The sequence below is a fragment of the Propionispora vibrioides genome (genome assembly GCF_900110485.1).
Lineage (GTDB): Bacteria > Bacillota > Negativicutes > Propionisporales > Propionisporaceae > Propionispora > Propionispora vibrioides.
Genome location: NZ_FODY01000010.1, coordinates 62,594 through 120,264 on the forward strand (window position 1 = coordinate 62,594; position 57,671 = coordinate 120,264).

The following is a 57,671-nucleotide window of genomic DNA, read 5'->3' on the forward strand; positions in this document are numbered from 1 at the left end:
GTAGCCCCTGTAGCCCCGGTAGCGCCAGTGGCCCCTGTAGCGCCAGGATCACCGGTAACGCCGGTAGCCCCTGTAGCCCCGGTAGCGCCAGTGGCACCAGTTGCGCCAGGATCACCGGTAACGCCGGTTGCCCCTGTAGCACCAGTAGCACCTGTTGCGCCAGGATCGCCGGTAGCGCCAGTGGCTCCTGTTGCGCCAGGATCACCGGTAGCGCCGGTTGCCCCTGTAGCCCCGGTAGCGCCAGTGGCCCCTGTGGCACCAGGATCACCGGTAGCGCCGGTTGCTCCTGTAGCTCCCGTTGGACCTGTTGGTCCTCCGGCTGGTCCGGTCGCGCCAGTGGCGCCGGTTGCGCCTGCTCCTGTGGCACCGGTCTGGCCTGTGATCCCGGTTGGTCCAACAGCGCCGGTCGGACCGGTCGGACCGGTCGGACCGGTCAACCCGGTACCGCCAGTTGCGCCGGTGGTGCCGGTTATGCCGGTAGGACCAATGGGACCGGTAGGTCCTGTTGGTCCGGGGGTGCAAATGGGGAAACACGGGAAGCAACAGTTGTCGCTTGTATCGGAAGAACTGCAGGAATCACTGCTTTTTTTATAGTGGTCATAATCAGGGCAATGCGGGGGAGGGGGCGTATGTTGAATATGTTTGATTTTGTAATGATGGTGATGATGGTAACGACGGCGATGTCTTTTTCTTGCTTTCAGTTCTTCTAAGGGATCTTTTTTATCCATTCCATTTCCTCCTTCTGGGCAGATGACAGTTCAATTCTTTTTAAGTCATTACATAATATACTATGTATATCTGGCACCAAAGGGAACAAACCCACCGGAACATTTGCGGTCTCTTGATGAAACATTTCAGGTAGGAACGAATAAAGTAGTAAGAGATTTATATATTGCCAGGAGGTGGACATTATCACTAAACAGTCGGCTAAATTACATATAGGCTGCGGCAGGAATATTCTTCCCGAGTGGATAAATCTTGACTGCGTGGCTTTGCCCGGCGTGGATGTGGTTTTTGATTTAGATACTTGCGCGGAGCATGGATTTCCCTTTCCGGATGATAGCTTTGATATGATATTAGCCAGCCATGTATTGGAACATATAAAAAATCCCCTGCCATTGCTGCAGGAGTTGCACCGGGTGGCCCGGCCTGATGCAAAAGCGGTATTTGCCGTGCCTTATGGCGCTAATGATGATGCTTTTGAAGACCCGACCCATGTCCGGCAGTATTTTTTGAATTCCTTCGGTTATTTTTCTCAGCCTTTTTATTGGCGCGCCGATTACGGCTATCGTGGCGACTGGCAGCCGGAACAAATTATTTTAGCTATTTCCGCCGAACAATACGCGGGAGAATTGGCCGAGGATATTATGGAGGATATTATGACGCTACGTAATGTGGTGCTGGAAATGACGGTAGAGTTGCGGGCGGTGAAACCGCTAAGGGAGGCGAAGAAAGAATTGCAGCAGGCTCCCGAAATCCGGTATCAGTTTGTTTGAAATAGGCTAGGGCTTGTCAGTCTTAAACGGCAGGAGAATGGCGAGGCTATTTTTCACAGCCCAAAGCGGAGGCGGCAGGAATACCGGTGAGAGGGTATGTTGGCTGACGACAACGAGAGTGTGCGGAAAACAGATCACCCATATCACCGGATTAAGCTTGATTTAAGGTTGATAAGTTATTTAAGTATTTTTCTTAGTGTATTATCACGGTGTTTTGTTGTATGATACATAGTATATATATATTCTTAGGCTCCTGGGAAGGGCTGATTGATTCACGGTGTGCACTAAGCCGGCAGTTTCTTTGACTGTAAGTTGGTCATAATAGAACTCTTTTGCTTAGGGAAGAGAAAGCTCATGCTTATGTTCACTAAATCAGCGATTCCTTAGAAAAATGAGGGGTGGATTTGTGAAAGCGTCTATGGCATCTTATCAGTCAATTGCTTTGGATTTGGCGAAAAGGATTATGAATGAGGAATTTCCGGTAGGCTCCAAGATATCGGGCCGGACGGTGCTGGCCAGCCAGTATAGTGTTTCACCCGAAACGATACGCAAGGCAATTGCTATTTTGAAAGAGGCAAATATTGTATCTGTTTCTCAGGGGAAAGAAATTATTGTGTTGTCTTCGCAGCAGGCTTGCTATTATGTTAGACATCATGAAGAAATGGTATCGGCTTATTCCCTGAGTCAGGAACTGGAAGCACTGATGATCGAAAAGGAGGAAAATGACAAACAGTTTCGCAAAATAGTAGGCGAAATCATGCGTTATTCGGACCGCTTGAAAAATCTTTCGCCCTATAACCCGGTCGACATTCGCGTAGCAAACCATTCTTTCGTCATAGGAAAGCCGCTGCAGGATCTTCGCATGTGGCAAAATACCGGGGCTACGATTGTCGCGGTCAGGCGGGGTACGGAGATCATTGTTTCCCCCGGACCCCATGCCGTTTTACAGGCAGATGACCGGATCGTGGTGGTAGGGGCCGGCGATGTATGGCAGAAAGTAACTAATTTTATTAATAAGGGAAATTGAGAAACAACCAGGGCGGCGTTTCGGTGAGGAATGCCGCCCTGGTTGTTTTATGACCTGCCATTATGGATAGGAAGCTTTGTTGGATGCTTTGGTGCCGGACATATAATTGATCTGTTTGGGTTATACCAATAAGAGAAAGATAAGAATATGACTTATATATGAAAAGCATTAGAACAAATGTAAAAGTTGGCTTCCTTGATTTGATTTGACAGTGCTGCTTTTAGGGTGTAAAATGTAGAAAATGCAGGAATTTCACTTCATATAATACTGTAATTTGTGAAAAATGTAACTGCCTTTGAAAAAATGTAAAAAAACTATTCAGAAATGAACTGTTTTATAGTCCAGCGACTGTCATAGTAAATCAGAGAAAATAGAAGGGGTAGGTTAGACATGAAGGCATTAAATTTATACGGACCTAGAGATTTGCGTTTTGAGGATGCACCTAATCCGGTATTGGAACATGATACCGACGTAATTATTAAAGTAAAGGTAGCGGGAATTTGCGGCTCCGACATTCATCGCTATGCCAAATTAGGACCCTACATTAAAGGAATGACCTGGGGCCATGAATTTTCCGGCGAAGTTGCCGAGGTGGGCAAAGCTGTGACCAATGTCAAAGTTGGTGACCGTGTAACAGCCTGTCCGGCGCTTTATTGCGGAACTTGCGAGTATTGTAATAAAGGCGAATTTGCCCGCTGCGAGCATTTGAGTGTGATTGGGGCGCTGAATCCTGGCGCTTTTGCTGAATATGTTAAACTGCCGGCGGAAAATGTTGTAAAACTTCCCGATGAAGTTGGTTATGATGTAGCCAGTCTGGTTGAGCCTTCCAGCGTGGTTGTCCATGGCATTTACAAAACCAGCATGGAAGCCGGTGATGATGTAGCTATCATCGGTTGCGGAACGATCGGCTTACTGGCGGTGCAATGGGCTAAAATCTTTGGCGCCAGACATGTATATGCCCTTGATATTGATGACAGCAAGCTGGAACTGGCTAAACAGCTTGGCGCTGATTTCGGAATTAACACCAAGGATATTGAGCCTCATGAAAAATTATTTGAAATGACCGGCAACCGGGGAGTCGATATCGTTGTGGAATCAGCCGGCAGCCCGATTACCTCTGCGCAGGCCTTCTCGCTGGCTCGTAAAGGCGGCAAAGTTGTATTCATGGGCATCCCTTACGGTGATGTAATGGTAAAACGGTTCTATTTTGAACGGATTGTGCGTAATGAGTTGAGCGTATACGGTTCCTGGAATGCTATTTCGGCGCCGTTTCCCGGCAAAGAGTGGCAGACTACCGTTCATTTCATGAAAGAAGGCAAACTGAACGTAACGCCGATGATCACCCATCATCTCAGCTTAAAAGAAGGACCGGCAACGTTTGAAAAGATCATAAACCGTGACGGCCATTTTGGTAAGGTTTTATTTTACCCGGAAAAATAATTAAGTACGGAAAAGCCTCTCTGGACAGTAGTGAACTGACCGGAGGGGCTTTTTTTCATATAGCTGATTGCCGAGCTGAAAGGAGTAATTTTCTAATGGCCCGTTGACTGCAAACTTAGTAGTTCCCCGGATCTATCTGACATAGGGTAGCGGAGCTGACTGATTTCTTTTGACAGTATGCATATAATAAAGGAACTTCATTTACTGATTGCGAAATGTATGATAAACGGAAATCTCCATAAGAAATTCATATTCCTACGGTATAATAGGCCTGGCAGAGCCGACACTCTCATTAGATCAGCGGTTCCTTAAGGATGCAGGTGCAGTGAAAAACTAATATGGAAGAGGAAGAGCGGACATGAATAAACTATGGGGCTGGCTGCTTATTTTTACGGGAATTGGGTTATTATACCTGTGGCAACCGGAGGTTTTCCTGCACGTGTATCAGTTGCTCCGGCAAGGAGACATTCTGGCCCTGACTGAGTATCTACGCTCTTTTGGCGGCTGGTCGATCGCCGTGATCCTGCTCCTGTTCGTCATTATGACGTTTACGATTGTTTTTCCGTTTATGTTGTTGTCCGGTGCGGTCGGACTGATCTATGGGCTATTTTGGGGAACGCTGATTTCCTGGCTGGGGGAAGTGGCCGGTTCGGTGGTCATGTTTGTCGTGGTGCGCTACTTATTCAGGCAAATGGTGACCCTCTGGATTGCCCAGAGCCGCTATCTGACAAAAATAGACGAATATAGCGCGACGAATGGTTTTAAGGCTTTGCTGTTGGCGCGCCTGCTGCCGCTGGCGCCGTCCGGCATTATCACGGCCATTGCCGCGGTTAGCCGGCTGGGCTTTGCCGATTTTTTCTGGGCTACTTTTTGGGGCAAACTGCCGCCGGTTGTCGTGAAGGTCATACTGGGACATGACTTGGCTTTAGCTGAGGATAATATGGTGCGTATTGCGGTGATTGTCGGCGTGATTATTGTAATATATGGCACACTGTGGTATAAAAAACGGAAGCGGCTGCAGGGAAGTGACTGAAGGATGTGTTGATTTCAACTGCGAGACGGGAGGATGACTATGGCTCAGCATTCGGTATTGATTGTTGATGATGATTTGAAGCTGGCTGCCTTGCTGGAAACCTATTTTAAGAAGGAAGGCTTCCTTACCTATTTGGCTCATGACGGTCTGGAATGCCTAAGCGCGGTACGGGAAAAGAATCCGGATATTATCGTGCTGGACCTGATGCTGCCCAGCCTGGACGGTTGGACGGTATGCCGCCAGATTAGAAAAGAACGGGATACTCCGATTATCATGCTGACTGCCCGGGATGAGGAAAGTGACCGCCTGATCGGTCTGGAAATCGGGGCGGATGATTATGTTACTAAGCCGTTCAGTCCCAAGGAGGTTGTGGCACGGGCCAAAGTTATATTCAGGCGGGTTTATCCGAACAAAGAGGCTTCGGAAAAAGTAATAGCAGGAAAACTTACGATTGATTTATTGCGTCATGAGGTTCTTTGCGAGGGAATTCCGGTGGAACTGACTCCAACCGAGTTTAAAATACTGGAGCTATTGGCAGCTAATGTCGGCCAGGTGTTCAATCGGCTGCAGATTGTAGAGCGGACTCAGGGCTATTCTTTTGAGGGGTACGAACGGACGGTGGATGCCCATGTGAAAAATCTGCGCCGCAAACTCGCCGTACATTGCCCTGCTTTGCAGTATATTCAAACCGTCTATGGCGTGGGCTATAAATTTGCCGGTGATACCTATGAATCATAACAGCATTATCTATCGCATTACAGGTTTGGTATTTTTGGCAGTCGCGTTAACCGTCTTTTTGTTGGTTTATCTGGCTAATTTGCAGATGACGGAGCAATTTAAGGAATATCTGGTAGTTCAGCACCGGGTGACCGATCACCGGATGGGGCCGGACCGGAACCACCAGGGTTCCTATGAGGTGGCGTTTACCATGGGGCCGCTGGAGCAATCTTTCCTGGCCTCGGTCCACAAATCTCTTATTTGGGTAGGACTGGCTATTTTAGCGGCGGGTTCGGTGGCCAGTTACATGCTGGCCCGCAGTATTACCGTGCCGTTGCGCAATTTAAGTCAAGCTGCCGAGCAGATTGAGCGGGGCAATTTCAATCAAAAGGTGTGTGTGGAGACCAAGGATGAAATAGGGCAATTGGCCGCTATTTTTAATCGTATGTCCGAAGCGCTGCAGGTGAACTCCAACCTGCGACGGCAATTGCTGGCTAATATCGCTCATGAGTTGCGTACACCGCTAGCCGTTATCCAGGGACATTTGGAGGGAATGATTGACGGGGTTATTGAGCCTGGCAAAGAGCAGTTAACGTCATTGCATGAGGAAGCCATCCGTCTGAACCGGCTCATTACCGATTTACGGGATTTATCCCTGGCGGAAGTGCGCCAATTGGGGCTGGAATTAAAGACCGGGGATGTAAAGCTGCTACTGGCGCGAGTCGTCCTGCTGCTAAAGCCGTTAGCCGATAAAAAAAAGCTGGACATTGTGCTGGATCTGCCTGAGCAACTGCCGCCCATCGTAGTCGATCATGACCGGATGAGCCAGGTTTTTTATAACATCCTGGTTAATGCTATCCGTTATTCGCCAACAGAAGGCCAAGTGAAGATAACGGCGGAGCTAAATGAGGATAAGGGAAAGCACTGGCTGTGTCTTTCCTTTCAGGATCATGGTCCAGGCATCAAACCCGAGGATATCGATCTGATTTTTGATCATTTTTACCGGGGGGAAAAATCCAGAGACCGCAAAAGCGGCGGGTCTGGCCTGGGGCTGGCTATTGTCAAGCAACTGGTTGAAATCCATGGCGGACGGGTTGCCGTCCGGAGTGAGGCGGGAAAGGGCAGCCTGTTTCAGGTGTCTTTGCCGCTGGACAAGACTGGCGGTAATGAGCCGGAGTAATAGTGCTCCGCCAACGCTGAAACTACTGTTTCTTCGCGGGCTTTTTTCGTAAAGTTTCGTTGTCGGCGGTTTACATAGATAACCACTGATTAATTCACACTGCGCGTCCTGACGGATCTTTTTCCGCCTAGCTGCGTCAGCAAAACCTTGAAATAGGGGCCGCTATTCCTGCGGTTTTACTTCCTTGCCAGACGAAAAAATCTCTCGCCAAGCCGACAGGTTCATTTAATCAGTGGTTACCTAGGAGCGATAGGTGCGCTTTTTCTTACGAAAAATCCCCGCAAATTTAATTTGCACTTCGAAGCTGCGAAGCACGAGGACGTGCCTTTAAACTAACGGAATGATCCCTGGCGTGTTTCGGATAGTTTGAAGACACGCCCTGGCAATAAAAATTTATATTTTCTCCATAAGATATTCACATTTCTTTGTTATGATTAAAAATAACAGGCAGATACTTGTGAATATAATATAAGGAGGCAGTCTTATGAATAGAAAAATCGTGATTGTAGTGGCACTGGCGGCATTGGTTGCCCTGTCGTTGTTTGCCATCACCTCGCAGGCTGCGGAAGCCCCCGCTGCCGAGGCTTGTGGCGGGCATGACCGGATGATGCAGCAAGCGGTAGAGCAGGGGATCATTAACTCCGAGCAGGCCGGCAGGATGAATGCGCTTATGCAACAGATGGGACCGCAAATGCATGAACAGATGCAGGAGGCACACCAGGGAGCAATGCCTGAGCACTGCAATGATGCAACAGTAAAATAACAGCAAAAGAAACAACGTCAGCGGTGCAAGGTGTTGACGTTGTTTCTTTTGCTGCTTGATAAAAACGGAAAAGGACTCTGCCGTCCGGGTATGGAATATCATTCTGTTGAAGAAGCTTTGGCGGCTTTAGCGGCAGAGAAAAAACTCTGCAGGACAATGCAAAAAGTTGCTGCAATCAGAGCAGGCTGAACCTTGATGGGAGGATATTCATGAAAATAAGATGTTTTATTCGATGTATAGTGATGCTGATAGGATTATTGGGTTTTATGTCGGTGCAGGCGCTGGCAGCGCCTCAAGACGAGGCGGGGAAGCAGCTTCCGCAAATTGATTATTTGCAGGGTGTGGTCTTAAAGGTGCAGCCTTTGACTCAATTGAAAAAGGTACAGGGAATGAGCGGGGCCGAGCTTGTGGATATCCGCCTGACAGCAGGCGAGGAGACCGGTAAGGAAATTAAAGTCACCAATTATAAAATGGACAGGCCCGGCTTTGATTTGCATCCGGCAGCCGGTGACAAAGTTATTGTTGCCGTTTCGCAGGAAGCTGGCGGGAAAACGTATCATTTGGCCGATTATGACAGGATGCCTTATGTGTATGTTTTGTTGGGAGCCTTTGCGCTTACGCTGATCGCTGTTGGCGGAAAAGTAGGAATCAAATCGCTTTTTGTTGTCTGTTTTGCTATTTTTATCATTCTTCAGGGAATGATACCGCTCATCCTAGGCAGACATTTGAATTTGATTTTGGCGACATGGCTGACTAGTGCGCTGATTGCTGTAGTAACACAAATTACGGTGAGCGGCTGGAATGCAAAAACCTGGGGAGCCATTGCCGGTACGGTCGGCGGGGTGGCTGTGGCCGGCCTGCTGGCTGTTCTTTCAATCCAAGCCATGCATTTGACCGGCCTTGATAATGAGGAAGCTATTATGTTAAAGGTGACCTATCTGGCGGATATTGATTTCCAGGAAGTATTATTTGCCGGCATTGTCATGGGAGCGCTGGGCGCCGTGATGGATGTGGCCATATCTATCGCCTCCGCCCAATACGAAATCAAGAGCTCCTGTCCGCAGTACGGTTTTAAAGAATTGTATAAGGCCGGAATCAATGTGGGGCGGGATGTGATGGGCACCATGTCCAATACGCTGGTGCTGGCTTATCTGGGCAGTTCTCTGCCGCTTTTGCTCTTGCTTTCCGCACAGGAACACGTGCCGCTGCTGCGGATTGTCAACCTCAACCTGATTGCCACGGAAGTGGCAAGGACGATTACCGGCAGCATTGGCCTTATCTGTTCCATTCCGCTGGCCGCACTGGCCACTGGTTTCTTTTTAAGCCAAAAGAGATAACCGGAATATACGTGTGAAAGAGGAGAAACGCCGAGGTATTACGTGGCCTTTCCTTACTCACTGGTGTAAGGAAATACATAAGGTTTCTCCGGCGCGGCGACTTTTTCCACAGAGGTTAATTGAATAACCGGTGTGTCTTGATCTTTATAGCGCCCCATCGCAATCACACCTGTCCCGGATAGCCACGTGCCGTCCGGGTATTTTTTTGCATCGGCAGTTTCACACATGACGCCATAAGGCAGGGCGTCGGCGGCGCAGCAAACCATGACATAGCGGACTAATGATAACTGGCGGTCGCCTAAGCCGGGGCTCCGGAAAACAAAGCCGGTCATGGTAAGCTTTTTGCCGATATAGTCCTGGGGAAAATCGTTGATTTCACTCATGACTTCCGTATAGTTGTTGCTATCCACCACGATGGTTTCCGCTTGCTGCAGCGCTTCCTTCAGGGGGCGGGGCTGACTGGCAACGGCCGTTGCCAGGACCGTTGTCTGGCTGTTCAAGCCTTTGCTGGCAACAAGACTGGCATTGAGCATCTGGTCGGGTAACAGGACGGCTAAGAGGAGAATGATGCAAAAGGGCAGGTACTTTCCATAGTGATGATGTGTATGGCTTGGTGAGGGAAGCAGCAGATCAAAGAACTGAATGACCAGTAAGGGCAGCAGCAGCCAGTAGGCGTAGCGGACAAGCGGGGAAAAGCGCGGATTGATATAATAGGAGAACTGGTCGGTCATATCCAGCCAGACAAACAGGCTGATCAACCCTGTCAAGAGCAGAAAGCGCACAAGCGCTTCCCAGTGAAATGCTGTGGCAGGACGTTTTCTCGGCTTCATGCAAAGCCCTCCTTCTTATAGAGCATTTAACAAATAGGCTAAGCCGCCGCATAGTAAGATGACAATAACCGTGAGTGTGGCTACAAAACGGGTTTTGAACACATGGAGCAGCATGAGCAGGTTCTTGGCATCAATCATAGGACCGAAAACCATAAAGGCGATCAGCGAACCGGGCGTAAAACTGCTGCTGAACGAGGCTGCAATAAAAGCGTCGGCCGAGGAGCAGACGGAAACGCTGAAGGCAAACAGCAGCATGACGATAACGGAATACAGCGGGTCCTGCCCCAGTCCTAACAATAGCTGCCGGGGCAGTAGAAGTTGCAGGGCTGCCCCCAGCATGGCTCCCAGCAGCAGATATTTCCCCATATCAAAGAATTCGGCGCCGGCGTCACGGAAAGTATGCATGATTTTTTCAGCGAATGAGGCATTAGGCTGGACCGGGGAAGTATGACAGCCGCAGGAGCAGGCAGTTTCCTGGGATTCATGAGAAGTTTGCCGCAACGCTCTGCCGTCAAAAAGAAGGTCCACCGTCAGACCGGCGCAACAGGCAATGGCAAAAGCCGCCGCAAGGCGATACAAGAGCATCAGGCTGTTGCCGTTAAAAGCGAACCAGGTCGCGGTGGCGACGACGGGATTAATAATGGGGGCTGCCAGCATAAAGGTAATGGCGAAGCGGAGCGGCACCCCTTTTAAGAGCAGACGGCGTACGATGGGGACCATACCGCAATCGCATACGGGAAACAAAATACCCAGGAGTGCGGCCATCAGCAAGGAGAGTAAGGTGTTCTTCGGAATGCATTTTTGTATGGTATTCTCGGATAGGAAGTGATTCATTCCGGCCGAGATCAGCACACTAAGCAGGACAAAGGGAAAAGCCTCGATAACGATGCTTAGCAGAATGATTTTAAAATTAATCAGGTTTTGCAAATCAAAGTTTTTCAGACCGTATTGTACGGCAAATGCCAAGTTGTCCAGCATAATTCCCCTCCTAACAGGTAACTCTTATATGACTATTCAGCAGCATGAAAAATATGCATCCGAATGGCCGGCCAGGGGAATCGCTGATTTAATGAGCCTGCCAGCCTGGCGAGAGATTTTTTTGGCTGGCAAGGAAATAAAAGCGTAGGAAGCGGTTCCTTCGGAGTTAGTGGACCACTAGGCTGCGCAGTGTGAATAAATCAGTGGTTCTCAAGTGTATCTTCCTGGTGAAAAAAGGGTCTTTGCAAAATTTGGTGAATTACACCTATAACAGGCTAATCGGGCAGGGAAAAATGCGGCGCGGTGAGCATAAATAGGAATAGGCAAGGATGGTGTTTCCATGGATGGATATAAACGAATGATCAGGAGCCTGGTGCTGGCGATGAGTTTTCTGCTGCTGGGTACGGCGCAGGCTAGTATGGAGCCGGCGCGGTTTGCGGCAGTTGAACAGAACGGCGCGGTGATTGCGCAATTTGATACGCAGACACTGGTTTATGAAAGGGATCCTTACCGGGATGAATTGCTGGTCAATGTCTGGCTTAAGCCAACGCCGGACAATATGTTGGATTCTTATCAATTGCAGCATTATCTGTTCCGCATGACAAAACGGGAGATCATGCTGCTTGATCAGGTTGACTATAGTAGGAGCGGTGGTGTCCTGTCGCGAATAACCAAGGAGTATAGTCCGGCCTTGTGGACAGTACCGTTGCCGGAAACAGTGGAGGAAAGTTATTATTCGGCCGTGTTGAAATACGCCCAAGCCCATGACAAAGAGCTGCGGGCCGCCGTTCAGCCCAAAGCAGATAACAAAAAGCGCAAAGACCAGTTGGCCGGTTTGGGACTGTTTATTGTAGCTACTAATATTTAAGATCCAGAGCCATGGACGGCCGGGCGAATGTAACTGCCCGACGGTTAGGACAGTGCGTCGTGAGAGACAATAAATACGGGCGTGTAACCAAGAGATAAAGGGAGTCGTAGATAATGAGCAAATATTGGAGTAAAGCAGTGCAGGGACTGGAGCCCTATGTTCCCGGCGAACAGCCGAAGGATAAGGTCTATGTAAAATTAAACACCAATGAAAATCCGTATCCGCCTTCGCCAAAGGCGATCCTGGCCATGCAGGCGGCGGCCGACGATAAGCTTAGATTATATCCGCCACCTACCTGTGATGAGCTTAGGGACACGATTGGTGCGTATTATGGTCTGAAAAAGGAACAGGTATTTGTCGGAAACGGCTCGGATGAAGTACTGGCCTTTAGTTTTATGGCATTCTTTGATCCCGGGTCACCGATCCTGTTTCCCGATATTACCTACAGCTTTTATCCGGTTTACGCGGCGTTATTTCACATTGATTACCAGCTGGTCACACTTAATGAGGACTTTTCCATTCCGGTGGAAGCCTTCTGGCAGCCTAACGGCGGCATTATTTTTCCTAATCCCAATGCCCCTACCGGGCGCTACTTATCATTGGCCGCTATTGAAACTATTTTGCGAAAAAACCGGGATCAGGTGGTCATTGTCGACGAAGCTTATATTGATTTCGGCGGTGAGTCGGCCATAAAGCTTCTCCAAAATTATGATAACCTGCTGATCATTCAGACCCTTTCCAAGTCCCGCTCGTTAGCCGGGCTGCGGGTCGGTTTTGCTCTGGGCAGCGCCGAGCTGATTGAGGCACTGGACAGGGTGAAAAATTCGATCAATTCCTATACCCTGGATCGCGTTGCTTTGGCCGGTGCAGTAGAAGCTTTTAAGGACGAAGCCCATTTTGAGGAAACCAGGCAAAAAATAATGGCTACCAGGCAGCGGGTGATGGTCAGTATAGAAAAATTGGGTTTCGAGGTTGTGCCTTCGACGGCCAATCTGATTTTTATCAGTCATCCGGTCATACCGGCTGAGCGGATTTTCCGGGAACTGCGGGAGCATGGTGTGCTGGTACGGTATTTTAAGAAGCCCCGGATTGACAATTTTCTGCGGGTCAGTATCGGTTCCGATGAAGAAATGGATTGCTTTTTGACGGCCCTGCGGGATATCGTAAAATAACAGTAACAGGGAGGAAATGTTATGAAAAAAATCTGGCTGGCCGGCGGCTGCTTCTGGGGTGTTGAGGCCTATTATCAGCAGTTGAAGGGCGTCGTGTCCACAACGGTGGGTTATGGACAGGGGAAGACGGAGGCGCCTTCTTATGAGGAGGTTTGTTCCGGCCAAACCGGTCATGCTGAAATCTGTGAAGTGGTTTACGATGAAAATGTGCTGTCGCTGGTCAAGCTTTTGGAACACTATTTCCGCATTATTGATCCGACCACGCTGAATTACCAGGGGCATGATCATGGAACACAGTACCGGACGGGCGTATATTTTAACGATCCCGCCGATCAGCCGGCCATTGCCGGTTTTCTTGACAACAAGCGGCAGCATTACAGCCGCCCTCTTGTCGTGGAAGTGGAGGAACTGAGAAATTTCTATCCTGCCGAGGAATACCACCAGGCTTATTTAGATAAAAATCCGCACGGCTATTGCCATGTCAATTTATCTGTGGCCAGACCGGAGGAACGGAAATAGCCGGCAAGCCGGAGGAGGTGGGAGAAGATGATTCGCAAGGTATTGCTGGAGTTTATCCATGAAAGTGCTCATATGCAGCGCTGGAATGACCACATCCGCCCTAAGGGTTTTACCGAACTGGATAAACAGGCGCAAAAGATGATCATTGCCTATGTGCTGGCCCGCTTTCAGACGGAAGAAAGTAATGGGACGATTAGCTGGCGGGCGATTATTGAGGGCGGTCTATTTGAGTTTTTACACCGGATTGTTTTAACCGATATTAAACCGCCGGTATATTACGAACTGATGGCGCGGCATGGCAAACAGATCAATACCTGGGTGCTGGCTGAGCTAAAACCCCGGGTGGATTGTCTGGGCAGCGATTTTTACCGGCGGATGGAAGACTACTTTGCCGAGCCGGACTGCTGCCTGCTGGAAAAGAAAATCTTAAAGGCCGCTCACTTCCTGGCAACGCAGTGGGAGTTTCAGATTATCCGCAAGCTGAATTCCAACATATACGGGCTGGAAGAAACCGAAACCCGCATTGCCAATGAGATTGAGGAGCATTATGACCTGATCGGAGTGCAGAAGATCGCTTTGCATAAAAAGGCCAACCATTTTATAGAACTGGTCGGCCAGCTCCGTTTTCAGCAGCGCTGGGCCCAGTCGCCGCGGGTGCCGGAAACCTCGGTTATGGGACATATGCTGATTGTGGCTTTGCTGTCATATATGGTGTCGGTTATTGAACTGAAGGCTTGCAACCAACGGGCGGTCAACAACTTCTTCGCCGGGTTGTTCCACGATTTGCCGGAGGTGCTCACCCGGGATATTGTCTCGCCGGTCAAGCGTTCGGTCGCCGGGTTGGATGAGCTCATTAAAGAAATTGAAAACACTCAGGTGAAGGCCAAGCTATACCCCTTGATTCCCACTAGCTGGCAAAAAGAACTGGAATACTTTATGCAGGACGAGTTTACCAGTAAAATTATGCTGCAGGGGCAGATCAAAAAGGTCACATCCGAGGAGATTTCCCGACAGTATAATGAGGACCAATATTCGCCGGTAGACGGAGAGATTATCAAGGCCTGTGATCATTTGGCCGCCTATATGGAAGCAAGCTTGTCCCGGTCACATGGCATCATGTCGCGCCATTTGCGCGACGGTTTGGAAACGCTGTATCCCATCTATCAAAACAAGAAGATTGCCGGCGTGGACTTCGGTCAATTGTTTGATTACTTCAAATAAATGAGACAGAATTTTTCCGGTCAACCGCCGGGTTGATGAGGCTGTTCGCCTGGCGGAGCTTTTGCTGGCGCAAAAAGAATCTTTTTCAGTGTATCAGGAGAACGGCGCCGGTTGCATTCAGGCAGGACTTGGCCCAAGCCAAGTCTTTTCTTATTTGGCAAGGATACAAAACATGGAGGATAGCAGCACTCTTGCGAGGTTTTGCTGGAGCAGTCGGGCGAAAAGAGGATCTGCCAGGACGGGCAGCGCGAATAAATCAGTGGTTTTTTATTGACAGTTAGCAAAAATTATATGATAATAAACACATACCGTCCGGTAGGTCGGTGTGTGAGGAGACGATGCTGTGACAAAGGACAATATCATCCATGTAGCGCTGCGGTTATTTTTGCAGCGAGGCTACAAATATGTGTCTTTGGTAGATGTGGCCGCTGAAGCGGGGATTACTAAAGGTGGTATCTATCACTACTTTTCCAGCAAGGAAGACCTGTTGTATACGGCGGTGCATTACTTATTTGATCGGATAGAAGCTAAGTACATTGATGTATTCAGCCGGGACGGCAGCTTGCAGCAGGCGCTCTATTCTATGCTGGTCGAGCGGGAGCTTGAGGTGTATGCCCGTGACTTGTTGGGTATGGAGCAGGGAGATTACCGGGAAAATCACGCTAGCTTTATTTTAGAAGTCATGAATCATTTCCCCAAAATGCAAGAGCGGATTGACCGCAGCCATATGACGGTTTGTAAGGCCATTGGAGCAAAACTGCAGGCCGCTATGGGACAGGGTGAAATTCGTCCCCAGACGGATACACATGCGCTGGCGGTCATGATTCTGGCCATGCTTAACGGGCAGATATCCCTGGGCGAAAAGCTGAACAGCCCGGAAATACGCAAATTGATGACAGAAAATCTGTGGCGTTTGATTTGTGCTTGAAAGAACGGGCGTGTCTTCAAATTAACGGAATGATCCATGGCGAGTGATTTTTGGGTCAGACGAATTATACCCTAAAGGGCACGCGAAATTTTGCAGGAATAGCGAGTTCTATTTCAAAAAATTTTAAGGAAGTATGGCGCAAAAAGCACTGTCAGGGAGCGTTTCGGATAGTTTGAAGACACGCCCCAGGCCTCCTGTTATAGCGAGGTTATTTTTCTGCCGTGCACATACCGACTGGTAGGTATGTGCGGCCGATCAGGTTAATTTCCATATAGAATACAAGGAGGCAGGCAAGATGAAAGGGTTTAAGCTTAAATACTGGCTGGTGCCGGTTTTGCTGGTTATCGGTTTGACGCTCGTTTTCCGCAGCGGCGCTTTTTCCAAGGAAAAGGTGCAGCCCCAGGCAGATAGCGGAGTGGCCGTACGAGTGGCGGACGTACAATATACGCAGGTGGTACCGGGACTTTCTTTAAATGGGTCTATTGAAGGCAGAACTTCAGCGACCATCAGTGCCAAAATTGCGGGACGGATTGAAGAGGTGCTGGTTGAAGAAGGCCAGCCGGTAAAGGCCGGCGATCCGTTAGTCCGGCTGGAGAATGTGGAATTGACCAATTCGGTGCGGACGGCAGAGGATGCAGTGACCAAAGCCCAAGTGAGCTATGATCTGGCTGCTGCCGATTACAACCGTTATCAAACCTTGTATGACAAAGGAGCCGTTTCACAACAGCAATTGGATACGGCAATGGCCAAGCTAAAGAGTGCACAGGCTGATTTGTCCAGTGCCGTGGCTGGCCGCAACAACGCGGCGCAGCAACTGGGTTATGGCGTGATTACAGCACCGGTAGACGGAGTTGTTGCTAATAAAACGGCCACTGTCGGCCAGGTGGTATCGCCTGGTTCGGCTTTAATGGTAGTACAGGACATTAGTCAGGTACAGGCTGTGGTAAATATTGAGCAAAAGGACCTGGGCCAGGTCAAAGTGGGGCAGAAGGCGCAAGTGCGGGTGGACGCCTATGGGGACAGAGTGTTTGAGGGAACCGTGGACGGCATGAATCCCGAAGCCGGCTCGGCCAGCCGGATGTTCAGAACCAAAATTAAGCTGGATAATGCCGACGGAGCCTTGAAGGCTGGCATGTTCGCTAAAATTGAACTGGCTACCGGCGAACCAGTAGCCGTCCTTACCGTGCCGCAGGCCGCGGTTATCCAGAAACAGGGCCTGTATTATGTATTTACCGCGGAAGACGGCAAAGCCGTGCGGCATCAAATCGAGATCGGCAAGGCCGATCAGGACAGTATCCAGATTAAAAGCGGGTTGCAGCAGGGAGACAAGGCAGTTATCAGCGGCGTAAACCAGCTAAAGGATAATGAAGCGGTAAAAGTAACGGAGTAAAGGTAGAGGGAGATAGATAATGAAAATTACTGATATAAGCTTAAAGCGTCCGGTGTTCGCGACAGTAACCATCTTAGCCCTTGTCGTTTTAGGCTTATTCAGCTACATCTCGTTAAATGTAGATGAATATCCTGATGTGGAGATTCCTGTCGTAGCGGTTACCGTCAGCTATCCGGGCGCTTCACCGGAACAAGTCAAATCAAAAGTTACCCAGAAGGTGGAGGAGACGGTCAGTGTCGTACCGGGTGTTGACCATATTACTTCGACCGTGAAGGAAGGGAGTTCGACGACGGTCATCCAGTTTACTATGGAGACTTCGGCAGCTACCGCAGCGCAGGATGTCCGCGACAAAGTGGGACGTTTGCAGGGCGTGCTGCCCGATGATGCTGAAGCGCCGGTAGTTACCCGTTTTGACCCTTCGGAAACCCCGGTCGCATCTATTGCGCTGACCGGTAAAGCCAGCCAGCGTGAGTTGACCATTCTAGCCCAGGATACGGTGGCAGAACGACTGGAAGCCGTCAATGGCGTGGCTGCCGTCAATGTGCAGGGCGGTCTGGACCGGGAGATTCAAATTAATCTGGATAGCGACAAGCTGGCGGCCTATGGGCTGACTATCCCGGAAGTGACAAGCAGCTTGCGCAATGAGAATATGGAAACTCCCGGCGGGAAAGTTACCGACGGGACCAGGGAAACCAGCCTGCGGACCATGGGCAGCCTAACCTCGCCGCAGGCCATACTGGACCTGCCAGTGGTACGGCGGGACGGTGTGCAACTATTTGTTAAAAATATTGCTTCCGTGGCGGATACCACTAAGAGTGTGACCTCTATTACCAAGCTGAACGGCAGCCCGGCCGTCGGCCTGGATATCATGAAGCAGTCGGGCAGCAATACTGTGGAAGTGGTAACTAACGTCAAAAAAGAACTGGAAACAATCAAAAAGGATTTGCCGCCCGGTGTGGAAATCTCCCTGGTGCGGGACAACTCCAAAAATATCAACGATTCCATTCACGACGTGCTGTTTAACCTGATCTTCGGCGGGGTATTGGCGGTCGGGATCGTATTCCTGTTTTTGGGCAACTGGCGGAGCACCATGATTGCCGCTATTGCCATACCAACTTCAATTATTACTTCGTTCCTGGCCATGAAGGCGCTGAATTTCACGCTTAACACCATGTCGTTGTTGGCGCTGTCGCTGGCAGTCGGCCTTCTCATTGACGATGCCATTGTTGTTATTGAGAATATCGTGCGCCATTTAGAGATGGGTAAGGATAAGTTTAAAGCTGCTTCCGAAGGTACGGCCGAAATCGGTCTGGCGGTTACGGCAACTACGCTGACTTTGGTGGCCGTATTCCTGCCGGTCGGGATGATGACAGGCATTGTCGGTCAGTTCTTTAAGCAGTTCGGTATTACCGTTGCTGTCAGCGTGCTGGTATCACTGTTTGTTGCCTTTACGCTGACGCCGATGCTGTCGGCAAAATATTTGAACAATAGCCACGAGAAAGCGCCTACTGGTCGGCTGGGACGGCTCTGGGAACACTGGAACGGCAAGTTTGACCGGGCCACTGAGCGCTACGGCACCTTTCTTTCCTATGCATTGGAACACAGGGGAAAAGTAATGCTGATTGCCGCGACCCTGTTTATCGGCAGTCTTGCTTTAACTCCCTTTTTGGGCTCGAGCTTTATTCCCGATTCCGATAGCGGCGAGCTTACGATAAGCGCCGATGTCGACCCGGGAATGACGCCGGAAGCTGTCGGAGTTATTGCCGATCAAATGGCCGATACCATCCGGTCTTTGCCGGAGGTCACAATGACCTATGCTAATTCCGATAACAGCAGTATCAATATTTTGACCAAGCTTACTGATAAAGGGCAGCGTAAACGCAGCGACAATGATATTATTGTCGACCTGCGGCAAAAGCTGGACGGCATGACCGGAGTACAGGTCAGTGTTTCCAAGAAATCCGGCATGTCCAGCGGCAAGCCGGTATCACTGGTCATTCAGGGACCTTCACTGGATAAGTTGTCCGAGCTGGCAGAACAGGTTGAACAGATTGTAGCGTCCACTCCGGGTGCCGTTGATGTTACTTCCAGCTATGAAGCCGGCAAGCCGGACGTACAAATTGTAGTTAACCGTGATCAGGCTTCCGATTTGGGCGTATCCACGTCCAATATCGCCAGCACGCTGCAGACTATGTTTAATGGCACAGTGGTGTCTCAGTTTAAAGAGGACGATGACGCCTATGATATCCGTCTGATTCTGGCACCGGGTGACCGGAAAAGCCTGTCCGATGTAAACAACATTTATCTGGCCGGTTCCAACCGGGACAAGGACGGACAGACAGTGATGGTACCGCTGTCTCAGGTGACGCAAACTGTCTATGCCACAAGTCCTACCCAGATAAAGCGGTATGACCGGCAGGATCAGGTTACCATTTCCGCTAACCTCAAAGGGGTAACGTTAGGCGAGTTCAATACGGCACTGAACAAGCAGTTAAGTAATGTTGCCTTGCCGGAGGGCTATCAGTTTGTGGCCACCGGGCAGTCGCAACAGATGAAGGATGCCTTTACCGGCATTGTGATGGCGCTGGCCCTGGCCGTGCTGTTTATCTTCTTTGTTCTGGCCGCTCAGTTTGAAAGCTATATCGATCCCTTTGCCATCATGCTGGCGCTGCCATTAGCCATTATTGGCGCCATCCTTGGCTTACTGGCCGCCGGCAGTACAATCAGCATGATGTCGCTAATCGGGGTGATCATGTTGATGGGTCTGGTGACAAAGAACGCCATTCTGCTGATCGACTTTGCCAAGCAGTCGATGGAAAAAGGGGTGGCGCGTAATCAGGCGCTGGTTGATGCGGCGATCGTCCGGATGCGCCCGATTATGATGACCACCATGGCCATGATTTTCGGCATGGTGCCACTGGCCTTAGGTATCGGACCAGGCGCCGAAACCAGGGCGCCCATGGCGCATGCCATTATCGGCGGTCTGGTTACCTCCACGATTTTGACACTGGTGGTGGTGCCTGTGGTGTATACTCTGTTGGACGATGTCAAACGAGGCCGGGTAGCGATAAAGTTTATGTTGCCTTCCCTGGGTTTTCTAAAACACAGAAAACGCGACGCTGAAAACATGCAATAGGAAACGCAGTGGAAAAATCCCGTCTGCAAGCGGTATAGCCGTCTTGCCGACGGGATTTTTATTTTATACAAAGTTGGCATGTGTTTTTTGCCGGGCCAGTAGAATATAGGGAGCCGCTGATTTAATGAGACTGCCGGCATGACGAGAGATTTTTAGCGTCTGGCCAGGAAGTAAAACCGGGGGAAAAAGATCCGCCAGGCCGCGCAGTGTGAATTAATCAGAGTTTTATAACGTAGCAGCTGTAAAGATGCAAAACAGGAGGAGCCGGAAATGATCATTCACTGCATGCGGGTTCGCTGGCTGTCTTTATTTTTGTGTGCCGGCATTGCCTTGCTGGTTTTGGCGGAGTTTGTTCCGTCCCGCGTTGTCCCCGTCAGACAGGTGGACACGATAAGCAAAGTTGTTGCGCTTACCTTTGACGATGGGCCCGACCCAGCCACCACGCAGGCGTTGCTGGAGGTATTAGCGAAAAAACAGGTAAAAGCCACTTTTTTTTTGTTGGGTTCCCAGGTGGAGACCTATCCTGAACTGGCCGCCAACATAACCAGCCAAGGCCATGAAATTGGCAGCCATAATTACAGTCATGCCTTTTTGAACCGGGTGAGCCTGGCGGAATACCTGGAGCAGGTAGGACGGGCGGAAACGGCCATCAGCAAGGTGACGCCAAAACCTGTTTTGTTTCGTCCTCCCGGTGGCGGCTATAACGACAAACTGCTAGAGGAACTCCAAAAGCGGGGATATACTACCGTTCTGTGGTCGATAGATCCCCGGGACTGGGAAGGTAAAACGGCAGAAGCCACCACCGGACTTGTGGTAAAACAGACGAAACCGGGCAGTATTATCCTGCTGCACGAAGGAAGTTGCGCGCGGGCAACACCGGAAGCCGTCGGCCGCATTATTGAGCAACTGGCTGGTCAGGGTTATTCCTTCGTCACCGTAAGCGAACTGCTCAGCCTGAAAAAACAGACTGAATAATGGGCAGCAAAAGGGACGGCAAATTGCCGTCCCTTTTGCTGCCCATTATTTTGCCTTGAACGTATGACAGTTGGTTTCTGCCACATAGCTGGCTTTTTCCGCGCCGCCGTCCACATTTACTTCAATAGCCGAAGCGGTACATTCTTGGCCTTGTCCCCAGTAATGACAGTTTTTTACATTGCATTTTACATCACGTGCCATTTACGATCACCTCCCGAGCATTATTATTACCCGATTTGTAGCGAATATAAGATGTTTTGGCGGAGCAATTTTTAGCAAGGCAGGCCGGAATCAGCAAGCGGAAAAATTTAAAATTTTAGTAAAAAAGATAGTCAAAATGAAAATATTTTACTAAAATAGTTAACGGGATATTGACTTTTCCGGTCAGGATTATTACTCTTAAAGTATAAGGAATCTGCGACTTATCATCAGTGGGGAGCTATTGAAAAAATAGGTAAAATAGTGGCGATCACTTGCTTAGCGGTCCACCAACTTTTGAAATTACAATTACTTCACAGGTCCTTTTACGCAAACTAATTGGTACTTTCAAAGTTGGCGGACCGCCAGCCGGCTTGTTTGCCGGCTGCGGCGGATCATATAGATTGCAGAAGGAAGAAGGAGGAAAAAGGATGCAAAAGCTGGCAGAATGTAAACACGTGTTTCAGGAAAAGTTTCCCGGCGGTGGGGAACGGGTATTTTTTGCACCGGGACGGATTAACCTCATTGGGGAGCATACCGATTACAACGGTGGGCATGTATTTCCCTGTGCGCTGACGTTTGGCACCTACGCGCTGGCCCGTAAACGGAATGATGAGCTGGTGCGGATGTATTCAATGAATTTTCCTGATAAGGGAATTATCGAATTTAACCTGAACGACTTGTCTTACCAACCAGCCCATAACTGGGGAAACTATCCGAAGGGGATGCTCCGCTTTTGCCGGGAGGAAGGTTATGACATTACCACCGGCATGGATATTGTCTTCTACGGGGAAATTCCTAATGGAGCCGGCCTTTCTTCTTCCGCTTCCATTGAAATGCTTACCGGTGTTGTGCTGGAGGGCTTATTCCAGCTTGCTATTGACCGGATTGCCATGGTGAAGCTGGGCAAGAAGGTGGAAAATGAGTTTATTGGTGTGAACAGCGGGATTATGGATCAGTTTGCCATTGGCATGGGCAAAGCCGGCTGCGGTATTCTGCTAGACTGCGACACCTTGCACTATTCCTACGCGCCGCTTAACCTGACCGAGCATGTGATCATGATTATGAATACCAACAAGCGGCGGGAACTGGCCGATTCCAAGTATAATGAGCGCCGCAGCGAGTGCGAGGCCGCCCTGGCCAGGTTGCAGACGGTGATGCCGGTAAATTCGCTGGGCGAGTTGTCGGCGGACGAATTTGAAAAACATAAGCAGCTCATTGGCAATGACATCTGGATCAGACGGGCTAAGCACGCCGTATATGAAAACGCCCGTACCGTCCGGGCGCTGGAAGAACTGCAAAAGGGCAATCTGACGGAGTTTGGCCGGTTGGTCAATCAGTCGCACATATCGCTGCGCGATGATTACGAGGTAACCGGCAGGGAACTGGACACGCTGGTTGAGGCAGCCTGGCGGCAGCCGGGTGTGTTGGGCGCCCGGATGACCGGCGCCGGGTTTGGCGGCTGCGCCATTGCTCTGGTGGAAAAGGACCGGAGCGAAGCGTTTGTCAGCGCCGTAAGCAAGGAATACAGTGAACGTATCGGCTATGAAGCCACTTTTTATATGGCCAATATTGGCGACGGGGCAAGGGAAATTACGGAGGAGGTTAAACAATGAACGTATTAGTGCTGGGAGGGGCCGGTTATATCGGCTCCCATGCCGTTTACCAGCTCATTGAGTTGGGTCATACCGTAGTGGTGGTGGATAACCTGCAGACCGGTCATCGAGGAGCCATCCATCGAGAGGCGATTTTTCATCAGGGCGATATACGGAACAGGCATTTCTTGCGCGAGGTATTTGCCAGAGAAAAGATTGATGCGGTGCTGCATTTTGCCGCCAATTCGATTGTCGGTGAATCGATGAGTAAGCCGCTGGCCTATTTTGACAATAACGTTTATGGCACACAGGTGCTGCTGGAAGTGATGAACGAATACCAGGTGAAGCATATCGTGTTTTCCTCCACTGCCGCCACCTACGGAGAACCGCAGGCTGTCCCCATCACCGAAGATATGCCGCCATTGCCGACCAATGCCTACGGTGAAACCAAACTGGCCATGGAAAAAATGATGAAATGGTGTGATGTCGCTTATGGCATCAAGTTCGTGTCGCTTCGCTATTTCAATGTGGCCGGGGCACGGCAGGACGCTAAAATCGGCGAGGACCACGCCACAGAAACCCATCTGATTCCGCTGGTTCTGCAGGTAGCATTAGGCAAGCGTGACTATATCACGATTTTTGGTGACGATTATGATACGGCCGATGGGACTTGCGTCCGTGATTATATTCATGTGGAGGATCTGATTGAGGCCCATGTGCTAGCCATGAATTACCTGAAAAATCAGGGGGAGAGCACGATTGTCAATTTAGGCAGCAGCCAGGGATTTTCGGTTAAAGAGATTATTGATACCGCCCGGCAGGTAACCGGCCATGCCATTCCGGCGAAGATTGGCAGCCGCCGGGCCGGCGACCCCAGCAAATTAATCGCCTCTTCGTCCAAGGCAAAACAACTGCTTGGCTGGAAGCCACAGCGCACCGAGATTGACCGGATTGTCGCCGACGCCTGGAACTGGCATAAGCAGCATCCGGACGGATTTAATGAATAAGCACGTAGTGCGGAGGTGATACCATGAATATCTATCAGGCTGTAACCGAGCTGGTTGCCCGTGCGGTGGCCGTGCAGCTCATCACCCAGGAGGATTCCGTCTATGCCCGCAACCGGATTCTTCACCTATTAAAAATTGATGATTTTCAGGAACCGGAGGAAAGCGGCAGTGAAGGCGGCATTCCGGAACTGCTGGATTTTCTTGTCGCTCATGCCTGCGAGCATAAATTAATCGAGGATGTTTTTGACCAGCGGGATATTTTGTCCAGTCAGCTTATGGATTGTTTTATTCCCCTGCCGTCCGTCATTAACGAGCGGTTTTATGCCAAGTTTTCCCGCAGTCCCCGGGAGGCCACCGATTACTTTTATGCGCTCAGCCAACACAGCAATTACATCCAAACCAGGCAGATCGACCGGAATATCAACTACAAAGCGGCGACCGAGTATGGAGAACTGGATATTACCATCAATTTGTCCAAGCCGGAGAAGAACCCCAAGGATATTGCCAGGGAAAAACTGATGAAGAGTTCGAACTATCCACGTTGTCTGTTATGTGTGGAGAATGAGGGCTACGCCGGACGGGCCGGTCACCCGGCCAGGGCCAATCACCGTCTGATTAGGCTGCGGCTCGGCGGTGAGCCCTGGTATTTCCAGTATTCTCCCTATGTATATTACAATGAACATTGTATCGTCCTGGCCGGCGAACACCGGGATATGAAAATTGACCGGCAGACCATTGAGCGGTTGTTATTGTTTGTTGATTTCATGCCTCACTATTTTGTCGGCTCCAACGCCGATCTGCCGATCGTGGGAGGCTCCATTCTGTCCCATGACCATTATCAGGGCGGCCGTTATGAATTTGCCATGGCTAAGGCGACGGATGAATACCGGTTTTCGCTGCGGGACTTTCCCTTGTTGGAAAGTGCCATTGTAAAATGGCCCATGTCAGTCATCCGCCTGCGCGGCGAGCACATGGCGGATATGGTCGGTGCTGCCGATCATATCCTGGCTAAGTGGCGCGCTTACAGTGATATGGCTGCCCATATTCAGGCCTATACCCAGGGTACACCGCACAATACTATCACCCCGATTGCCAGAAAAAGAGGGAAAATGTGGGAGCTGGACCTGGTGCTGCGGAATAACCGGACGACCGAGGAGCATCCTATGGGAATTTTCCATCCCCATGAGGATGTGCAGCATATAAAGAAAGAAAACATCGGCTTAATTGAAGTTATGGGGTTGGCCGTACTGCCGGCCCGGCTGGAGTCGGAACTGAAAGAAGTGGAAAATTTCCTGCTGGGGCGGGAACAGCGACTGGCGGAGTACCATCTTGCCTGGGCCGAAGAGCTGGCGCGACGGTATGAGGGGACGGTGACTCCGGACAATGCCGAAGCTATCGTTCGCCGGGAAGTGGCGGCCAAATTCTTGCGTGTTTTGGAGGATGCCGGTGTATTCAAACGGAATGAGGCAGGAGTAGCGGCGTTTAAGCGATTTATTGCCACCTTGGGAACGGAGGAAAGCTAATTATGCCGATAGAGAAAGAGAACTACGGTTTAGCGGACGGCCAAACGGTATATCTTTACCTCCTGAGCAATCGAAACGGAATGAAAATGACCTGCCTGAACTATGGCTGTGCCATTACCAGTCTCTTCACACCAGACCGGCGGGGGAACTATGAAAATGTTATTCTCGGTTTTGCCGATTTGGCCGGATATCAGGAGAATGTTCCCTGCGCTGGTGTCGTGGTCGGCCGGGTGGCCGGACGGATCAGGGAAGCTGCTTTTGAATTGGCAGGAACGACTTACCGGGTGACGGCCAATAGCGGCCGCCATCATCTGCATGGCGGTCATCCCGGCTTCAGTCATGTTGTGTGGCAAAGTGAGTCGTTCCAGCAGCAAGACCGCTGTGGCGTTCGTTTTGCCTATACCAGTCCCGATGGGGAAGCGGGGTATCCGGGGACACTTGCCGCTCAGGTGACCTATACCCTGACCGATACCGGTGAATTGATCATTGAGTACCAGGCGCAGTCCGATAAAGATACGCTGTTTGTTCCCACCAATCATATGTATTTTAATTTAAGCGGCGGCCTGAAACGGGATATTTTGCAGCATACGCTGCGGTTAAATAGCAGCCGTTTTACCGAACTGGACGCCGATTCGCTGCCGACCGGCCGGTTGCTGGAGGTAACAGGTACCGTATTTGATTTTCGTCAGGGTCGTGTATTAGCCGACGGAATTGTGGCGGACCATCCGCAAAGCAGGTTGGTGAAGAATGGCTATGACCATGCTTTTGCTTTAGACGGTGGGGTTGCGGCGCAAATGGAACTCTATGATGCCGCCAGCGGGCGAATCCTGCAGGTGCACACCGACGCCCCCTGTGTGGTGGTGTATACCGGCAATCAACTGTCTGATACGCTTGTCTTTACGGAAGGCCATTCACGGCGTTACCTGGGAGTTTGTCTGGAAACACAGGGATTTCCCGACGCCATTCATCACCCGCAGTTTCCTTCGGTTGTGCTGCCGGCCGGGCAGCTATTCCGGTCGACGACTACCTATGCCTTCCGCATTAGCCAGTAGCCGCGCCGGGCGTATTAATTTGCCGGAAAGAGAGAAAGTCAGCCGGAGTAGCGACTGACAGGGAAAGAAAGGAGATGCGATGGCAACCATTAAAGATATAGCGGACAAAGCAGGTGTATCCATTGCCACTGTATCCCGGGTATTGAATTATGATATGACCTTGTCGGTCAGTGACGAGACTAAAAAACGGGTATTTGAGGCAGCGGAGGAGCTTTCCTATGAAAAGCGGACACCCCGGAAGGCCGGCGTTACTAAAATAGCCTTAATTCATTGGTATACCGAGGAAGAGGAATTGGACGATGTCTACTATATGTCGATTCGTCTGGGCATTGAACGGCGGTGCAAGCAGCAGAACGTGACGATAGTCCGGCCGTTGCAGGACCCGGCCGATTTGGCCAGGGAGAATGTCCAGGGGATCATTGCGGTAGGCAAGTTCAGTCAAAGCGAAATTGCCGTTCTGCAGGACATTACCGCCCATCTGGTTTTTGTGGATTTTCTGCCTGCCGGGGACCGGTTCGATGCCGTCGGCATTGATTTTGATCTGGCGACCCGCAAGGCTTTGGATTATTTTTTAGCTAAAGGCCATCAAAGGATCGGCTATATCGGCGGCCGGGAGCTCTTTAAAGACCGGACGGCGGAAATTGAAGACCCCCGCGAAGCGGCTTATAAAGCCTATTTGAAAAGTAAAAAAGTTTATGACGATTCCTATGTCTATGGCGGCCGGTTTTCGGTCAATGATGGCTACGGTTTAATGAAAAAGGCGATCGAGGAGCACGGGGATGAGTTGCCGACAGCGTTTTTTATCGGCAATGATTCGATGGCTATTGGCTGCCTGAAAGCACTGGGCGAGGCCCAAATCGCCGTGCCGGAACGGGTTTCCGTTATCGGCGTCAACGATATCAGCATTGCCGAATATCTGTCTCCTTCGCTAAGCACGGTGCGGATTGACACCGAACTGATGGGTGAGACGGCGGTTGATTTACTGCTGGAACAAGTAAGCGGCAGGCAGGTGGCCAAGAAAGTCACTTTAGGCACCGAACTGCTGATCCGGCAGAGCAGCTTGTGATAAACAAATAAAACTGGCTTGCGACATTCGTAATCGCAAGCCAGTTTTATTTGTTTATCATTCCAGCACCGGAAAGGCAATGAAAAAGGTAGTGCCGTCAGCCGTGCTGTGAATATCAATCGAGGCACGGTGTTTTTCGGCAATATGGTAGCAAACCGACAAGCCCAGTCCGGTTCCCTCTTCTTTGGTGGTAAGGAAGGGGGTGCCCAGGTTGTCCAGCACATACGGATCTATGCCGGTTCCCTGGTCTTGAATGGATAGCAGGACCTTTGTTTCAGCGGCGTACGTCCGGATGGTCAGGCAGCCCTTGACCGCCATGGCCTCCAGACCGTTTTTTACCAGGTTCAAGAGCAATTGACGTATTTCTTTTTCATTGCAAAGAATGTCGGGCACCGGCTCGGTGATAATTTCCAAATCGTGTCCCGATTGCAGTGCATCGGTTTGCAGCAAAGGCTGCAGACTGTGGAGTATTTGATTCAGATTGCCGCGCTGCAGCGTGACTGTCGGAGCCTTGGCCAGTGACAAATACTCCGTAATAATCTGATTGGCCCGGTCTAATTCGGAAATCATAGTGGCAAGCTGATCATGATACTGGTGGAAACAGTCCTTGCCGTGAAACATTTGCAGATAACCCCGGACGGTAGTCAGGGGATTGCGTACTTCGTGACCGATACTGGCGGCCATTTTACCGATAATATTGAGGATATCCAGCCGGGCGACCTGAAATTTCAGCTCCTTGATTTCCGTTACATCAGTAAACGTTGTTAGAGCGCATTTGTGAAGGCCTAAGGTAATGATTTCGGCTGAAACTAGGACGGTAAGCGTCCGGGCTTCTTTTGTGGTAATTTGCAATTGATAGTTATGGATCTTTTTGCCTGCTTCCAGGCTTGTTTGCAGGAAGGTGGCTTTTTTCTTATCATACTGCAGGCCAATGTCGCGGGGCTGTTTGCCGATAATTTCGCCGTAAGGCAGATTGACGGCTTTTATAAAGCTTTCATTTACGTCAATAAAATTCCGGTTGGTTAAGGAGATGATCGCCATCATACTGGGATTTTTGCGAAAGGCCTTGCAAAATCTTTCTTCCAACTGCTTTTCCTTCGTTGTTTCATGGGCAATAATTAGCAGGCTTGTCACTGCTTGATTATCCCCGTGTTCCGGGCAGATTTTAAAATGAAAATAGCGGATAATTCCGCGGCTGTCACGGTAACGGCCTTCCAAGGTGGTCGCTTTGCCGGTACGAAAAATATCCAGCAACTGGTCCCGGCCGGATTCGTAATTTTCAAACTGGGAATGAAGTTCTGTCCAGGTTTTGCCCAAAAGGTCATCTACCGGTGTTTGGGCAAGGGGACGATTCAGATAAACAAGACGGAGCTCACGGTCCAGACGGGCAACGACATAAGGGCAGCTCTCGACCAGTGTCTGGTAGTCCTGCCTGCTATGTTGCAGTTGAGCTTCCAGCCGTTTTTGCTCGGCTATTTTACGGAGCCGGATCATAACCGGAGCGGGAATGCCGGCATCTGGCAAGAGTTCGCAGCATATTTCGCAGGGAATAAGAGCACCGTTTTTGTGGCTGAAGCTGTATTCTCCCTGGAAAGACCCGCCCGAATCCCGCTGAGCGAGAACGGCAAGCAGGGAAGCGTGGAGGCCGGCAGCCGGCGAACCGGCTGCCGGCCAGGATAATTCCTCCTGGGTGTAACCGAGTAAAGCGTAAATGGCCGGATTTGCATCTATAAGCTGTCCGGAGGGAGACATTAGCAGAACTCCGTCCGGATAACGGTCAAATAACAATTTATAAAGCGGAATAGGAGTGAATTGGCTCTGTGGCTTCATGCCGCATTGTCACCTCTTATCAGTATCAAAGCAATTTTGGTAACCACTTCGAGGTCTTTTTTCAGATATCCTTTGTTGACCAGGAAATGTTCGTTTCTAATGCTGTAAAAATTACTCTGTTAATAAGGTTAATTTTACAAAAATGGAATTTTTTAATCTATAAGTTAAATTTAAACAAGGAAAAAAATGTATTTTGACGAAATTCTATTGGTAAAGCTTGGGCAAAGTAGAATACTGTCGTAATATGTGGTTTTATAGAAAATCGACAGAAGAAAACTGCTCATATGACAAAAAAAGTGAGATGTGAGATAAGGAGGTTAGAGGTATGGGCAAATTTTCTCAGGAAGTAATTGACGAGATACAGTGTATCTGTGATCAAATAAATTCCGAGGATATTCCCACAGGGGAGAAGCAGCAGTTATACCAGCGGCTGGAATTGATTTATGAGCAATATTTTGATGAAGTAAAGAGAAGTATGGCTGCCGCTTTAAAAAAACAGCTTTGACCCCAAAACATTATATAATCATAGTAATGGTGTTCGGCAATAGTGATAAATCAGTTACGCAGAAAAAGAAAACATGCTGCTTAGTAAAGCTCGACCGGTAGGGGTTTTGAAGTATTTGTGGTAAATACTTTCGATTTGTGGTTTGGTCAGGCGATCTTCCTCAATATTTACCAGGAAGTCCGCTTCAACCAATATCTGAAAATCCTGGCCGTCAATCGCGGAATAAGTATGATGATGGCCGATTAAATAAGCAATTCTTTCCCAAACGGGCTGAGGCAGTTTGAGGTCAGCCAACAGTTCGCCGGCTACGGCAGGGCCCTCCTTTTCCTGATATGGCCCGGCGCTGGAGTTATATTTGGCCTCGCTGACTTTGATGCCGATATCATGCAGTACCGCTGAAAGTTCCACTATCTCCAGGGAGGGAGCAGGCAATCCTTCGTTTTCGGCAATGCACTTGGCAAAGCCGTAAACCTTTAAAGCGTGATTGATCCGCCGGGTATCTCCGTCAAAATAAGTAATCATTTTTTGTATAGCGATGGCTGGGTGTTGCGCCATATAACATCTTCCTCCTGTCTATCGAGTAGATATTCTTTCTTTATTATGACATAGATAACAGGATTTGTCATAATTCTGGCGAATATTGTCCATTAGAGCAGTTTTTTGTTGGTTTCATTTTCCGGCCTGACGACGGGTTGACAGCGATACAGATTGCTTTTATCGGCTAGCAGCCTTTTCTTTTATGCTGAGTTTTATAAAACCGCCGGAAAATAATGGGCAGCAGCGCAGTCGGAAAATATACAGTCAATTATTCATTACAGTATAAAACTAGGAGGAGTCAGCATGTTCGGTAAAAGCAAATCGTTTGCACAGCCGTCGGCAGGAGTGATTCGGGTAGATGTAAAGGTAGAAAAAGCTTTTCTAGGGCTGAATCAGGAAACAGTCGGATATTTGCAATGTTTACAGCCCATTGTGGACAAGCATGGTGATGTGATTACCACCAATTTTTATGCCCGTTTAACCCAGGTGCCGGAAGTGGAACAGTTTATCAAGCAACATTCCAGCGTGGCTCAGTTAAAGAAAACTTTCCGCGAGTTTTTAAATGTTCTTTGCCGGACTACTTTGGATGAAGCAGTCCTGGCGCATGTAGAGCAGGTGGGACATATTCACAACCGGATTAAATTGCCGGCCAAATGGTTTGTCCTGGCCATGGGTGCCCTGAAGCTGGAGTTGTTCCCGTATATTTTCCAGGAATATGGTTCAGATCTGGCGTATGTGCAAAAGGTGATTGCCGCAACCGAGCAAATGATTCAGCTTGTAGAAGCGCATACCAATCAGGCCTTCATTGAGGCTCTGCTGAAGGAAGTCGATCGTAAGGATGCACTGGAACTGGTCATGCAGGAGCAGGCGGCTCTGGTGGCACAGGTACAGGAATCCAGCCAGACGCTGGCGGCAACCGCTCAGGAAACTTCAGCCTCGGCCTCCCAGATGGCCCATGCCGCCGAAAGTATCAAGGATGCTTCCACTGCAGCCAAGCAAGAGGCCGAAGTGGCTAAAGGCACAGCCGCAGAGGGCGAAGAGGCGACGACTCAGATGCTCCGCCAGGTGGCAGCTATGATTAGGACTAACCAGGAAACACAGGTGCGGGTTAATTCTTTGGAAACAACGTCCGATTCGGTAGCCCGGATCGTGGAAACCATTACCGGCATTGCCAGCCAGACTAACTTGCTGGCGCTAAACGCCGCCATTGAAGCGGCACGGGCCGGTGAGGCCGGACGGGGCTTTGCTGTTGTGGCCGACGAGGTTCGTAAGCTGGCGGAGCAAAGCCGGACTGCCGCTAATGAGATTGTTGAACTGATCAGGGATAACACAACCTCGACCAAGGAGGTTGTCGGCAGCATGAATGAGCAGGCGGCCGTACTTGACACGGTTAGTAAGGCTGTAGAGGAAACTTCTTCCCGTATGTCCATGATCATGTCCGCCATCGAAAGTAATTTTGAGCATATGGATCATATCTCTGAATCTGTGACCAGTCTGGCCGTCACTTCGCAGGAAATTGAACGGGCTTCCAATGAAGTGGCGCGTTCGGCAACTGAGCTGACCGCCATGGTGGAAAACAATCAGTCCTGATAAGTAAAGCGGGGCAGCCGGTGGAAAGCGCTCCGATAAGGAACGGACTTTACAGGCGCTTGTTTCTTGATAACCGGTCTGAGTTCGTTTCATCAAAGCGAAAACAACCGGACCGGTTATCGTCTGAAAGACTTGGCATACATGCCGGGTCTTTTGTTATTAAGCGGAGTAATTTCTTGCCCGGGAGGCTGACCGTTAATTGGCAGGACAATTTCTTAACCGGAAAAAGGAATATGCTGACTATGTGAAGAACCTAACAAGTGAATTGACTGAGTGCAATATCAAGACAATGGCAAGTGATCCGCCATCCTTGAAAGTGCAATTAATTTTGTGAGATTTTTTTCTAAGACAAGGCGGTGGTGCGCTTGTCGGGGTATAGGAAAGTCGTCGAAAACGAAGACTTGCAAAAAAAGATCCGTAAAGTTTTTGTAGTTTCAGAGCTGGTGGCCCGCTCGCATGGCTAAGGAGGTTACCATATGGGGGAACAGAAAGAGAAAACCCAAGGACTGAATGCGGCCGAACAGGCCAAACTGGAAAAAGACGGACTTGATGTGGTGCAGGATATCGCCCGTTTTGCCGAACAGGGTGTGACCGCCCTGACACCCGGTGATATAGAACGCCTGAAATGGGTCGGCCTTTATTTGCAGCGTCCGAAAGAAGACGGAAATTTTATGCTGCGGATTAAACTGCCGGGCGGTTTGCTGACGACCGCACAGGCCAGGGTTATCGCAGGGATTTCCCGGGATTACGGCAAAAACGGTCTGGATATAACGACCAGACATTCGCTGCAATTTCACTGGATCCGGCTGGAAGGGCTGCCGGATATTTTCGGGAGACTGACTCAGGCAGGCTTGACCACACTGCAGGCGGCCGGCGACTGTCCCCGCGGCATTGTCGTCAATCCTTTGGCGGGGATTGACGCTGAGGAATGTCTGGATGCGGCTCCCTGGGGAGAGGCCTTGTACCAATTTTTCCAAAATAACCGGGATTTTTCCAATTTGCCGCGCAAATTTAAAATTGCCATTACCGGTGCGCCTCACAACTCCATCCAGGCCGAACTGAATGATATTTCTTTCGTGCCTGCTGAAAAGCGGGAAAGTGGAAAAATTCTGTATGGTTTTCATGTGCTGGTGGGTGGCGGCTTGTCCAGCCAGCCGCAGTTGGCAACCGAACTGGATTTGTTTGTTCTGCCGGAGCAGGTGGTTGCCGTGGCGGCGGCTGTTGCCGCTATCTTCCGAGATCATGGTTACCGGGAAAAACGAAATCATGCCAGGCTGAAATTTTTGCTCAATGACTGGGGCGTGGAAAAATTCACCCAGGAGCTGCTGAGCCGTACCGGTTCGCTGCAGCCGGGCGGCAAAAGAATCACCGGAACCTGGAATGGTGGAAAGTTTTTTGGCATCCATCCCCAAAAACAGGCAGGTTTTTACTATTTGGGCCTGGCCATTCCCTGCGGCCGTTTAACGGCGGACGAACTGCAGGAACTGGCCGGTCTGGCGGAGCGCTATGGTGATGGAACGCTGCGGACAACCAATTCTCAGGATATCCTCATTCCGGGGATAGCAGAAACGGTCTTGGCGTCGCTCAAGCAAGAGCCCTTGGTGAAAAGCCAGCATAAACTACAGGGAACGATGACAGCGCAGGCGATAACCTGCACCGGTAAGGAATTCTGTCCTTTTGCCATTATTGAGACCAAAGCTTTTGCTGCCCGCTTACTGGCACAACTGGATGAAGCGTTTCCGGAAAAACTGCCGCTGCGCATCCATGTAAGCGGTTGTGTCCATGCCTGCGCCCAGCCGCAGATTGCCGATATCGGGCTGCAGGGAACGATGGTCATGAGTGACGGGGTAGCCAAAGAGGCGGCGGAAGTCTGGCTCGGCGGAACTTTAGAGCAGCAGGGGGTTCTGGGTAGAAAAATAGCGGGCAAGGTGCCTGTGGATCAAGCGGCTGCTACGCTGGTTCGCCTGCTTTCCCTGTATCGGGATGAGCGGTTGCCGGAAGAACCGTTTGGAGAGTTCGTAAAGAGGACTGGACTGCTGGATAAAGCGGTAAACGAATGGAGTAAGTAGGGCCCGAATAATTAATAAAACACACAGAGATGGCGACAGGCTATCCCTGTGTGTTTTTAACTTGGATTTTTCGATAGCTATTTTAAGAAGGGATTTTATGGAGAAGAATAAAAAAATTAGTAAAGTGTATACTTATCTGGCCAATTGGCACGATTTCCGGCTTAAATTGTTTGTTGAAGGAATTCTGATCGGTCTGATCGGCGGCCTGATTATTGTGGCTTTTCGTTTTGCGCTGGAACGGGCGGAAGTGCTGCGGCGGTTGATTTATCATGAATTTCAGGTAGGCCGGGGTGAATTCGTCGTTCTTTGGTTTGTTGGCCTGATCGGCACTGCCTTTATTTTGAACTGGCTTGTTAAAATTGAACCCATGGCTGGGGGGAGCGGTATTCCGCAGGTAAAAGGAGCCATTTTAGGAACTATGAAAATGAAATGGCTCCGTATTTTACTGACTAAATTTTTTGGTGGCGTATTGGCCATTGGAGCCGGATTGTCCTTGGGCCGGGAGGGCCCCTCGGTGCAACTGGGGGCTGTTGTGGGGCAGGGACTCAGCCGACTTTTAGGCCGGACCAGAATGGAAGAGAAGTACCTATTAACCAGCGGTGCCAGCGCCGGTCTGGCTGCCGCCTTTAACGCACCGTTATCGGGTGTGGTATTTGCGTTGGAAGAATTGCATAAGAATTTTTCGCCGGCCGTATTAATGTCAGCTCTTGCCGCGGCGGTGACTGCCGATGTGGTTACGCAGTGCTTTTTCGGCTATGGTCCAATATTTCAGTTTTCCACGTTGTACAGTCTGCCTGTCCGGTATTACGGTATTGTGCTGATAACCGGGATTGTTGTAGGTTTGCTGGGAAACTTATTTAACCGCGGATTACTAAAAACCCTGAATCTCTATGAAAATCAAACCAGATTGTCCGGTGCGGCAAAGGCTGCTTTGCCATTAATAACCGCCGGAATGCTCGGCTTTTTTCTGCCTGACATTCTCGGAGGCGGCAATGATCTGGTTAATCAACTGGCAAGCAAACCAGTAGGGTTCTCATTGCTATTATTACTTTTTTTCGGCAAATTCTTTTTTACCATGTTAAGTTATGGATCAGGCGTACCGGGCGGCATATTTTTGCCCATGCTTGTCTTGGGGGCGTTGGCCGGTAGTTTTGTCAGTCAGATTATGCTTTATCTCGGGCAGTTGGAGCCGCAATATACAATGAATATTGTTGTCCTGGCGATGGCGGCTTATTTTTCGGCTGTCGTTAAGGCCCCGGTTACCGGCAGTGTGCTGATCATGGAAATGACCGGCTCGTTTAGCCATCTGTTACCGCTCACTCTTGTTTCGATGATTGCCTATCTGGTAGCCGATCTGGGAAAAGCCAAGCCGGTGTATGAAGCTCTGCTGGAGCGGGCTTTGCGAAAGCAGGGCAAGGAGATTGCAGACTTGAACGGGACAAACCGCCAAATTATTGAATTGGTGGTTTGCATGGGATCGATGCTGGATAAGAAACAAATCAAACAAATTTCCTGGCCGGAGCATTCCCTGCTGGTTAGCATTAAACGGGGAGATATGGAACTGATTCCCCGGGGAGATACCCGGCTGGCTGTCGGCGACTATATTTATGTTTTGACGGAGACGGCCCAAAGGGACTATTTGGAGGAACTGGCCTCTGAAAAGACGGAAGTTGATTAAACAACTAAAAAAGTGTTTATTTTTATAAGATAGAGCTCTCTGCAGAGGGCTCTATCTTATTTTTATAAAGAAATAACATATCCGGGTAACGGGAAAAATATACTGTATGGGGTTTACAAATTTACTAACAACTTTTATAATTAAATAAAGTTGTTAGTAAATGCCTGAGAGGAGGAGTTGGATGATATGTTTTGATCATGTTTCCAAAGCTTATGGGACCGGGCAAAGAGTACTACAAGATATCAATTTGCATATTGAGCAGGGGGAACTGGTTGTTCTGATCGGCCCCAGCGGTTGTGGCAAAACGACTACCATGAAAATGATTAACCGCCTGGTAACGCCAAGTAGTGGCCAGGTATATATCAACGGGCAGGATATCGGCGAAAAAGATCCTGTAGAATTGCGACGCAACATTGGTTATGTCATCCAGAGTATTGGGCTCTTGCCGCATATGACCATTGAGGAAAATGTGGCACTTGTGCCCAGGCTGAAAAAATGGGAGCCTGAACGTTATATGGCACGGGTCCGTGAATTGATGAGAATGGTACATCTTGATCCTGAGGTGTATGGCGGACGCTATCCCGCCGAACTCAGTGGCGGGCAGCAACAGCGAATTGGCGTGATCCGGGCGATGGCCGCCGATCCTCCGATTATTCTGATGGATGAGCCTTTTAGTGCCCTGGACCCGATCAGCCGGGAGCAGCTTCAGGATGAGCTGGTGCGTTTACAGGAGGCCATTCGCAAAACCATTGTATTTGTAACCCATGATATTGATGAAGCGCTTAAGATTGGAAACCGGATTTGTATCTTGAACGGCGGACGGATTGTCCAATTCGATACACCCGAGCGTATTCTCCGTCATCCGGCCAATGAATTTGTCAGAAGTTTTATTGGTGAAAACCGGTTAAGCCGGGCGGAACCGTATCCGGAGATTGCCGATGTTATGGTTAGACCGATTGTTTCGAATCCGGAACGGGGGTTGGCTGCCGCTATTCGTCTCATGCGGATTAAAAAGGTTGACACTTTGCTGATTGTGGATAGTGTGGGCCGGCTTATCGGTAAATCAAGCGTGTGGGATATCCAGAGCCGTTACCAGGAGGAAAACATAACCTTACAGGATGTCATGCAACAGGCGCAATACGTTGTCCATGTTGAGCAGCCTTTGACGGAAGCCATCCAATTGATCAGTAAACACCGGATTGCCTATTTGCCGGTGGTTGACCGGAACAATATTTTGCTGGGGGTTATTACCCGTGCCAGCCTGGTGGACATTATGGCTGAACAGTTTTAGAAAGTGAGGGGATGGTATGTTCTACAATTTCTGGGGTATTATGCAAAGCCGCTGGGAAGATATTGTACTGGCAGCATCACAGCATATTGAATTAACCATCATTTCCCTGCTGCTTGCCAATTTGATTGCTATACCGGCAGGGATTATCCTAACCCGTTACCGGCGTTGGGCAGAACCGGTTATCGGCATTACCGCCGTATTCCAGACCATTCCCAGTCTGGCTTTGCTGGGGTTTATGATCCCACTGCTGGGAATAGGAACAGTGCCGGCCATTGTAGCGCTGACAATCTACGGGTTGCTGCCCATTATGCGTAATACCTATACAGGCATATTGGGCGTGTCGGCTTCCGTGGTGGAGGCAGGCATAGGCATGGGAATGACTTCGCTGCAGGTGTTACGGATGATTGAACTGCCCATGGCCCTGCCGGTTATTATGGCGGGAATACGAACTGCCACGGTATTACTGATTGGGGTTGCGACGCTGGCGGCTCTGATTGGTGCCGGAGGATTGGGTGATCTTATTTTTAGGGGAATTGCCATGGCAAACTCCGAACTGATTCTGGCAGGTGCCTTGCCGGCAGCTTTGCTGGCGCTGGTTTTTGATTATGTATTAAAGAAACTGGAAATCTGGGTACAACCCAAAGGCGTTCAAAAATAACGGTTGAAAGGAAGTGGGGATATGTGGAAAAAGGTAATTCTTCTGGGCTTGGTAACAGTCATGCTGGCCGGATGTTCACTTTTTGGCGGTGGAAGAGGTGACCGGGTGGTGATTGCCGGGAAAAATTTCACTGAGCAAGATATTCTGGTGTACATGATGAAATATATCATTGAGGATAAAACCAAACTTACGGTAGAAACCAAACCCTTCCTGGGCGGAACCAACGTTGTGGCGCAAGCCATCGAACGGGGGGATATTGATATATATCCCGAATATACGGGAACGGCATTGATTAATATTCTCGGTCAGCCTCTTATCAACGATCCACAGGGCGCTTACGATAAGGTGAAACAAATATACAAGGATGAAAAAAATCTGATTTGGCTCAAGCCTTTTGGCTTTAATAATACCTATACGTTGACCATGCGCGCTGACAGAGCCGAGCAACTAGGTGTGCACACCTTCAGTGATTTGGTTGCCAAAGCAGCGGAATTGCAATTAGGCTGCACCCAGGAGTTTGCTGAAAGGGAAGACGGTTATAAAGGCTTGCAGAAAGCCTATCATATAGACTTTAAGAGCGTGAATGGGATGGATCCGGGCCTTACGTACGCGGCCGTCCGGGACGGAAAGGTCGACGTGATCGACGGCTTTTCCACCGATGGGCGGATTCCGGCCTTTGGCTTAAAAATATTGGAAGACGACAAACATTTCTTTCCGCCTTACTATGCAGCACCTGTTGTAAGAAAGGAGTTACTGGATAAACATCCGGAAGTGGCCGAGGCGCTTAACCTGCTGGGCAACACCCTGACCGACAAGGACATGGCTGTTTTAAACGCAAAAGTGGATCTGGACAAACAGGATGCCAAAGACGTTGCGAGAACCTGGCTCAAGGAAAAAGGGCTGATCCAATAATAGGCATTCTTTGCAGGAAAACGGGAGGAGTCTGGTCTGGCCGGCTGCTCCTGTTTTCGCGATTCTTTCAGTCCGATTCGAAAATAAGGAGGCAAGCTTGAATTTAGTCTTATAGCTGGCCACAAAGGGGTATCTCAATTTCTATTGAGATACCCCCTTTGTTTACTGTTGTATGACAGGCTGTGAGTAAATAGGGCCGGCTAAGGACATACTATTGCTAATCCGGCGGGGGTGATGGGGTGAATAATAACTCGGCTTTTAAGTTGTACCGTTATTTGAAGAGTCTGTTAGTATACCAACCACCACAGCTTCCCGAGCCTTTCATCCTGCAGGAACAGGAATACGAAGTCCATGAAGAACAGGATGAGACAACCGGAAAAGAAGCGAAACTGGCGCAGTTAAACCGTTTGTTGGCTCAGGCAAAACGACTGGCCAAGGCAATGGAAGACAGTGTACAGGCTTTGCAGCAGCAAGGCAAAACCCCGGTAAGCTCCGATATTATTGAAGAAGTTGAACTTCTGGAAGAGCAGCAGGCTGAAATAAATCCTCTTTGGATGGCTTATACCAGCAGTACCGAGGCGGAAAAAAGAATCATAAGCTCTGTACTGACGGAGAATGAAAAATTACTGAAGAAGCTTTATAATCTGCCGAAAAACAAAGATGCGGTTATTCGAAATTTCACACTCCCTTTTGTGCCGCCGCTGCCGGCTTTGTTGATATATCTTGACGGAATGATTGACAAAAAAGTCATTAATGAAGCCATCTTAAAGCCACTGCTGGCTATCCAGGATGATATACGTTATTCGGAAAGTCCGGATCTGGCGCAAACAATAGCCGATACGTTGCTGCCCAGCAATCAGGTACAGATTACTCAACGGTTTAATGAAGCAATGGATGGTGTCAATGGCGGTGATACGGCGTTATTGGTTGATGGAATGACCGCGGCTTTGGTTATTGACACAAAAGGGTATGATAAGCGAAGCATCGACAGGCCCCAACTGGAGCAGTCGGTGCGGGGCGGCCAGGCATCTTTTACTGAGAACTTACGGACTAATACCGCGCAAATCCGGGTAACTATGCCGACTAATGATCTGGTTACCGAGATGATTCTGGTAGGGGAACGTATTCCGATGAAATGTGCTGTCATGTATTTACAGTCGGTGGCGAACGAGACGGAAGTGGCGGAGGTTAAACGGCGCATTGAAGGCATCAGAACCGATTATATTCCGTCCGTTGGTGTGTTAGTGCAATTCATTGAAGATCATCCCAATATCCCTTTTCCCCAGAGCTTGTCTACCGAACGGGTGGACCGGATTGCTGTCCATTTGGCGGAGGGGAGGATTGCTGTTTTGTTGGACGGCAGTCCCTTTGTTCATATTCTTCCGACCAATTTATTTACTTTTTTTCAGTCCAGCGAGGATTTTAACCTGCCGGTCATGGTGGCGACGGGCGTACGCTTGTTGCGCTGGATCGGAACAGTACTGGCAATTATTTTGCCGGCGTTATATATGGCTATTAACTACTTTCATCAGGAAGCCTTGCCTACCGATCTGGCCCTGGCGATTGCCGGGGCACGGGAAAAGGTTCCTTTTCCTGCTTTGGTTGAGATTTTACTTATGGAGTTTTCCTTTGAGTTGATTCGTGAAGCCGGAATACGGGTTCCCGGTGTGTTAGGTTCAACGATTGGCATTGTGGGCGCCATTATTTTAGGTCAGGCGGCCGTAAGTGCCAATATAGTCAGTCCGATTATGGTGGTATTGGTTGCCTTAACCGGGGTGGCTTCGTTTACCATACCTGATTATCGCATGGCCTTTGCTTTGCGCATTTACCGATTTGTACTGTTGCTGCTGGCTGCTGCCCTTGGCTTCGTCGGTATTGCCTTTGGCATGATAATTTTAACCATGCTGTTAACCAGCATGAAATCCTTCGGTGTTCCTTATTTGTCACCCTTAGGACCCAGAACAAGAGCCGGTCTGGATGTGGTATTTAGAGGACCGGTCTACCGGCAAGAAAAACGTCCTGATGAATTGAACCCTAAAGATATCCGGCGTCAACCCGGAATCAGCCGTGTCTGGAAGACTGAAAAACCGGTTAACAGGAGGTGACAGCTTTGAGCTATCAGCATGGAACGCTGGGACAGGCAGCGGCCATTGGTATTATTTTTAATATTTCTATGGTCAGGGTTTTTTTGTCCAATCCGGTGCAGGTTATTGCCTTAAGCGGAGAACTGGCCTGGCTTGTTACTCTTGTTGCCGGTTTTATCAGCATGGCTGCATCGTTTGTCTTCTTGTATGTCTATAAACGGGTGCCGGGAGACCTGTATCAGATAACGGAAAAATTGCTGGGAATCTGGGGAGCAAGAATCATGGCTCTTCTCTGCATCAGCCTGTTTTTTACTAACGCCGTTTTGCTCTTTAGACAGTTTACGGAAAATACCCTGCTTACCGCTTTGCCCAATACAGACTTTCAAGTTGTTTCTTTTGGCTATGCCATCTGTGTGCTGATTGTGCTTTATGCAGGAATTGAAGCAATGGGAAGATCCCTCTATATTATCATTCCTTTTGGTGTCATAGGATTAACGACGGTATTCTTACTGCTCTATCCTTATTATGATGTCTATAATTTAGCGCCCTGGCTGGGTTATGGGATCAAAGAAGCCATTAGCGCTTCCATTGTGTCGAGCGGATATAATATGTCCGGAGTTTTGGCTGTAACCATGCTGGCTCCTTCGTTACAAAACTACCGGACTGTACGGACTTCCCTGGTATTTGGCCTTGGTGGCAGCGCTTTGATTAAAAGCGCGTCGCTGGGTGTATTTGTCCTGGTTTTTGGCGTTCAAGTGGGTCTGGAAAAAGTACTGCCGTTTTATGAAATGGCCCGCCTGGTATATATAAGCCGGTATTTGCAGCGAATTGAATCCCTATTTATTCTGTTATGGGTTATTGCCGGGACCTTTGCTGTTGCTGTTGCCCTGTATTTTGCCCTGTTTATGCTGGCAAGGTTACTTAACTTACCGGCGATCAAGCCGATAATGCCAATTGCTGTTATTATATTAGAACAAGTAGCCTCTTTACATGAAGATATCATTAAGGTAATACGAATGGATGGATACTTGCATACTACGGTATTTGCCGGATGCGAAATAGCTATTCCTTTTATTTTATTACTGGCTTTGTGGATAAAGGGTTCCAAGCAGGGAGGCGTGAAGAAATGTCCTTCCGGCTCGTAGTCTGGTGTTTAGTTATTATTGGCAGCCTGCTCTTTACAACCGGCTGCAGCGGCGCTCAGGAAACCGATAGTACAGCCTATGTGCTGGCCCTGGGAATTGATAAGGGAGAGCAGGAAGGTACGATAAAGTATACCTGCCAGGTTGCTTTGCCAAAACCATCTACGAAAGAGGGTGGCGAAGAGGAATCCAAGACGCAGGTCAGTGTTACGGCGACAGCACGGTCATTGGCCGAGGCCCGTAATTTGATCAATTCATCTATGTCCCGAACATTGACCTTTTCCCATATGAAAGCGCTTATTATCGGCGAAGATTTGGCGAAACAAGGCATTAATGATATTTTTGCTCCCTTGATGCGATTCCGTGACATGCGCGGTTCTATCTATATTTTAGTGACTCACGGGGTTAGTGCACAGGATTTTATTGACAAGAACCGGCCCAAACTGGAGACGTTTATGTCCCGCTATTACGAGTCTATGATGTTTAGCGCGGAAGAGTCGGGTTATTATTTCCGGACTACCTTGCACGATTTTTATAAAGAGCTAAAAAACGTAGGAGATTGCCCACTGGCTACATTGGTTAGCCTTAATGAGAGAAAAGGCAATAATCAAGAAGAAGGAAGTATGTTCCCCGCTGAGGTTTCTTCCGAATACACGGCAGGAAATGCTCCTTTAGAGAAGGGGAACCCGGCGGAGGCTCTGGGGCTTGCCGTATTTAACGGTGATAAAATGGTAGGGACGCTGACCGATGAGGAAACCCGTATGGTAAATATTCTGCGGGGAAATTTACCGCGTGGCTTCTATGTCATAACCGATCCGTTGGTACCGGAGAAGTTTGTTAATCTCACCATGCGGCTAAACGGTAAACCCCATATTACATTAAAACAGGTGGACGGGCAGGTTCATGTTAAGGTAGAGGTAAATGTGGAAACGGAAATAACGGCAATTCCCAGCGGTACAAACTATGAGCAAGGTGAATACAACCAGTTGCTGGAAAGCCATATCAACCAGCTTTTGCAGGCCCAGATCCTGAAAATGCTTCATAAGACGCAGGAGTGGGGCTGCGATGTGGCTGGCTTTGGGGTGCGTATGCGGCCGTTTTTTGCTACCCATCAGGAGTTTATGCAATTAGACTGGCCGCCCATGTACCGGCAGGCGGAGTTTGACATAAGTGTCAAGACCATTGTGCGGCGAACCGGCCTCATGCAGCAGACGGTGGGAAAGATAGAATGAAACGGCTATTGAAGTACAAGAGATGTTGGCTTGCGGGGTGGTAAGATGGATTACTTGTTTTTCGTGCTTAGCCTGGTTGCTGCTGTGCCGGCCTATACCTATGCTTCCTGGTTGAATAAACAGAACAATAAGGCCGGCGCCATCTGGATGTGGACAATGGTATTGCTGGGGATAGGCTTAGCGGTCTTTAGTATGCTGCGCTACTAATCTGGTTGTAGTTATGAAAATAAAAATAACACCGGCACCCTGCTGCGGAATATACTTACTATATACGGAGTAGGTAATTTTTGAATGAGCTGGAGGGATAGGATGCGTATCGGAATTGTCGGTGTAGGCCGTATGGGGCGGGCGTTAGCTTCCAGGCTTTCGCAGCAGGGAGGCTATTCCTTATGCCTGTTCGACAAAAATGCCGGCAGACGGCAGGCACTGGCAGCCAAGCTCTGTGCTGAAGCGGTGAGCAGCCTGGCGGATATGGAAGCGCTGCCGCTGGTCATATTAGCCGTACCTGATGGGGAGGTGCTGGAATGTATCAAAGTTTTTGGCCGGATGAAGCTGCCGCCGGTAGTGATTAACATAGCCACCAATATAACCCGGGAAAGTCTGCTGCAGGCAACGGAACCCAACCTGACAGCCGTCAATGTGAAATTTATCGGCCACGCGGGAGAACTGGCTTTGGGGCAGCGGCCGGTGATCATTGTCGATAAAAGCAGCGGCAGTATGGCAACGGTGATTCGGGCCGTTTTTCAAACGGTAGGCGATGTGGTGATCGGTGATTCCGACTTGGTTGGGGTAATCAACCGGATTGCAGCGGAAGAGGTACTGATTGCCGGTGTCCGGATCGAAAACCGTCTGCGGCAGGCGGTAATTTCCGATCCGGCGATGATTCGAAGCGCCATTCGTCAGGTGGCGGCCGGAACGTTAAAGGCTTTTGCCGACAAGGATTTGGGTCCTTTTGCTCAGGAAATTGTCGGTGCGGTACGGGAAAGAATCAACCGGACTTAGGAACTGCCAGGTTATATTAATCAGCCATTCCTCATACTTGTCTAATAAAAAGATCAGGCTCTGTGCCAGAAGCGCAGAGCCTGATCTTTTTTCTGATTTATGAACGGCTGGCAATGGCAACAGCCACCACCGCTCCTAAGCCGGAACCGTCCTTACTTAACTTGGTCACAATCCGGTGCGCCCTGTCCCGATATACTTCAGCCAGAACCTGATGAATGGCGTCGGCGTAGCCAGGTAATTTCTCATATAAGGAACCGTCAATGGCAATGGTATGATTGTGTTCCAAGGCAGGGTCAATCCGCTGCAGAATGCCGACAAAGCTGGCGGCAACCAAACGGGCCGAGCGGGTGGCAATCAGGGTAGCTATCGTGGCCAGCGCCTGACGGTCGCTTAAGGCGGAGTCGGTAATGCAGAGCCGCTGCTTTAGCCAAGCGGCAATAGCCGTTAAATCGCCGGAGGCGTCACCGGTCAAAACCGCGATATCGGCGCCGGAAAAACAAGCTGGCTGGGAAAGAAAGGCCGTCACTTTATCCGCACAGTGAGACAGCAATCCTTTCTTTTGTAAGTCGGTCATAATGAGCTGCAAAAGCTCACCGATATAGCGGCCGGAAACCATTTTTTCAAGCAATTGGGCGCCCGGCTTTTCGCTGGACTGGTCAAGCTGCCGGTCATAGTTGCTAAGCGGCAGTTTTTTATTGAAATTGCCCGATTCCATATTGATGACCATCGGGCCGCCGGTCAGGGGCGATTTGGGCTCTAAATAGGCCGTATTGTGGCCGGTGCCGCAAATTGAGCCGATGTCGGTGCCGGGATGGCTGTAAGCGCTGGTAAGCAGGGTGCCTACCGTATCATTTAAAATAACCTGCGGTTTGATGTTGGTTAGTCCCTTACGGTGTAATGCCGCCTGGAGCAGTTGGTTGACATCCTGGCTTTCTACGCCGGCAGTGGCGATTTCTTTGGTCCAGTGAATTAAAGATGCCGTGTTTACGCCGGTCTGCCGCATGGGAAAGGAAAAGGTATGACCGAGATGGTAGGTGACAGACGGCTCGGCAATTTGTGCAAGCTGTTCGGCTATGAAATCAAACAGTTCTTCCGCGCTGGCGCTGGCAGCAAGATAATCATAAGCGCCTGACGGATCTTTCAATGGACGGGAAAGGTGATTTTTTACCGACAAACCACCCTTACCGTCCAGTTCGGCGACCAAAGTCCGGACATTGGTCCCGCCAAAGTCTACGGCCAGGTATTGCCCGGTCTCCCGGCCGGTCGGCGCCTGTAAGAAGGATGGCAGCATTTTCAGTGTTTCATCCGTGCCGGCCATTCCGTCAATCATGGCCTGCTTGAAGCTTTTAGCAATGGCATGAATCTGTTCAAGGGAAACAGTCAAATCACGGGTTGCCTGCTGAAGCGTGGTCTCTAAGCTTTGCATTGCATCTCCTGCCTCTCTACCAGCTAGGGCTTGTTTGTACTAGCCGAAACATCCCTGACGATGCTTTTGTGCCATACTTCGTTAACGTTTTTTGAAATAGAAGCCACTCACTATTTCAGAAAATGCTGCCTCGTTTGGCGCAAAAAGCACTCGCTATGGGTCATTCCGTCCATTTACAAACAATCCCAAAATATTTACTTTTATTATAGCATAGAGCAAAGGTAAAGTGGCGGCAAACAATCAGCATTCTTCCAGCAATTTCTTTGCTTCCACATACATGGCGATGCCGGCGGCCACTTTTTTCGCTTCTTTCATGGCCAGTACCACAGTCGCCGGTTGGTGGACCACATCACCGCCGGCAAATACACCGCGCCGGGTGGTCATGCCATAGGGGCGGTCACGGGTCACCACATACCCTTTGTCGTTTACGTCAATACCGGTGGTGGTTGATACGATGCGGGCGGCCGGCCGCTGACCAACGGCTACAATGACTTTGGTCGCGGGCAGTATTTCTATATCGCCGGTACCCTGTAAGACGCCTTCCTGCGTTTGTTCCTGCCGCTCGCATTCCAGACCGGTTACCCATTCCGTGCCGTGGAAGGCGCGGGGGGCCGTCAGCCAGCGAAAAGCAACACCTTCGGTGACGGCATCTTCGTATTCCGATTTTAAAGCCGTCATTTCTTTTTCGGTTTGGCGATAGACTACGGTAACTTTGGCCGCACCCATGCGCAAAGCTGTTCGGGCGGCGTCGATGGCTACGTTCCCGGCGCCGATGACCAGCACCGTATCGCCGGGGTGGACCGGTACCTCCTGGCGGTCAAGAATGTCGGCGGCGGCCAGACGGACCATGCTGAGCAGGTAGGTGGCCGGCATGACGCCGGGCAGATCTTTTCCCGGTAAATTGAGCATCCGGGGCAGTGCCGTGCCTGTACCGATGAAAATGGCATCAAAGCCTTGCTCAAACATTTCGTCGATGGTGATGTCCTTGCCGATCAGTACATTGGTTTTGAAGGTTACGCCAAGCCGCTTGATTTTGCGGACTTCCCGCTGCACCACTTCCTTGCTCAAACGGAATTCAGGGATACCGTAAACCAATACGCCACCCAGTTCAGGCTGGGCCTCAAATACGGTTACACCAATCCCCAGCTTGGCTAAATCGCCCGCTATGGTAAGGCCGGCCGGCCCCGAGCCGATTACGGCGACCTGGCCGAACTTGCCTGTTTGGGCGGGAGGCACGCTAATATCCATTTCCGCGTCAAAGTCGGCGATAAACCGTTCCAGCTTGCCGATTTTAATGCCAGCCTGTTTTTTACTTAAAATACAGGCGCCTTCACATTGCTTTTCGTGAGCGCAAACCCGGCCGCAAACAGCCGGCAGGTTGCTGCGGCGGGCAATAATATCACTGGCTTCGCCAATATTGCCTTTGGCCAGTGCCTGAATAAACTGTGGTATTTCATTGGTAATCGGACAGCCTGTCCGGCAGAGCGGATTCTTGCAATTTAAACAGCGCTTTGCCTCGGCAATGGCTTCCCTGGTGGAAAAACCTTCGTCAATCTCGTGAAAAGACAGTTCCTGTGTGTCAAAATCGCTTTTTTTATCGATACGCATAGTTTCATCACCCTTTTACTGCCAGTACTTCATCTGCATTAAAAATGCTGCTGTTTGCGGTCTTTTTCCGCACTGCTTCGTTGTTGTCACCTTAAATCTGAGGCTCCGCCGCCTCGCGTGGAAAAAAATCCTCACCCAAATTAGCAATCGCTTTAACGCAGCTACTGGCTAAAATAGAATATGGTAAACAAGCCATATATTACATTACTATTTTATCAGCAGGGCGGTAAATGTTAAATAGGAATCATTGTTAAAAAGTAATATATCTAAAATAGTTTGTATTGCGTGAAAAGCTGTAATTTTGTTAAAAATGATATACAATGAGTCATGGATGGGAGGTACTGTCATGGAACAACTGCTTGATGTGATTGTAAATTATATTGGGGCCTGGGGCTATCCCGCGATTTTTCTGGGGATGGCGCTGGAGAGCGCCTGTTTGCCTGTGCCGAGCGAAGTTATTTTCGGCTTTGCCGGCTACCTGGTTTTCCTGGGCAGGCTGGAATTTGCACCGGCTGTGGCAGCCGGTGTGGCAGGCGGTCTGGCTGGGTCGATAGCTGCTTATGCTGTAGGTTATTATGGCGGCCGCCCGTTTGTGGAAAAGTACGGAAAGTACATTTTTTTATCAGCCGGTCATGTGGCGGCGGCGCAGCGCTGGTTTGACCGCTATGGTATGAAGGCGACTTTTTTCAGCCGCCTGCTGCCTGTCGTCAGGACCTTCATTTCGCTGCCTGCCGGCTTTGCCAGGGTCGATTTTATCCGGTTTGTGCTGTATACCGTGCTGGGATCGCTGCCCTGGACCATCCTGTTAATCTATGCCGGACTGTTGCTTGGTGAAAAATGGGCTGTTATTTATGCTGTCGGGCATCGTTTAAATCTGGGGATAGCGGCAGTGCTGGTGGTGGCGATCCTGTTATTTTACGCAAAGAAACGGAGAACCCGTTCGGACAGGGACTGATAATCCACCAGATGGACGGCTGAGGCATAGGTGCCGGCTACGAACAGCAGATAAAAGAAGCCGCAGAAGAGCAGGCGGCTGACACAGAGATGTTGGCGGCGCAGGGTGAGCCAGAGGAAAAAAATGGACAACCAGGTGACGGCGCCTGCCATAACCAGGTATTGATCGAAGCGCCAGGAAGTGAACAGCAGGCCAAGTGCGCTGGGGATGGCGGCCTGAATCATCATGGAGCCGCTGATATTGCTTAGGGCCAGCGCGATTTTTCCCTGCCGTACCCAGATAACAGCGTTGATAGTTTCCGGCAGCTCGGTGGCGACAGGACTTAAAAACAGGGCGACGATGTGCGCCGGCAGACCCAATGTCAGGCTGAATCCCTCCAGACGGTGGACAAAAGTTTGCGAACCCAGGAAAATAAGGATTAGAGCCAGACCGGTCTGCAAGAGTACCCAATAAACAGAAGGGTCTTTTTCGTGCGGGCGGAAGGTAAGGGGCGCCAAATTCTTGGCTACACTGGATTCGGCCTGCATTTCCCTGACGGCGTACCAGGCATAGGCGGCGATCAGCAGCAGGCCGCTATAGGCCTTGCCGGGAAAGGCGATAAGGCCCAGGGCAATGTTGAAAGTAAAGATGACCAGAAACCACACTTGGTTCCGCGCCAGTTTGTCACTGTCAATAGACAGGCAGGTAGCGCGGGCTTGCTGTTTTAAATAGATAAACAGACACCAGCCGACAACGGCATAGCCGACGGTGCTGAGGATCAGCGGCCCGCCCAGGGCGGCTCCCACACCGATATCCTGTACGCCGAAAGCGACCGCCATCAGTGTGACCGAGCTTTCCGGCAGCGCCGTGCCCAGCGCGGCCAGAACACTGCCCACTGCGTTTTGCGAGATATTGAACTTTTTGCCGACCCATTCAATTCCGTTGACAAATAGTTCACAGCTTATATAAATTAAACCGGCGGCAGCGAGTAAGACGGCAAAATCCCAGAGCATGTCCGATTCCTCCATCCGAGTGTAGTAATAAGCGCCTATTTTAGCTACATGACTTATCTGAAGGTCCATCTGCTACGTTGCCGTCAATCGGCGTAGGAACCGCTACGACTCATTCCTCTGCCTTGCAGATAAAAATGCATTCTGCGTCCTTTGATTAAAAGATGAACCTGTCACTATACCAGAGTTTGTTATATAGTGTATACAGGAAGCGGCTTGTTACACCTTGGAACAGACAATACCAGCAATTACCGACAGCGTGGTCTATCGTCAATTGTTACATCTGTCTATTGACTGTTATAGTGGTAACATGGTTAGATAGAAAGTAAAACGCTGGTAATCTGTACAGCCGGCTGGGAAGGGGAAGGATGTATCATGTCTGTTGTTAGCAAATTTCTGGCCGATGTAAAACAGGACTGGTCTGTTTCCGCTATTACCTCAGGTTTTATTGCAGTGCTCGTTTCTTACGCCGGGCCCTTGCTGATCGTCTTCCAGGCAGCGAGAATCGCTCATTTATCGGATGCGGAGTTGTCTTCCTGGATTTGGGCCATTTCTTTTAGCAGCGGCCTGGCGGGTATGCTGCTCAGCGCCTGGTTCCGGGCGCCGGTGATTGCTTCTTGGTCCACACCGGGGGCGGTACTTTTAGTTTCCGGTTGGGCTGGTTATTCTTTTGCCGAGTCGGTTGGCGCTTTTATTTTTTCCGCCGTGCTGGTTGTTATTTTGGGCTATTCAGGCTTGTTTTCCGCGATAATGGAGCGGATTCCCCGTGGGATTATTGCCGCTATGTTAGCCGGCATTTTACTGAAATTCGGGGTTGATGTGTTTGTGTCGCTGAAACAAATGCCGCTGGTGGCTTTACCGATGTTTGTGGTTTATTTGCTGAGCAAACGGTATTGTCCACGATACGCGGTAGCTGCCACGTTGCTAAGCGGCCTGGCCAGCGCCGGCCTGTTGCACGAATTGGCCCCCGTGGCTATTCGCATGGCGTTGGTGGAACCGGTCTATACGGCGCCGGTTTTTTCTCTGAAAGCGATAGTAGGCCTTGGCTTGCCGCTTTGCATTGTGACTATGGTGTCTCAAAATGCAACTGGTATCGGTGTGCTAAAGGTAGACGGTTACGATTTGCCGCCTAATCCGCTGATTGGTGTCACCGGCATTGCCTCATTGCTGTCCGCGCCTTTCGGGTCGCATGGCGTTAATCTGGCAGCCATTACGGCGGCTATTTGTACGGGTAAGGAAGCTCATGCCCAGCCGGAAAAACGTTATGTTGCCGGCATTGCCTGCGGTGTTTTTTATATGTTATTGAGCTTGTTCGGCGCAACAGTAGTAGCCATATTTTCAGCGTTCCCGGCCGAACTGGTTGCCGTCATTGCCGGGGTGGCTTTGTTTGGCTCTTTGGGGTCAAGTCTGTCATCGGCTATGGAGACCGAAAAAGATAAGGAGAGTGCTCTGGTAACCTTTTTAATCACTATTTCGGGTATCACTTTGCTGGGCATCGGCGCTCCCTTTTGGGGTCTGATTGGCGGGATGATCACCTATGGCATTTTGACAGGCAACATACGCTGGCTGCGGCAAAAGCTGGCACCGGTCAAATGAGTATGCTTATAAGCGTTTGATTGCAAATTATTAAAACAAGGGGACTGACGGAATATCCGTCAAGTCCCCTTGTTTTTTGCTTTGGCAGTTGGATAGTTTGTTATCAACGGTTTTCCAGCAGAATCTGCTTTAGTTCGGCCGGGTTGACTGCCTGGATATTATGGCTGGCGATAAGCAGCCCTACCATTTTTTTATCCTTGAAGATGCCGAATTTTCCGGCAGCCGGGCTCGTAAAAGGAACGGTGGCGCCGTTAGCAGGTATGGTAAAAGCAGAAAGCACTGTCCGCTTTTCCAGATTGGTGATTTCCCACAAGCCCTGAGAATTAGCGGCTTGTGACACGTCAAAAGTTATATTGGCCGGAAGACCCTGCTCTACCACCAGGACTAGCGGTTCCAATTCTACGCCAATTGCTTTTACTGCTGCCGTCTGGCCACTGGGGTTAATTTGGGCTTTATGAATCAGGCGGTCTGGAGAGACTTTGCTAAGATCGTTGCCATAGATACTGGCGACAGAACTTTGTGGGTTGATTTCCTGTCTACAGCAGGCGGGAGACATCGCAGGCAAGGCGACCTGTTGTTCTCCCGGCTGTAAGACGGCCAGGTCGTCAGTCAACTTGATCACTCCCTTTAACATACCCATCCAGCAGCTAAAGGCAATATCCGAGGTTTGAGGAGGGATTTCCAAAACGTTTTCACCGGGAATCAGCTTTTTCCGTATTTTTAAATCAGGAATCAGAATCTCATTGTTACAGGAAGTTAAGCGGTCAGCCTGAATAACAAAGCGGATGGGTATATTCTTTTGGGCAAAAAAGACATTAGGCGCATAGCCTTTATTATCTGCTTTCATGTGGATGGTCTGGACACCGTTTGTTATTTTTGCTTTTGTCAGATTTGCCGAATCAGCCGCACTGGCCTGCGATGACAGCCAGGGCCAGGTAAAACCGCCTAAGGTCAGACCACGGCCGGTCATGGCAATCCCCAGTACGATCACGCAAACTCCAGCCAGCTTCAATACTTTTTTGGTGGCGGCTGCACTGAAAAATCCGGCTAAAGCTCCAAAGGAAAGCATGAGCGGCATGGTACCCAGAGCGAAAATAAACATGGAGAGCGCACCTTGCGTTACACTGGCTGTTCCCAGGGCATATAACTGCATAGTTTGGAGTGGTCCGCAGGGCATAAGACCGTTTAGTACACCAATCAGAAACGGTGTTTTAGGTTTATAGGGAATTTGGGGCAAGGCAAAGCTTAGACGTTTGCCCAGAAAGGTAAAGCCTGTTATATGAATGCCCATAATGATCATAGCCAGTCCGGCAATGATAGAGATACCGGACATTAAGCCAATGGATAACGAGAATACCGAGCCTAAAGCACCGGCCATGCCTCCCAGTGCGCTATAACCGGTCAGGCGGCCGATATTATAAAGAAGGTTAGGAATTAAGGCGCTCCGGCGGCTACGGCTATGTGAGGTAACACACTGGCTTAGCATAATTCCGCCGCACATACCGGCACAGTGCAGGGAGGCCAGCAAGCCAGCCGTAAATAATGCCACATAGGAGGCCTGGCTTGTAAGCAGAGAAGTTAGGGCAGCGCTGTCCGTGTAGGTACTCAAGAAGACAATGACTGCAAAAATAGCGGCCATTCCTAGCATATTGTACCAGCCGGAACTTGGAGAAGAAGCCTTGACTGTATAGCCGGCTGAGACCAGCAGCTTGATTATGGCTGTTTGGTCGCAAAGAGAAGGGTCATAATCAACAGTGATGGTTCCATTGACATAGTTGGCATTTACTTTTTTTACACCCCGATTCCTGGCAAGCAGGGTCTCTACGCGTTTCTCACAGGAAATACAATGAAGTTCCGGTACTATGACGGTGCATCGTTTCAAGAAATCACCTCATATAATACATAGTAGAAATTTCTTATATAATATATATTACCCATTTATAGTGGAAAAGAATGAAATCTATGTTAGTTTTTTGTAAAACCTGGATGACGTGCTATTTGTTTCTGTCGGGACAGGCAGGAGTTTCCCGTTATAACAGAGAACCTACACAAGGTAGTATACATAAGCATCAGAGCCATCTAGGCGATATAGGATTATATGCTTTTTTAGGAAGAAATAGTAAAAAGATGGAGGATGTTCTTCATGAATATTGCCTTTTTCTTGATTCCCAAAAGTGAAGTGACATATTTGCCGATAAACAGCAGTATGCGGCAGGCTCTGGAAAAAATGGAGTACCACCGCTACACGGCTGTCCCCCTAATTGATGAATGCGGTAAATATGCCGGAACCCTTACGGAGGGTGATTTGCTCTGGAAGTTGAAAAATACGCAAAATCTGGCTTTTGCCGATACCGAAAAGGTAAAAATAAGGGATATTCCCCGGCGCATGGTCAACACACCGGTGCGGGTGGATGCGGAAATTGAGGATTTACTGTCTTTGGTGATCGTTCAGAACTTTGTACCTGTAGTCGATGACAGCGAAATCTTCATTGGCATTATCCGTCGCAGGGAAATCATTGAGTACTATGCCAATAGGACGGGAAAATAAAAGTACGTTTTTGTTAGAAAAGATAGCCTTTACGGGCAAAAGAAAAAACAGTCCGGACTGCATGCAGTCCGGACTGTTTTTCATGGAGCGGTTACCCTGGCCCAATTCTCATTGATAAGTTGGGCAATTTTCTGTTTGCCGGCAATGCCCGGATGCAATCCGTCGACCGAATAGTAGTCGGGCAGCAGTCCGTCGGGACCGGTTAAGGCCGGTGCAATATCGATATAATAATCCTGATGGCGGATGAATTCATTGACCCGGTTGAACTTGCTCTGCCAGTCCGGTGCCGTCTCGGCTTGAAAGACGCGTTGCATGGCTTCAGGCCGGAGGGGGGGCAAGGTCAGAAAAATCGGCCGGATGCCGGCCGCCTGGCATTGGCTGCGCAGCGAGATCAGATCTTTAATGACTTCAGTAGCCGGAACATTGCCGCGCAGGCTGTTGGTGCCGGCCAGAATCAGCAGGTATTTAGGCTGGTAAGGCAGCACATCACGGGAGAAGCGATCGGCGATTTGTGCCGACGTATCACCGCTTTTTCCCAGATTGACGGCAGGGAAGGACAGATAAGTCTGATAACCGTATTCCCAGTCGGCCGGGTGGTGCGAAATATCGCCGCCGCCGTGGGTGATACTGTCGCCCAGGGTAGCGGCATAGGCACCCCGGTTCGGTTCCACAGTGAATGACGCCGTGCCGGAAAATACCCCTACCGGATTCCCGGCAGCGTCTATGCCGCGTACCCGCCAATAGTAAGTGCCGGGAGTGATGCGGGGGGCCTCGTCATAGCAGTCAAAGCCGGTGACCTGCTTGCTCCAGATCCGGTAAACGGACGGCTCCGTACCGTTGGGGTTTTCTGGCGGACGACGTAAAAGCTCCACCTCATATCTGGTTGTGGCGCTGATCGGAATCCAGGCATAGACCGGATATAACGGGGCGGGGCGATTCTGCCAGTTCAGATCGGACGTAATCAGCGGCTTAAGCGGCTGACGGACGGTATTGCTTAGCACAAGCTCTTGCGCATCGGAAAAGACACCGATGGGATTTTTGTCGTAGTCCAGCGCCCGGACCCGCCAATAGACACGGTCGGACAATATGGCGGAAAGATCGGCCTGGTAGCCGGGGGCGTAAGCGGTGCGGAGTGGGGTGATTTCATAGCGGGAAGGAAGCACTCCGTTGGGGTTCTCCGGCAGACGGCTGAGCAGTTCAATTTCATAGGATACGGCACCGGGAACAGAATTCCAGGTGAGCATAGGTCTTTTACCGGCCGGGTTCTTTGCCGTATAGAAAGCGGTAGCCGAGGGCTTAAGCGGTTCGGCAGCCGCCTGGGCTGCCGGCAGTGCCGGTATATATAAGCTTTGGCTGAAAAGAAACAGTAATACAAGAAAAAAGCGCAGCATGCAATTCATCTCCTGTGATATGTAAAATGTAACGGTTGGACAGAAGGAACGCAACGGAAAAAAACCCGTCAATTCCTTTAAAAAAGTATCATAAATACGGGGATCTTGCAATACCGGTTGTGGTATGGCCCTGTTCCATGGTATAAAGAAAGCAGGCGGCATAATAGCGGTTTTTCGGCTGTCCGGAGGGAAACAAACAGCGGCAAAATTATTTTCCCGGCATTTTTGCTGTAAATGGGAAAAAACCGTCAGGATATGCCAGCCGAGTGAATAAAGCAGGTTTTTTTTAGGCAATAGTAAGACGTGGCGGCAGGAGGACGGAATATGACCTATAAGCTGGTTTGTATTGACATAGACGGAACATTGCTTAATAGTAAAAGTAAAATTACCGATACGACCAAAGCGGCGATAAAAAAGGCCCATAATCAGGGGGTGCATATCGTTGTCAGCACCGGCAGAATGTATACCGACGCCGCCTATTATTCCGACCTGGTGGGCGTAAAGTCACCGGTTATTGCTTCGAACGGCGCGTTTATCAAGGAGAAAGACAAAGGTGAGGTTATTTATCAGAGTGTGTTAGGAGAGCAACTGGCACTTGAAATTTTGGAGGTGTTTCGCTCCTATCGGATCAGTCCCTTTTTTTGTACACCCCATAAATTTTATTATGGCAGTATATTTTTTAAGCTTTTTTATTTTCTGGCCCAGCTTAGCGGGCAGAGACGCAATGTGCTTGACACGGAATATGTGTCCTCCTGGCAGCGCTGGCGCAAGGTGCTGCGGCAGGAGCGGGAGAATATTGTGAAGTGCGAGGTTATTCATCGTAATATTCATTCCCTTGGCCCGTTTAGGGAACGGCTCCAAAGGATAAACCATTTAGAAATTATCAATTCATCCAAGCATAATATTGAATTAACCGCCAAGGGCGTTTCCAAGGGGCGGGCGGTGCAAATCCTTGCCGACTTTTACCAGGTTGAACGGGAAGCGGTGCTGGCGATTGGCGACAGTGAAAATGATGTGTCGATGCTGGAATATGCCGGTATGGGCATTGCTATGGGCAATGCCGCGGCGGTGGTTAAGCAAAAGGCCGATTACGTGACTGATACTAACGACCGCGATGGCGTGGCCAAAGCTCTTTATAAGTTCGTCCTGACCGAACAGCCGGCAGACCGGCAGTATGAATTTTCCTGAAGCAGGCAGGAAGATGAAGAAAAAGGCGGTAATCTTTACAGTAAGCCGGTGAATCAGTTCGGGCCGGCAGAGAGTTGTTGGGAAGTCAATTGAGCAAAAAGGAGATTGAGTCATATGGGATTACCGACAATCGGATTTATCGGTACAGGTGTTATGGGGAAAAGCATGGCCGGCCATTTGCTGCAGGCTGGCTACTCGTTGCAGGTATATAACCGGACAAAGGCCAAGGCCCAGGAACTGCTGGACCAGGGGGCCGCTTGGGCTGCTTCGCCGGGTGACGCCGCGGCGGCGTGTGATATCGTCGTTACTATGATAGGCTATCCCAAGGATGTGGAAGAGATTTATCTGGGAGACGGCGGTTTGATCGCCCGGGCTCAAGCGGGCACGATTTTAATCGACATGACCACTTCGTCGCCGCTGCTGGCCCGCAGGCTGTATGCGGCGGGGGCGGAAAAGGGTGTCCGGGTATTGGATGCGCCTGTATCCGGTGGGGATGTCGGCGCCAGAGATGGCAAACTGTCTATTATGGTTGGCGGCGACGAGGAGGTTTTTCAAAAAGCCGCTCCGCTGTTTCAGTGCATGGGGACTAATATTGTCCTGCAGGGGCCGGCCGGAGCCGGGCAGCATACCAAAATGTGTAACCAGATTGCTATTGCTTCCAATATGATGGGGGTTTGTGAAGCCATGTCCTATGCGGTTAAGGCGGGCTTGGACCCGAACCGTGTCCTGACCAGCATCGCCACAGGAGCTGCCGCCAGCTTTTCATTGAGCAATCTGGCGCCGCGCATGCTGCGCGGTGATACGGCCCCCGGTTTTTATGTGAAGCATTTTATTAAAGATATGAAAATTGCTATTGAGGCGGCGGAAGAAATGAGCCTTATTCTTCCCGGTCTGTTGCAGGCAAAAGCCCTGTATGAGAAGCTGGCTGCCGCCGGGCATGAAAATAGCGGCACCCAGGCGCTTTATCTGCTGTATAGCGGAGAGTAATAAGCTAATTACGGAGAAGGGATGTGTAGAGTAATGGTAATTGTAATCGCAAGACTGAAGGTCCGGACAGGAAAAAAGGGTGAACTGTTTAAACTGGCGCAACATATTCTGGCCGAGACCCGCCAGGAAGAGGGCTGCATCAGCTATGAGCTGATGGATGATCCTTACAGTGAGGAAAATTGCGCGTTTGTAGAACGTTGGACTGACCGGGCCGCGCTGACCCGTCATATGCAAACCCCTCACTTTAGCGACTGGCGGCAAAAATCAGCCGACTATCTGACCGGCCCTTCGGACGTCTCTCTCTATCAGGCGGAACCAACGGGGCTATAAAAAAACAGTTGATCCACCCGCCTGGGGGGATCAACTATTGTTTAGGAGTCAAGCAATGGCTTTTACCTATATATTGGAATGTGCCGACGGCACTTTTTATACCGGCTGGACGGTTGACCTTACGGCACGGCTGGCGGCGCATAACGCAGGAACAGCCTCCAAGTATACTCGCTGCCGGCTGCCGGTCAGGCTGGCGTATTTTGAAGAATTTACCGAAAAAACGGATGCCCGAAAACGGGAAGTGGCAATCAAACGGTTGAGCCGACGGGAAAAAGAATATTTGATAGTAATAAAAAAGACAGAGTCTTGCGAAAATAAAGAATGACGGCAAGTAGGCAGGATTTAGCTCCCGGATTGAAGAAGTGAAAGATCAGATCTGACGATACCGCCAGCAAAATGAAAGCAGCGAGAATTTGATAGGGAGAGATCAACATGAGTATACTTGAGCAACTGAAACAAAAAGCCAAAGCCGATAAAAAGCGGATTCTCTTACCGGAGGCCACTGACCTGCGGGTGATTCAGGCAGCCAGCATGGCTATAAAGGAAGATATTGCCGAGGTTATATTAATCGGTTCACGGGATGAGATTTTAAAAAATGCCGGTTCTATCGATTTGTCCGGCGCTACTATCATTGATCCGCGCACTTCGGAGAAACGCCAACACTACAGCGAG

53 protein-coding genes and 1 pseudogene (1 of these 54 cut by a window edge) are annotated in these 57,671 nt (G+C 49.8%); 43 read left to right on the plus strand and 11 right to left on the minus strand.

The features are described 5' to 3' along the window. Window positions 1–728, minus strand: a 728-nt coding sequence (locus BMW43_RS21535; protein ID WP_281246125.1) for a hypothetical protein, incomplete at its 3' end; no start/stop codon positions are given. Between the two features lie 174 nt (window positions 729–902). Here BMW43_RS21535 and BMW43_RS09930 point away from each other — a divergent pair. From BMW43_RS09930 to BMW43_RS09965, 9 genes are all read left to right on the plus strand, one after another. After that, entirely contained in the window at window positions 903–1,496 is a 594-nt protein-coding gene (locus BMW43_RS09930) for a class I SAM-dependent methyltransferase (RefSeq protein ID WP_218140645.1), read from the plus strand. A gap of 406 nt (window positions 1,497–1,902) precedes the next feature. Next, window positions 1,903–2,523 carry a GntR family transcriptional regulator gene (locus BMW43_RS09935; RefSeq protein ID WP_245732328.1) on the plus strand — a complete coding sequence of 207 codons (621 nt, stop codon included), beginning with the start codon at window positions 1,903–1,905 and terminating at the stop codon, window positions 2,521–2,523. Between the two features lie 390 nt (window positions 2,524–2,913). Next, window positions 2,914–3,963, plus strand: coding sequence for a galactitol-1-phosphate 5-dehydrogenase (locus BMW43_RS09940; RefSeq protein ID WP_091746489.1), 1,050 nt, complete (start codon window positions 2,914–2,916; stop codon window positions 3,961–3,963). A 358-nt stretch (window positions 3,964–4,321) separates the two neighbouring features. After that, the gene (locus BMW43_RS09945) at window positions 4,322–4,996 is read left to right on the plus strand and encodes a TVP38/TMEM64 family protein (RefSeq protein ID WP_091746492.1); all 675 of its coding nucleotides are present in this window, start codon (window positions 4,322–4,324) and stop codon (window positions 4,994–4,996) included. Window positions 4,997–5,035: 39 nt separating this feature from the next. After that, window positions 5,036–5,734: a response regulator transcription factor gene (locus BMW43_RS09950; RefSeq protein ID WP_091746495.1), complete on the plus strand. Its 699-nt coding sequence runs from the start codon at window positions 5,036–5,038 to the stop codon at window positions 5,732–5,734. Then, window positions 5,724–6,893 (plus strand): sensor histidine kinase, encoded by a 1,170-nt coding sequence (locus BMW43_RS09955; RefSeq protein ID WP_091746498.1) that lies wholly within the window; start codon window positions 5,724–5,726, stop codon window positions 6,891–6,893. The genes BMW43_RS09950 and BMW43_RS09955 overlap by 11 nt, the downstream gene beginning before the upstream one ends. A 484-nt stretch (window positions 6,894–7,377) precedes the next feature. Continuing rightward, entirely contained in the window at window positions 7,378–7,656 is a 279-nt protein-coding gene (locus BMW43_RS09960) for a hypothetical protein (protein WP_091746501.1), read from the plus strand. A 39-nt stretch (window positions 7,657–7,695) separates the two neighbouring features. Further along, window positions 7,696–7,845, plus strand: a complete 150-nt coding sequence (locus tag BMW43_RS21130; protein ID WP_177173538.1) for a hypothetical protein — start codon at window positions 7,696–7,698, stop codon at window positions 7,843–7,845. Window positions 7,846–7,865: 20 nt separating this feature from the next. Further along, the gene (locus BMW43_RS09965; protein ID WP_245732330.1) at window positions 7,866–8,993 is read left to right on the plus strand and encodes a YibE/F family protein; all 1,128 of its coding nucleotides are present in this window, start codon (window positions 7,866–7,868) and stop codon (window positions 8,991–8,993) included. Window positions 8,994–9,046: 53 nt separating this feature from the next. Here BMW43_RS09965 and BMW43_RS09970 read toward each other — a convergent pair whose 3' ends face one another. Further along, window positions 9,047–9,823 (minus strand): TIGR03943 family putative permease subunit, encoded by a 777-nt coding sequence (locus BMW43_RS09970; RefSeq protein WP_091746504.1) that lies wholly within the window; start codon window positions 9,821–9,823, stop codon window positions 9,047–9,049. Between the two features lie 15 nt (window positions 9,824–9,838). Then, window positions 9,839–10,801, minus strand: coding sequence for a permease (locus BMW43_RS09975; protein ID WP_091746507.1), 963 nt, complete (start codon window positions 10,799–10,801; stop codon window positions 9,839–9,841). 340 nt (window positions 10,802–11,141) lie between these two features. On the opposite strand from BMW43_RS09975, the gene BMW43_RS09980 reads away from it, so the two are divergent. The 8 genes from BMW43_RS09980 to BMW43_RS10020 all read left to right on the plus strand — a co-directional run bounded on the left by BMW43_RS09980 (window position 11,142) and on the right by BMW43_RS10020 (window position 21,010). Beyond that, window positions 11,142–11,669 carry a hypothetical protein gene (locus tag BMW43_RS09980; protein WP_091746510.1) on the plus strand — a complete coding sequence of 176 codons (528 nt, stop codon included), beginning with the start codon at window positions 11,142–11,144 and terminating at the stop codon, window positions 11,667–11,669. A gap of 113 nt (window positions 11,670–11,782) precedes the next feature. After that, window positions 11,783–12,841, plus strand: coding sequence for a histidinol-phosphate transaminase (gene hisC / locus BMW43_RS09985; RefSeq protein ID WP_091746513.1), 1,059 nt, complete (start codon window positions 11,783–11,785; stop codon window positions 12,839–12,841). A gap of 21 nt (window positions 12,842–12,862) precedes the next feature. Next, window positions 12,863–13,360, plus strand: a complete 498-nt coding sequence (gene msrA / locus BMW43_RS09990; protein WP_091746516.1) for a peptide-methionine (S)-S-oxide reductase MsrA — start codon at window positions 12,863–12,865, stop codon at window positions 13,358–13,360. A 27-nt stretch (window positions 13,361–13,387) separates the two neighbouring features. Beyond that, window positions 13,388–14,581, plus strand: coding sequence for an HD domain-containing protein (locus tag BMW43_RS09995; RefSeq protein WP_091746519.1), 1,194 nt, complete (start codon window positions 13,388–13,390; stop codon window positions 14,579–14,581). Window positions 14,582–14,924: 343 nt separating this feature from the next. Next, window positions 14,925–15,509 (plus strand): TetR/AcrR family transcriptional regulator, encoded by a 585-nt coding sequence (locus BMW43_RS10005; protein ID WP_091746524.1) that lies wholly within the window; start codon window positions 14,925–14,927, stop codon window positions 15,507–15,509. A 295-nt stretch (window positions 15,510–15,804) separates the two neighbouring features. Further along, entirely contained in the window at window positions 15,805–16,899 is a 1,095-nt protein-coding gene (locus BMW43_RS10010) for an efflux RND transporter periplasmic adaptor subunit (RefSeq protein ID WP_091746527.1), read from the plus strand. A gap of 19 nt (window positions 16,900–16,918) precedes the next feature. After that, window positions 16,919–20,035 carry an efflux RND transporter permease subunit gene (locus tag BMW43_RS10015; protein ID WP_091746529.1) on the plus strand — a complete coding sequence of 1,039 codons (3,117 nt, stop codon included), beginning with the start codon at window positions 16,919–16,921 and terminating at the stop codon, window positions 20,033–20,035. Window positions 20,036–20,305: 270 nt separating this feature from the next. Next, window positions 20,306–21,010, plus strand: coding sequence for a polysaccharide deacetylase family protein (locus BMW43_RS10020; protein WP_245732332.1), 705 nt, complete (start codon window positions 20,306–20,308; stop codon window positions 21,008–21,010). A gap of 45 nt (window positions 21,011–21,055) precedes the next feature. Here the strand turns inward: BMW43_RS10020 and BMW43_RS10025 are convergent, their stop codons facing one another. Next, window positions 21,056–21,211, minus strand: coding sequence for a DUF1540 domain-containing protein (locus BMW43_RS10025; protein ID WP_091746532.1), 156 nt, complete (start codon window positions 21,209–21,211; stop codon window positions 21,056–21,058). Window positions 21,212–21,639: 428 nt separating this feature from the next. Here BMW43_RS10025 and BMW43_RS10030 point away from each other — a divergent pair, with 428 nt between their 5' ends. The 5 genes from BMW43_RS10030 to BMW43_RS10050 all read left to right on the plus strand — a co-directional run bounded on the left by BMW43_RS10030 (window position 21,640) and on the right by BMW43_RS10050 (window position 27,451). Then, entirely contained in the window at window positions 21,640–22,824 is a 1,185-nt protein-coding gene (locus BMW43_RS10030; protein WP_091746535.1) for a galactokinase, read from the plus strand. Then, a complete protein-coding gene (gene galE, locus BMW43_RS10035) occupies window positions 22,821–23,810 on the plus strand; it encodes a UDP-glucose 4-epimerase GalE (protein ID WP_091746538.1) in 990 nt (329 codons plus the stop codon). The genes BMW43_RS10030 and galE overlap by 4 nt, the downstream gene beginning before the upstream one ends. A gap of 23 nt (window positions 23,811–23,833) precedes the next feature. Further along, window positions 23,834–25,333 carry a UDP-glucose--hexose-1-phosphate uridylyltransferase gene (galT, locus tag BMW43_RS10040; protein WP_091746541.1) on the plus strand — a complete coding sequence of 500 codons (1,500 nt, stop codon included), beginning with the start codon at window positions 23,834–23,836 and terminating at the stop codon, window positions 25,331–25,333. 2 nt (window positions 25,334–25,335) lie between these two features. Further along, window positions 25,336–26,385 (plus strand): aldose epimerase family protein, encoded by a 1,050-nt coding sequence (locus tag BMW43_RS10045; RefSeq protein ID WP_091746544.1) that lies wholly within the window; start codon window positions 25,336–25,338, stop codon window positions 26,383–26,385. Between the two features lie 79 nt (window positions 26,386–26,464). Further along, window positions 26,465–27,451 carry a LacI family DNA-binding transcriptional regulator gene (locus tag BMW43_RS10050; protein WP_091746547.1) on the plus strand — a complete coding sequence of 329 codons (987 nt, stop codon included), beginning with the start codon at window positions 26,465–26,467 and terminating at the stop codon, window positions 27,449–27,451. Between the two features lie 57 nt (window positions 27,452–27,508). Here the strand turns inward: BMW43_RS10050 and BMW43_RS10055 are convergent, their stop codons facing one another. Then, window positions 27,509–29,281 (minus strand): PAS domain-containing sensor histidine kinase, encoded by a 1,773-nt coding sequence (locus BMW43_RS10055; RefSeq protein WP_091746550.1) that lies wholly within the window; start codon window positions 29,279–29,281, stop codon window positions 27,509–27,511. A gap of 325 nt (window positions 29,282–29,606) precedes the next feature. Here BMW43_RS10055 and BMW43_RS10060 point away from each other — a divergent pair, with 325 nt between their 5' ends. Beyond that, window positions 29,607–29,786, plus strand: a complete 180-nt coding sequence (locus BMW43_RS10060; protein WP_091746553.1) for a hypothetical protein — start codon at window positions 29,607–29,609, stop codon at window positions 29,784–29,786. Between the two features lie 54 nt (window positions 29,787–29,840). On the opposite strand, the gene BMW43_RS10065 is transcribed toward BMW43_RS10060, so the two are convergent. After that, on the minus strand, window positions 29,841–30,341 hold the full coding sequence (locus BMW43_RS10065) for an HD domain-containing protein (protein WP_091746556.1): 501 nt from the start codon (window positions 30,339–30,341) through the stop codon (window positions 29,841–29,843). A gap of 285 nt (window positions 30,342–30,626) precedes the next feature. Here BMW43_RS10065 and BMW43_RS21965 point away from each other — a divergent pair. The 12 genes and pseudogenes from BMW43_RS21965 to BMW43_RS10115 form a co-directional block, all read left to right on the plus strand. Further along, a pseudogene (locus BMW43_RS21965) lies at window positions 30,627–31,088 on the plus strand (protoglobin domain-containing protein); the annotation flags it as partial. Next, window positions 31,068–31,913, plus strand: coding sequence for a methyl-accepting chemotaxis protein (locus BMW43_RS10070; RefSeq protein ID WP_439331452.1), 846 nt, complete (start codon window positions 31,068–31,070; stop codon window positions 31,911–31,913). The pseudogene BMW43_RS21965 and the gene BMW43_RS10070, both read left to right, overlap by 21 nt. Window positions 31,914–32,389: 476 nt before the next feature. After that, complete coding sequence (locus BMW43_RS10075) at window positions 32,390–33,982, plus strand: nitrite/sulfite reductase (protein WP_091746560.1); 1,593 nt, start codon at window positions 32,390–32,392, stop codon at window positions 33,980–33,982. A 97-nt stretch (window positions 33,983–34,079) separates the two neighbouring features. Continuing rightward, complete coding sequence (locus BMW43_RS10080) at window positions 34,080–35,660, plus strand: ClC family H(+)/Cl(-) exchange transporter (protein ID WP_091746562.1); 1,581 nt, start codon at window positions 34,080–34,082, stop codon at window positions 35,658–35,660. Between the two features lie 181 nt (window positions 35,661–35,841). Next, window positions 35,842–36,951, plus strand: a complete 1,110-nt coding sequence (locus tag BMW43_RS10085) for an ABC transporter ATP-binding protein (protein ID WP_091746564.1) — start codon at window positions 35,842–35,844, stop codon at window positions 36,949–36,951. A gap of 16 nt (window positions 36,952–36,967) precedes the next feature. Continuing rightward, window positions 36,968–37,609 (plus strand): ABC transporter permease, encoded by a 642-nt coding sequence (locus BMW43_RS10090; protein ID WP_091746567.1) that lies wholly within the window; start codon window positions 36,968–36,970, stop codon window positions 37,607–37,609. Window positions 37,610–37,630: 21 nt separating this feature from the next. Further along, on the plus strand, window positions 37,631–38,521 hold the full coding sequence (locus BMW43_RS10095; protein ID WP_091746570.1) for an ABC transporter substrate-binding protein: 891 nt from the start codon (window positions 37,631–37,633) through the stop codon (window positions 38,519–38,521). Between the two features lie 239 nt (window positions 38,522–38,760). Next, window positions 38,761–40,626 carry a spore germination protein gene (locus BMW43_RS10100; protein ID WP_091746573.1) on the plus strand — a complete coding sequence of 622 codons (1,866 nt, stop codon included), beginning with the start codon at window positions 38,761–38,763 and terminating at the stop codon, window positions 40,624–40,626. A 5-nt stretch (window positions 40,627–40,631) separates the two neighbouring features. Beyond that, on the plus strand, window positions 40,632–41,750 hold the full coding sequence (locus BMW43_RS10105) for a GerAB/ArcD/ProY family transporter (RefSeq protein ID WP_091746576.1): 1,119 nt from the start codon (window positions 40,632–40,634) through the stop codon (window positions 41,748–41,750). Beyond that, complete coding sequence (locus tag BMW43_RS10110; RefSeq protein ID WP_177173539.1) at window positions 41,732–42,979, plus strand: Ger(x)C family spore germination protein; 1,248 nt, start codon at window positions 41,732–41,734, stop codon at window positions 42,977–42,979. Before BMW43_RS10105 ends, BMW43_RS10110 begins: the two co-directional genes overlap by 19 nt. A gap of 45 nt (window positions 42,980–43,024) precedes the next feature. Beyond that, the gene (locus BMW43_RS21135) at window positions 43,025–43,186 is read left to right on the plus strand and encodes a hypothetical protein (protein WP_177173540.1); all 162 of its coding nucleotides are present in this window, start codon (window positions 43,025–43,027) and stop codon (window positions 43,184–43,186) included. Window positions 43,187–43,288: 102 nt separating this feature from the next. Then, complete coding sequence (locus tag BMW43_RS10115) at window positions 43,289–43,981, plus strand: NAD(P)-binding domain-containing protein (RefSeq protein ID WP_177173541.1); 693 nt, start codon at window positions 43,289–43,291, stop codon at window positions 43,979–43,981. A 97-nt stretch (window positions 43,982–44,078) separates the two neighbouring features. On the opposite strand, the gene BMW43_RS10120 is transcribed toward BMW43_RS10115, so the two are convergent. Together BMW43_RS10120 and BMW43_RS10125 are read right to left on the minus strand one after the other, a co-directional pair. Further along, a complete protein-coding gene (locus BMW43_RS10120) occupies window positions 44,079–45,407 on the minus strand; it encodes a hexokinase family protein (protein ID WP_091746585.1) in 1,329 nt (442 codons plus the stop codon). 240 nt (window positions 45,408–45,647) lie between these two features. Beyond that, window positions 45,648–47,015 (minus strand): NAD(P)-dependent oxidoreductase, encoded by a 1,368-nt coding sequence (locus tag BMW43_RS10125; RefSeq protein WP_091746588.1) that lies wholly within the window; start codon window positions 47,013–47,015, stop codon window positions 45,648–45,650. Between the two features lie 346 nt (window positions 47,016–47,361). Between BMW43_RS10125 and BMW43_RS10130 the strand changes: the two genes are divergently transcribed. Further along, entirely contained in the window at window positions 47,362–47,970 is a 609-nt protein-coding gene (locus BMW43_RS10130) for a DedA family protein (protein ID WP_091746591.1), read from the plus strand. Here the strand turns inward: BMW43_RS10130 and BMW43_RS10135 are convergent. After that, window positions 47,931–48,962 carry a sodium:calcium antiporter gene (locus BMW43_RS10135; protein ID WP_091746594.1) on the minus strand — a complete coding sequence of 344 codons (1,032 nt, stop codon included), beginning with the start codon at window positions 48,960–48,962 and terminating at the stop codon, window positions 47,931–47,933. The genes BMW43_RS10130 and BMW43_RS10135 overlap by 40 nt on opposite strands. A gap of 372 nt (window positions 48,963–49,334) precedes the next feature. On the opposite strand from BMW43_RS10135, the gene BMW43_RS10140 reads away from it, so the two are divergent. Then, window positions 49,335–50,555, plus strand: coding sequence for a benzoate/H(+) symporter BenE family transporter (locus tag BMW43_RS10140; RefSeq protein ID WP_091746597.1), 1,221 nt, complete (start codon window positions 49,335–49,337; stop codon window positions 50,553–50,555). Between the two features lie 103 nt (window positions 50,556–50,658). On the opposite strand, the gene BMW43_RS10145 is transcribed toward BMW43_RS10140, so the two are convergent. Then, window positions 50,659–52,437 (minus strand): urease accessory protein UreH domain-containing protein, encoded by a 1,779-nt coding sequence (locus BMW43_RS10145; protein WP_091746600.1) that lies wholly within the window; start codon window positions 52,435–52,437, stop codon window positions 50,659–50,661. 261 nt (window positions 52,438–52,698) lie between these two features. Here BMW43_RS10145 and BMW43_RS10150 point away from each other — a divergent pair, with 261 nt between their 5' ends. Next, entirely contained in the window at window positions 52,699–53,103 is a 405-nt protein-coding gene (locus BMW43_RS10150; RefSeq protein WP_091746603.1) for a CBS domain-containing protein, read from the plus strand. 80 nt (window positions 53,104–53,183) lie between these two features. Here the strand turns inward: BMW43_RS10150 and BMW43_RS10155 are convergent, their stop codons facing one another. Next, a complete protein-coding gene (locus BMW43_RS10155; RefSeq protein WP_245732334.1) occupies window positions 53,184–54,494 on the minus strand; it encodes an SGNH/GDSL hydrolase family protein in 1,311 nt (436 codons plus the stop codon). Between the two features lie 324 nt (window positions 54,495–54,818). Between BMW43_RS10155 and BMW43_RS10160 the strand changes: the two genes are divergently transcribed. The 5 genes from BMW43_RS10160 to pta all read left to right on the plus strand — a co-directional run. Beyond that, the gene (locus BMW43_RS10160; RefSeq protein WP_091746606.1) at window positions 54,819–55,682 is read left to right on the plus strand and encodes a Cof-type HAD-IIB family hydrolase; all 864 of its coding nucleotides are present in this window, start codon (window positions 54,819–54,821) and stop codon (window positions 55,680–55,682) included. Between the two features lie 105 nt (window positions 55,683–55,787). Beyond that, window positions 55,788–56,669 carry an NAD(P)-dependent oxidoreductase gene (locus BMW43_RS10165; RefSeq protein WP_342725405.1) on the plus strand — a complete coding sequence of 294 codons (882 nt, stop codon included), beginning with the start codon at window positions 55,788–55,790 and terminating at the stop codon, window positions 56,667–56,669. A 33-nt stretch (window positions 56,670–56,702) separates the two neighbouring features. Next, window positions 56,703–56,999, plus strand: a complete 297-nt coding sequence (locus BMW43_RS10170) for a putative quinol monooxygenase (protein ID WP_091746612.1) — start codon at window positions 56,703–56,705, stop codon at window positions 56,997–56,999. A gap of 55 nt (window positions 57,000–57,054) precedes the next feature. Beyond that, on the plus strand, window positions 57,055–57,324 hold the full coding sequence (locus tag BMW43_RS10175) for a GIY-YIG nuclease family protein (RefSeq protein ID WP_091746615.1): 270 nt from the start codon (window positions 57,055–57,057) through the stop codon (window positions 57,322–57,324). A 107-nt stretch (window positions 57,325–57,431) separates the two neighbouring features. Beyond that, window positions 57,432–57,671, plus strand: partial view of a phosphate acetyltransferase gene (gene pta, locus BMW43_RS10180; RefSeq protein ID WP_091746617.1) — the start only. It continues 750 nt past the right edge of the window; the window shows 240 of its 990 coding nt (coding positions 1–240); the start codon lies at window positions 57,432–57,434; the stop codon falls past the right edge of the window.

Coding starts and splice junctions, on each gene's coding strand:
- BMW43_RS10140 (WP_091746597.1), top strand. CDS start 49,335: ATGTCTGTTGTTAGCAAATTTCTGGCCGATGTAAAACAGGACTGGTCT.
- BMW43_RS10055 (WP_091746550.1), bottom strand. CDS start 29,281: ATGAAGCCACAGAGCCAATTCACTCCTATTCCGCTTTATAAATTGTTA.
- hisC (WP_091746513.1), top strand. CDS start 11,783: ATGAGCAAATATTGGAGTAAAGCAGTGCAGGGACTGGAGCCCTATGTT.
- BMW43_RS10155 (WP_245732334.1), bottom strand. CDS start 54,494: ATGCTGCGCTTTTTTCTTGTATTACTGTTTCTTTTCAGCCAAAGCTTA.
- BMW43_RS09950 (WP_091746495.1), top strand. CDS start 5,036: ATGGCTCAGCATTCGGTATTGATTGTTGATGATGATTTGAAGCTGGCT.
- BMW43_RS10020 (WP_245732332.1), top strand. CDS start 20,306: ATGATCATTCACTGCATGCGGGTTCGCTGGCTGTCTTTATTTTTGTGT.
- BMW43_RS09975 (WP_091746507.1), bottom strand. CDS start 10,801: ATGCTGGACAACTTGGCATTTGCCGTACAATACGGTCTGAAAAACTTT.
- BMW43_RS10175 (WP_091746615.1), top strand. CDS start 57,055: ATGGCTTTTACCTATATATTGGAATGTGCCGACGGCACTTTTTATACC.
- BMW43_RS10030 (WP_091746535.1), top strand. CDS start 21,640: ATGCAAAAGCTGGCAGAATGTAAACACGTGTTTCAGGAAAAGTTTCCC.
- BMW43_RS09955 (WP_091746498.1), top strand. CDS start 5,724: ATGAATCATAACAGCATTATCTATCGCATTACAGGTTTGGTATTTTTG.
- BMW43_RS10025 (WP_091746532.1), bottom strand. CDS start 21,211: ATGGCACGTGATGTAAAATGCAATGTAAAAAACTGTCATTACTGGGGA.
- BMW43_RS09945 (WP_091746492.1), top strand. CDS start 4,322: ATGAATAAACTATGGGGCTGGCTGCTTATTTTTACGGGAATTGGGTTA.
- BMW43_RS10120 (WP_091746585.1), bottom strand. CDS start 45,407: ATGCAAAGCTTAGAGACCACGCTTCAGCAGGCAACCCGTGATTTGACT.
- BMW43_RS10115 (WP_177173541.1), top strand. CDS start 43,289: ATGCGTATCGGAATTGTCGGTGTAGGCCGTATGGGGCGGGCGTTAGCT.
- BMW43_RS10080 (WP_091746562.1), top strand. CDS start 34,080: ATGGAGAAGAATAAAAAAATTAGTAAAGTGTATACTTATCTGGCCAAT.
- BMW43_RS10090 (WP_091746567.1), top strand. CDS start 36,968: ATGTTCTACAATTTCTGGGGTATTATGCAAAGCCGCTGGGAAGATATT.
- BMW43_RS10170 (WP_091746612.1), top strand. CDS start 56,703: ATGGTAATTGTAATCGCAAGACTGAAGGTCCGGACAGGAAAAAAGGGT.
- BMW43_RS10085 (WP_091746564.1), top strand. CDS start 35,842: ATGATATGTTTTGATCATGTTTCCAAAGCTTATGGGACCGGGCAAAGA.
- BMW43_RS10135 (WP_091746594.1), bottom strand. CDS start 48,962: ATGCTCTGGGATTTTGCCGTCTTACTCGCTGCCGCCGGTTTAATTTAT.
- BMW43_RS10075 (WP_091746560.1), top strand. CDS start 32,390: ATGGGGGAACAGAAAGAGAAAACCCAAGGACTGAATGCGGCCGAACAG.
- BMW43_RS10150 (WP_091746603.1), top strand. CDS start 52,699: ATGAATATTGCCTTTTTCTTGATTCCCAAAAGTGAAGTGACATATTTG.
- BMW43_RS10110 (WP_177173539.1), top strand. CDS start 41,732: ATGTCCTTCCGGCTCGTAGTCTGGTGTTTAGTTATTATTGGCAGCCTG.
- galE (WP_091746538.1), top strand. CDS start 22,821: ATGAACGTATTAGTGCTGGGAGGGGCCGGTTATATCGGCTCCCATGCC.
- BMW43_RS09980 (WP_091746510.1), top strand. CDS start 11,142: ATGGATGGATATAAACGAATGATCAGGAGCCTGGTGCTGGCGATGAGT.
- BMW43_RS10060 (WP_091746553.1), top strand. CDS start 29,607: ATGGGCAAATTTTCTCAGGAAGTAATTGACGAGATACAGTGTATCTGT.
- BMW43_RS09960 (WP_091746501.1), top strand. CDS start 7,378: ATGAATAGAAAAATCGTGATTGTAGTGGCACTGGCGGCATTGGTTGCC.
- galT (WP_091746541.1), top strand. CDS start 23,834: ATGAATATCTATCAGGCTGTAACCGAGCTGGTTGCCCGTGCGGTGGCC.
- BMW43_RS10125 (WP_091746588.1), bottom strand. CDS start 47,015: ATGCGTATCGATAAAAAAAGCGATTTTGACACACAGGAACTGTCTTTT.
- BMW43_RS10050 (WP_091746547.1), top strand. CDS start 26,465: ATGGCAACCATTAAAGATATAGCGGACAAAGCAGGTGTATCCATTGCC.
- BMW43_RS09995 (WP_091746519.1), top strand. CDS start 13,388: ATGATTCGCAAGGTATTGCTGGAGTTTATCCATGAAAGTGCTCATATG.
- msrA (WP_091746516.1), top strand. CDS start 12,863: ATGAAAAAAATCTGGCTGGCCGGCGGCTGCTTCTGGGGTGTTGAGGCC.
- BMW43_RS10130 (WP_091746591.1), top strand. CDS start 47,362: ATGGAACAACTGCTTGATGTGATTGTAAATTATATTGGGGCCTGGGGC.
- BMW43_RS10045 (WP_091746544.1), top strand. CDS start 25,336: ATGCCGATAGAGAAAGAGAACTACGGTTTAGCGGACGGCCAAACGGTA.
- BMW43_RS09965 (WP_245732330.1), top strand. CDS start 7,866: ATGAAAATAAGATGTTTTATTCGATGTATAGTGATGCTGATAGGATTA.
- BMW43_RS09940 (WP_091746489.1), top strand. CDS start 2,914: ATGAAGGCATTAAATTTATACGGACCTAGAGATTTGCGTTTTGAGGAT.
- BMW43_RS10095 (WP_091746570.1), top strand. CDS start 37,631: ATGTGGAAAAAGGTAATTCTTCTGGGCTTGGTAACAGTCATGCTGGCC.
- BMW43_RS10010 (WP_091746527.1), top strand. CDS start 15,805: ATGAAAGGGTTTAAGCTTAAATACTGGCTGGTGCCGGTTTTGCTGGTT.
- BMW43_RS21135 (WP_177173540.1), top strand. CDS start 43,025: ATGGATTACTTGTTTTTCGTGCTTAGCCTGGTTGCTGCTGTGCCGGCC.
- BMW43_RS10015 (WP_091746529.1), top strand. CDS start 16,919: ATGAAAATTACTGATATAAGCTTAAAGCGTCCGGTGTTCGCGACAGTA.
- BMW43_RS10160 (WP_091746606.1), top strand. CDS start 54,819: ATGACCTATAAGCTGGTTTGTATTGACATAGACGGAACATTGCTTAAT.
- BMW43_RS10065 (WP_091746556.1), bottom strand. CDS start 30,341: ATGGCGCAACACCCAGCCATCGCTATACAAAAAATGATTACTTATTTT.
- BMW43_RS09970 (WP_091746504.1), bottom strand. CDS start 9,823: ATGAAGCCGAGAAAACGTCCTGCCACAGCATTTCACTGGGAAGCGCTT.